This is a genomic window from Mucilaginibacter terrae, from assembly GCF_042679325.1.
GTDB classification, from domain to species: Bacteria; Bacteroidota; Bacteroidia; order Sphingobacteriales; family Sphingobacteriaceae; genus Mucilaginibacter; species Mucilaginibacter terrae.
Genome location: NZ_JBHTMJ010000012.1, coordinates 173,014 through 230,684 on the forward strand (window position 1 = coordinate 173,014; position 57,671 = coordinate 230,684).

The following is a 57,671-nucleotide window of genomic DNA, read 5'->3' on the forward strand; positions in this document are numbered from 1 at the left end:
GCCTGCATTATTCATGGCATCTGAGCTTTCGCCAGCCATTAAATCCAGTCTTTCAAAAATTTCGATAGTAAGATTAGGCTGAAGTTCTTTCAGCATTACTCCCAAAGTGGCGCTCATTATACCGGCGCCAATAAGTACTACATCAGTTTCAAGGTTCTGAGTATATTCGTTGTTAGTCATTTTAGATTTGAGCGGTACAAATGTTTCGCAATTTACGTTGTACCTATTTAAAAAACGGGTGATATTACCATTTTCATCAGAAAATTTACAATTCATTAAAATTAATAATCATTCTAAAAAAGAAAATAATTCAGGCAGAATTGTTTTTTGACACTGGCCCGAATTTAAATATGATATGAATAATACTGTATAAACATATTAGCATTCGCTTCCATCTGAATTTACTTTATATTATCTCTTCGTTAAATTTAAATTCTATACTACGTGCTATTACCAAAAACCACTATTTTTACCAGTGTAATATTTCAACTATTATAAATATTAAGCGTTTTGTTATATCTTTAGCAACTAACCTCTTATGAATTTATGAATACAAAAATCTTTAATTCTTTAGTGCTGGCGGTATGCGGCATATTGTTTTGCCTAATTACGGCAGATATTAATGGTAAGTGGAGTGGGAGTATTGATTATAACGGCAGCACTGTGCCATTAAATTATAATTTTAAAAGCGAAGGTGATAAGTTTATCGGAACTTCCGAAACGCCATTAGGCACCAATGAAATTATGGAAGGAAAAATTGAGAAAGATGTAATTACTTTTAAAGTTGACCTTAATGGAGAGTTAGCCACACATACTGGTAAAATTTATGCCGATTCTATCAACCTTAAAATTAACTATCAGGGCAATGAATTTATGACTACCCTAAAACGTAGTAAAGCGCAGTAACTTCATTAATACAGAAATCTCATTCTAAAGGGTTAATAAATCTAAATTAATCCTTATTACAATCATGGACAGCGTTATAAGAGCTTTTTTATTAGATAAGAGTTTCAAGCCTTCAACCCCCTGAAAAATCGGCTTTAAAGTTGGGGGATGTGCGGTTCCATCTTGGAGTAGTATGTCTTCCTCTTACGGATATTGTCGATTTATAAATTGATCAATAACACACCCTATACAACGCTCAATTCAGCCTTGCCTCTCTGGGAGGGAAATAAAATTGTAAAAGCAATTTCACCAGCAAAGCCCGTATTATTTATCATAAATTTATAATTACTACTTGCTAACTACAAAACCGCTACAAATCAAAATATTGTACGGGCTTTCGACGCATTTTTCTAATTTTGCGCTTTCATCCATCAAAACATCTCATTGTGGAGCAAATAGAACTTACTACCGTAGATACGGCCAAAGATTTAGGCTTACTACCCGAAGAATACGACCGCATTATAGAAATAATGGGACGCGTCCCTAACTTTACCGAGCTTTCCATTTTCTCTGTAATGTGGAGCGAACACTGCTCTTACAAAAACTCTATTAAATGGTTAAAAACTCTGCCACGTGATGGCGCACGTATGCTGGCCAAAGCTGGTGAAGAAAATGCGGGTGTGGTTGACCTTGGCGATGGTATAGGCTGTGCTTTCAAAATTGAATCGCACAACCACCCTTCGGCACTGGAACCTTATCAAGGGGCTGCAACCGGTGTTGGTGGTATTAACCGCGATATTTTTACGATGGGAGCACGCCCCATAGCGCAGTTAAACTCGTTGCGTTTTGGCGATCTTGGTCTTGACCGTACCAAATGGTTAATTAAAGGTGTAGTAAAGGGTATTGGTGATTATGGCAATGCTTTTGGTATCCCAACCGTAGGCGGCGAGCTGTTTTTTGATGAATCTTATAACGTAAACCCCTTGGTTAACGCCATGTCGGCCGGTATTTTAATGGCCGGAGATATGGTTTCGGCTACTTCGTATGGTGTGGGTAACCCGGTTTACATTGTGGGTTCATCAACCGGTAAAGACGGAATACACGGGGCAGCGTTTGCCTCCAAAAATATTACTGAAGATTCGGTGAACGATTTGCCGGCCGTACAGGTAGGCGATCCTTTCCAGGAAAAATTGTTGCTTGAAGCTTCGTTAGAGGTGATAAAGACTGGGGCGGTTGTGGGTATGCAGGATATGGGCGCTGCCGGTATTATCTGCTCCAACTCCGAAATGTCGGCCAAGGGCGAGCATGGTATGGTAATTTGGTTAGATAAAGTACCAACCCGCCAGGATAACATGAAGCCGTTTGAGATCCTGCTGTCAGAATCACAAGAGCGGATGCTGATTGTAGTACATAAAAGCCGTGAGGCTGAGGTGCAAGCTGTTTTCGATAAATGGGATCTGAACTGCGTACAGATAGGCGAGGTAACCGATACCAAACGCCTGGAGTACTTTATGAATGGCGAAAAAGTAGCCGATGTACCTGCCGATGATTTAGTATTAGGTGGTGGTGCACCGGTTTACGAACGCGAATACCACGAGCCTGCTTACTACCAGGAATATCAAAAATTTAATATTAACGACGTTTCCATACCGGAAAACCTGGTTGACGTAGCCGAACATTTAATAGCTCATCCAAATATTGCATCCAAACGTTGGGTAACCGATCAGTATGATAGTATGGTGGGCATTGCCACTATGACCACCAACCGCCCGAGCGATGCTGCCGTAGTTGCTGTAAAAGGCACCGATAAAGCCATTGCCTTAACGGTGGACTGTAATTCGCGCTATGTAAACGCCGATCCGCAAAAAGGTTGTGCTATTGCTGTGGCCGAGGCTGCCCGTAACATTACCTGTTCGGGTGGGGAGCCGGTGGCTATTACCAATTGCTTAAACTTTGGTAACCCTTATGTGCCCGAAGTGTTCTGGCAGTTTGTTGGCGCCATTAAAGGTATGGGCGAAGCCTGCCGCAAGTTTGAAACCCCGGTAACCGGTGGTAACGTAAGTTTTTATAACCAAAGCACCGATGATGGTCCGGTTTTTCCTACGCCAACTATTGGTATGTTAGGTGTGCTGGATAATATCGATAACATCATGACCGCCGACTTTAAACAGCCCGGCGATTTTATCTACCTGATCGGCGAATCGCAAAACGATATTGCTTCGTCTCAATACCTGGCTTCATACCACAAAATATCGGCCTCGCCTGCCCCGTATTTTGATTTGGATAAGGAGTATGATATGCAGCAGGTCATCAAAGAATTGATCAAAAGCAAGGTGATCGCTTCGGCCCATGATGTGGCCGATGGTGGTTTGTACATTGCCTTGTTAGAGTCTTCGATGCATTTGGGGTTGGGCTTCGATATTGCTACCGATGCCGAAATTCGCAAGGATGCTTTCCTCTTCGGCGAAGCACAGGGCAGGGTAGTGGTAAGTGTTTCTCCAGAAGAGCAGGATCGCTTTACCGAACTAATGGCTACCAGCGGAGTGGAATACACTATGCTGGGTACCGTAACCAACGGTTTTTTAAATGTTGACGAGGAACTTTACGGTCATGTTACTGATATAAAACTGGTGTACGACAACGTATTGCACGTAACCTTGGGCGAGTAAATGCTGGGGTTACAACGCATACATCACATAGCCATTATCTGTTCCAACTACGAGCAGAGCAAACGATTTTATGTGGAGGTATTGGGCTTAACCATTTTGCAGGAAGTTTACCGCGCCGAAAGACAATCCTATAAACTCGATCTGGAAATTGCTGGGCAATACCAGATCGAGCTTTTTTCGTTCCCCAACCCACCAGTACGGCCATCGAGACCCGAAAGTGCCGGTCTGCGGCATTTAGCTTTTGCGGTAGATGATATTGAGAAGGCTGTAGCGCACTTGCAAAGTCACGGCGTAATTACAGAATCTATCCGCGTAGATGAATACACCCAAAAACGCTTCACCTTTTTTGCTGACCCCGACGGTTTGCCGCTGGAGTTGTACGAGGGATAAATTACTAATTAAACTACACCTGCACTGTTGTGCTTAGCTTGTCGAAGCAATTAACCACGCGATAAGGTCTTCGACAGGCTTACAACCGGCAACTGAAAACTGACAACCCCTACGCTATGTCTATTTTCCGCTTTAAACAATTCAGCATAGATCAAACCGGATGTGCCATGAAGGTGAATACAGATGGTGTATTGCTTGGCGCTTTAGCCGATGCAAAACATGCGGAAAGCATTTTAGATATAGGTACGGGTACCGGTGTTATAGCCCTTATGCTGGCACAGCGATTTGCAACTGCTCAAATTGATGCCGTTGAACTTGATGAAACAGCAGCGCAAACCGCACTTAATAATTTTCAAAATTCTCCTTTTAATAGCAGGCTACAAATACATACCCAAAGCTTTCAGTATTATTTTAAGTTGCATTCTGATAAAAAATATGACTTCATCGTATCTAATCCGCCATTTTATATCCAATCGCTTCAATCGCCGCAGGCTGGAAAGAATATGGCCAAGCATGCGGATAGTGATTTTTTTGAGCAATTGATTAAATTCTGTGCTCAGCAATTATTACCCTGTGGTAAGGTGTGGCTTATTTTGCCATTGAGCACATCAGCATTAGTAAAGCAGCTGGCTATTGCGCAGCGCCTCTGTGTGCAGCAAACCATCAGCATTCTGTCGTACCCGCAATCAGCACCTCACCGCCAAATATTGGTTTTGGGATTTCATCAAACAGAAACGGAGGAGCAGCGTTTAATTATCTATAGCGAACCAAAGATTTATACCGATACTTATCGTAGTGTTTTAAAGGACTTCCTGACCATATTTTAAGTTATTTTTAATCGGTAATCTTTTTTCCTGATTCTATAATCTATACTCTAAATTTTTTCTTTATGACCCGTATTGGCCTGCTCTCAGATACGCACAGCTACCTGGATGATGCCGTTTTTAAACATTTTGCCGATTGTGATGAAATATGGCATGCCGGAGATTTTGGTACCCTGGAACTGGCCGATCAGTTAGCAGCATTTAAACCATTACGTGGGGTGTACGGAAACATTGATGGTGCAGATATCCGGCAGACTTACCCGGAAAACCTGCGTTTCAGGTGTGAAGATATAGATATATGGATGACCCATATTGGTGGTTATCCTGACAAATATAGTCCGGCTGTAAAGCGTATAATTTACACTAAGCCGCCGGGTTTATTTATTAGCGGTCATTCGCATATCCTGAAAGTTATGTTCGATAAAAAAATTAATTGTTTGCATTTAAACCCCGGCGCAGCTGGTAAACAGGGATGGCACAAGGTAAAAACATTGATGAAATTTTGTGTTTCTGAAAAAAAAATTCATAACTTGGAAGTCGTGGAACTCGTTAATAATATGTAATTAATACACTAAGCCTATGAAAGCAGTAAAAACTTTAGGACAATTCATCATTGAAAAACAAGCCGATTTTCCTTATGCCAAAGGAGAACTGTCGCGTTTGTTGCGTGATATTGGTATAGCATCTAAAATAGTAAACCGTGAAATTAATAAGGCCGGACTGGCCGATATTATAGGCGAAGCCGGTACCACCAATATACAGGGCGAAGGTCAGAAAAAACTGGACGTGTATGCCAATGAGCAATTTATTGCGGCGTTGCAAAGCGGCGGCGAGTGCTGCATAGTAGTATCCGAAGAAAATGACGAGTACATTTATATTGATTCGGAGATCTCAAAAAACGCTAAATATATAGTAGCTATCGACCCCTTAGACGGTTCATCGAACATTGATGTAAACGTGGGTGTGGGAACTATTTTCTCTATATTCCGACGTAAATCGGTAGAAGGTAAGGCTACTTTAGAAGATGTTTTACAAAAAGGTACCGAGCAAATAGGGGCGGGTTATGTGATATACGGGTCGTCGACCATGTTGGTTTACACAACCGGAAAAGGCGTAAATGGCTTTACTTTAGATCCTTCTATCGGCGAGTTTTGCCTGTCGTACCCCGATATGCAGATCCCCAAAGATGGTTACATATACTCTATTAATGAAGGTTATTACATGCACTTTCCAGATGGTATTAAGAAATATATTAAATATTGCCAGGTTGAGGATGAAAAAACGCATCGCCCTTACACTTCGCGTTATACCGGTTCTATGGTGGCCGATCTGCACCGAAGCTTAATTAAAGGGGGTATATTTATGTATCCTATAACCGCGCATGCACCTAATGGTAAATTGCGTTTGGTGTACGAATGTAATCCTATGGCTTACATAGTAGAGCAAGCAGGCGGTAAGGCATCAAACGGGTACGACCGTATATTAGAACTGGAAGTTACCGAATTGCACCAGCGATCGGCCATTATGATCGGATCGACTAATATGGTTGAGAAGGCCGAAGAAATGCTGGCTTGCTTTTCACCCCAGGTTACCAAGCGTAACTGTGAAGGTGTGGTAACTATCCAATAAGATATATTTCCACGTATTTTCAATAATAATAATGTTTGCATTACTCGGCTTGATTATCCATGGTTAAATCTAAAATCTTCTTTGCCTTTTGTAATAAGCCAGAGTTAATTTAATCATGCGGTTGTAGGTGCGCAAACCTTCGGGTTGTTTATTTACTTTTAAAAATTGGTCATAAAACAACCCGGTAACATAGCCCGCCTTGCTTTGATAATATAGCCAATATTTTTGATCGGCTTTCATGTCTTGCTTAACATGTTGCGTTATGCGGGTTTTCAGTTGGTGAAATAATACCGTATCGCGTTGGCGCACCTGGTGTAAAAATTCTTCCATAGCTAAATAGTATGCAGAATATTGCAACAAACGATCAGTTGAATTGATACCTGCCAAAAATCCTATAAAGTTTGCTTCATCTTCCCTTGCAAACCCCATTTGATGTGCCATTTCATGACAGGCCGTAACCGGTTGGTTCACCAGGGGCATGCTATAGTTTACCTGTGCTTCCCCTGTAAATGGATTAAAGTATCCGGCCGTACCCATATAATTTAGTAAAGGCGTAAATAAAGATGGTTTAGCGGTTGGATGATAGCTCTGTAGTGCCTGGTGCTTATTACCAATATGTTTAACTGCTTTTATTGCCGAGGTGTAAATACTACTATTGGTAGCCTGCTGGTATGCGGTTTGTAAATTAGCCCGTTTAGCGTTAGTACTATCTATAAGCAAACTGGTTGTGGCTGTTAGTTGGGCAAGCGTATAAGGAAATTCGGTTAAATTTAAGAGAACAGAGGCCGGAGGTCTGGAATAGTTCATTCCCCAAAGCAAATAAAAGGCACTGATAAACACCTGTAAACCAATAACAAGTTTCAATAAACTTACCCCAAGTTGCCTGCATTTTTTGCAAATAATTTTATAGATAAGCCGCCCTGTAAAATACAGCAAGTACAGCACAATTATTACATACAATATGTCGCCCAGACTAATAGGAAACCATCCCAGTAAACTATGAAAAAGATGGCTTATATATGGATATAAACCTCGGGCATACCATTTTTCAACAAAGTAAGGATGATTGCCGATTGTAAACAGCGTAAGTAATAATAAGGTTAAACTTAGTATGACAAGTAAATATGGTTTCACAGAAAGTGCTTTGTTGGCACCGGATATAATCATAGGGCAAAGTAATACGCAATAAATAATGTTAAAAATATAATAGTGCTTAATTACTAATAATTTTTAATCCTCGTCTTTAATTTCTTCCCAATAAACAGTATCTAAAAAAACCCCGTTTGTTACGGCAACCTGTGCTTTAATTATGTTGAGTTTTTCTTTGATCTGCTCAGGATTTAAATTACCCTCAACCGTGTAATAGTATATCACATTTTCTGTTCTACTATTAATGAACTTGTAGTGTTTTACCGGCGTTTCCATAATTCAAGTATTATAGTGCATCTAATAAATAGTTAACGCTTAAATAGGCTACAAGTTTCTAATTGCAACACTTTGTAAAGTTATTAATGCAAACATCAATATATTGTAAATTAGTTTAATATAAAATGTGTTAATATTATGAGGTAAAGATTATTATAATTGTAATAAATTTAATTTAATGATAGAAAATATTTATTAATATACGTTCTTTGCGTATTACATGCTCAATAAATTTAAAAAAAGATGGATTGTATGGCCAATACTCATATTGATATTGGAACTCGCTGCATATGCCCAAAATAAAGCCGACGATAAAAATTATATTTCAGGTCATTTACAAAGTCCGCTAAATGATGAGACATCGGGAATTGCATCATCAGCAGTTCAAAATGACATATACTATATAAACAATGATAGTGGAGATACCAGTCGGTTCTTTGCTATTACTCCCCAGGGAAAATTAAAAGGAGTATTTTACTTTAACGGTGTGGGAGAAGGTAAACTTGGAGTTAAAGATTGTGAAGATATAGCTGTTGGGCCTGGTCCGCAGGATGGAATAAGTTATGTATATATAGCCGATATAGGTGATAACGATTCATCTAAACCGTTTATAACCATTTACCGGGTTCCCGAACCCACTATGAAAAAAGTTACCGATAGTATATATCATGTTAATAGCACTCCGTTATATATTAAGTATCCTGATGGGCCGAGGGATGCCGAAACGCTAATGATAGACCCCTTGGAAAAATTATTTTATATAATAACCAAGCGTGGTAAAACAGTTGAAGTGTACACGGCACCTTTACAATTCAATTTAAATGATACAACCATATTAACCAAACGCACTCAATTGAAATTTAATGGTTTACAACCCTTTAAATGGATAGTAAGCGGCGATATATCAAAAGATGGCACGCAGGTGGTTTTGAAAAGTTACAGCCGTGTTTATTACTGGAGGCGTAATGGTGCCGAACCAATTTGGCAAACGCTGCAGCGCAAGCCGCAACAACCGGCCTACGAACAGGAAAGACTTGGCGAGGCCATTGGCTTTGCACCCAACGGAAAAAGTTATTACACGGTTAGCGAAGGGAATAAACAGCCTATTTACCATTATGGTGTACCTAAGCCTTAAAGTTGCTGTAATTATCGCACAAGTTTATACCTACATTTGTAAGAAGTATTGTAGTTATGAAAATACAAATCTGGTCGGATGTGATGTGTCCTTTCTGTTATATAGGTAAACGCCGTTTTGAGGAAGCTTTAAACCTATTTGAATTTAAAGATAAAGTGCAGGTAGAGTGGAAGAGTTTTCAGCTTAACCCGGCATTAATAACCGATACCAGCATTGGTATAGATGAATATTTGGCCGATGCAAAGGGCTGGCAATTGGATTATGCCCAACAGTTAAATAAGCAGGTAACCGAAATGGCCGCTCAAGTAGGTTTAACTTATAACCTTGACCGGGCTGTAGTCGCCAACAGTTTCAATGCACACCGTTTTACACATTTGGCTAAACAGCATAATCTTGGTGAAGCTGCAGAAGAGCAGCTGTTTAAGGCTTACTTTACCAACGGTAAAAACATTGATGATATTAATATTCTGACTCAAATAGGATTAGAAGTTGGTTTGGATGCCGCCGAATTAAATGAGACATTAAATAACCCCGACGCTTACGCCAATAATGTGCATGCCGATGTGCAGGAAGCACAAGCATTAGGCATTAGTAGCGTGCCCTTTTTTGTAATGAACAACCAGTATGCGGTGTGTGGCGCGCAACCTATGGAGGTATTTACCAATACACTTTACAGTGCTTATGCAGAATGACAGCAACAACCGTAAGTTTAAAGGCAAGCGTAAGGCAACTATCTTAATACAGATTTGCATAAAGCTTAAATAAATTTTAGTGTTAGTACTTATCTCCATAAATATAGCTCAAGAGGGAGGGGAATTCATTTGAAAACTTTTTAACTTTTGTTATATTCAGTTACTCATCACACATCATCATCTATACCTTTAAAATTCATCAGCACTTAACATTATAACCTTAATTTTGATTAATATAGGTTAAATGATATGGGAAAATTTACCACTTCAGTGTTTAAAAAGGATCAGCCAAAGGATAATCACAAGTTTCAGCCTTTGCCAGAACCCTCTGGCTCTTATCCTTATCACTTGGAATTGACATCTGTAAGGCCGGTATCAGGTGACCAAAAAATAGTGTTTCATATGGTAGGAGATACCGGCAGTGTTCTCAACCCTGGTTTTCAGCAACTGGTAGCGATTGCTATGCAAGGTCAATTTCAGCAGCCCGATACAACAAATGAGCCTATGTTTCTTTACCACCTGGGCGATCTGGTTTATCACCATGGGGAGGCAGACAGGTATGACAGGCAATTTTTTAAACCTTACCAAAATTACCCGGCCCCCATATTTGCCATTGCCGGTAACCACGATAGTGATGTAAACCCCGAAGCTGCTGTACCTTATAAAAGTTTAGAAGCCTTTAAACAAGTTTTTTGCGATACCGTTTCCCGCCCTGTTGCTTTTAGTGCTAATGGTAACAGGTTAAGTATGATTCAGCCTCATATTTACTGGGTGCTGCATACACCCCTGGCTACCATTATTGGCCTGCATAGCAATGTGCCTAAATATGGTATTATAACAGAGGAACAAAAGGAATGGTTTATGGAGGAATTAACTGCCGCCGGGCAACAAAGGCCCGATAAAGCCATTATTGTTTGCCTGCACCATGCTCCATACTCGGCCGATACTAATCATGGTTCGAGCCAGCCTATGATCGAATTTTTAGAACAAGCGTTCAGGCATACTGGAGTTAGGCCGGATATTGTTTTTAGCGGACATGTACACAATTACCAACGTTTTAACAAGCAATACGCTGATGGAGTTGTGCCTTATATTGTGGCGGGCTCGGGAGGTTTTGATGAACTACATACCATAGCCAGCATTGATGATGAGCAATATAGCAACAACAGCCATTTGTTTAATGGTGTAACGTTACAAAGTTACTGCGATACGCAACATGGCTTTTTAAGAATCACCCTTGAAAAAGGCACCCGAGGATTGATCCTGACAGGCGAGTATTATACCATACCACATCAGGAAAACACAATCAACCCTCCTGATGCATTGCTGTATGATCGTTTTGAAATTGCTATTTAATTATTTGTAACTCATCGAAAATATAATAGGCGGTTTTGATATCCATCTATTTTGTATTTACCGATGATGAGGATTTCTAATTTGCTTTTAATTTTAGCTGCTTGCCAGCAATGTCTTCCCAACGGTAATAATGGAAAGTTTTATCATCACTCATTACAACAAATAGACCATGTTTAAAAATACTGTTTAACGGCTTTGCTGTTACATCCGAACCATCACTTTGGCGTGCTGCTACGGGTGCAATTTTAAGAAGTTTATGCTCAAATGCATTGGAAGCCGTACCCTCACGGCTAAAGATCTGAAAACGGTTACCACCCTGATCGGATACTAAAATATAACCTGTAGTATCGGTAAGTTTATAAATGGAAATCCCTTCATGATCAACCTTGAAGCCTGTTGTGCCAAATAAGGCTAACTGCTGGTTACCCTTTGCAGGATCGGCGTAATACTGGCGTACGCCGGTTTGCTCATCAGAATAGTACACATAACCTAACTCATTATCTACCGCTATAGATTCAATTTCCTTTTTACCGCTGTATTGTCCAAACTTGCGTACCAGCGTGGCTTTAACCAGGCCGGTGCCATCATCGGTCAATAAATACTGCCATAAATAACCGCCATTTTTAGGGCCGTTTTTACGACCGGCAATAGCATATATATTACCGTTTTTAGCGGTATATATGGCAATACCCATCAAATCGCGATATTCGAATCCGGTTTCGCCTTCAAAAACAGGAATGCCGCCATGGTCAACCGCTTTCATATCTGGTAACGAAAACATGCGTAACTTATGGGTCATACGTTCGGTGGTAATGGCAATGTCGGTTGGTTTACCATTAAGTGTTAAACCGTAAGCAATATCAATATTGTTTGGTCTTTTCAAACCGCTCACCACTTTGTTTTTAATAATTTTCCCGTTAAGGTCGAACACATACAAGGCACCATCCTCGTTTTTATCGGTACCAATGATAAGGCTTTGAGTGTTATCTTTAGGATTAACCCAAATAGCAGGATCGTCGGTGTCAAACAAAACTGGTTCGGTAACAACAGCAGGCTTTATATCGGGCATATTTGCACCTAACGCGTTTTCTGAAGCTTGTTCGGCAGTAGAGGTTTGTTGGCATGCATTAACCAGTAGCATAACAGCAACTGATGCAGTGATTAAAAAAATTCCTTTATTCATTGATAATCTTAAAGCTCTTCGGATGGCAATAAGCCACCCGAAGAATAACACAATATAATTAGCTTATTACTTTGTACCAAATGCACCCACAAACGCCGATGGAGCAGGAGAGGTATAGGTGATACCATTGGCCGTAATACCGGCGGCATGGTGGCGGGTAAAGTTTGTTTTACCTTTGTTTAAAGCAGGCGAACTGGTTTGCAAGTGAAAATCCCAACCGGTATTGAAAACTGCATTGCTGGTTGATGTGCTTAAGGGATAATTTACAAATTTGGGATCATTTGCGCCTATGGTAGTGCTTATTATATCATTTACCCCACCTACAATCTCGGAGTTAGGCTGAAACTGCGTTACCGTAGTTTGATCGTATCCATAATACCAGTTATTGCTGTATATGGAGCGGCTATCCTCCGGCTTTTTGGTATCTCTTTTTACCCCGAAACGTGTGTTGGCAAATAGGTTATTGTACAATTCGGCACGTACGGTAGCTTCAACCCAAACCGAACCGCCTTTTGCACTTGGCCTGCGCCAGCCGGTATTAACCATGGTATTATTGTAGGCTATAATGTAGGCCTGTGGTGTACGATCACCGCTGTTTGATAGTTTTAATGCATTGGTATTGGTGCTGTAAACCAGGTTATAGGCCACATCGGCCAAACAGCCCGATTTAAAGTTCATGGCTTCGCCACCGCTTACACCGGTGGTGTAAAATACGTTATTGGCAAATATAATTTTACCGCCTTCTATGTAAGTACAATCTTCTTGGAAGTTACGGAACACACTATTTTGAACAATTAGTTTACCATTAGCATTAGAGAACCAGAGTGCGGGCAGGTTTTCGCCGGCAACGGCTTTATACAAGCCTTGTTTCACCGATGTGGAAGCATCGGATGTGGTAGAACCGCCATACTCAATTATAGTATGGTCAAGTACCAGTTCGGCACAGGTAGGAGCAGCCAGTATGCCGCCCCAAAGCTTACCAAACTTTTTGGCGTCGGTTTTATAAAACTCGTTCACGGTAAAGCGAACCGGGTTTTGCTCGGTACCCAATGAGTATAAATTACCTTTTACTATAAATTCGGGCTTGGCTATAGTATCCATTAAAACGGTAACACCTTCTTCAATGGTAAGCGATTTTCCAGCAGGTATAATCACATCACCTTTAATAACCTGAGTGCTTCCCTTTGCCCAAACACCCGAAACTTCACCAATAGCAGATCCATCGGCAGGGGTGGTATCCACATCAATATTAGCCTTTTCACATCCCGTAAAAATAATGGCTAAAACAGCTAAAGCTGCAAGGGGTTTTTTAAAATTTTTCATATACTTTAAATATTATAATTTGTAACGTAAACCTATAAGGTAGCTTTGTTTGTAATAATCGTTGCGAATAAGTGTTTGTCCGTTTGATACCACATTCTCGTAAATTTTATCATTTTCGGGGTTAGTACCTTTAATAAAAAGCTTTAATGGCGTGTTTAATATGTTACCAGCTTTAACAAATACGCTTAAGCCATGCTTGAATCTTTTTTCGGCCGAGGCATCCATTTGTATAAAGGCCTTTTGCCACAGATCGTTATTCAGAAATTGCGATACGGTATTGATACGTTCGCCGGTATAAGCTGCAGCTAATTGGGCATCCCAACCTCTTTTAGTGTCCTTATACAATAATGATACGTTAGCCACATGTTCAGACTGGCCAAAAAGCGGACGGGTTTGATCAACCAGGAATGGTTCCAGATCGCCGGTTGTAGCATTTATCCTTCTTGAGGTTTTTGGGGTTGTAATACGTGAATGGGTATAAGTGTAATTTGCTTTGATACCAACTTTGTTAAAGAACTTAATATAGTCTAACTCGGCACCAAAGTTATTAGCCGTACCAAAGTTACCCGGACTGTAATAAGTATCCTGTCCGCGGGTGGCATCGGGTTGAAAAGTATATTCAATAGGGTCTTTGATTCTTTTATAAAACACACCGGCAAGTAATTGTTCGGAAGCATTTGGAAATAGCTCATAACGCAGGTCGAAATTATCGGCAATGGCACGTTTCAAATCGGGGTTACCGCGTTCCTGGTAATCTTCGTTAACCACTTTGCTGGGTACTATCTCATAAAAGCCCGGGCGGTTAAGTGCCCTGAAATATGACGCGTGTAGCTGATCTTTATCACTTAATTTATATTTTAATGTAAGGCTTGGCAATACATCGGTATAAATCTGGCTGCCTTTAGGCCTTGGCTCTCCTGCCGGAAAAAGCAGGTTATAACCTTGATTGGTGTGCTCAACCCGGGCTCCACCAACTACTTGCAGATCATTAACCGCAAACTTGACCATACCGTAACCAGCGGTTATTTTTTCGGAAGCATCGTATGTTAAAGAGTTATTAACTCCGCCACCAGGATTATTTACCGTAAAAGAAAGATCTGTATAGTTTTGAAAATCGGTACCAAATTTTGGCGCACTTCCGTCTGCCTTCGCTATGGCGCTGAAATTGTAATTATTAAAAAATCCACTTCTTTGTTTATCACGATATAAACCGCCAACCGTAAAATCAACATTGTTGTTGGCTTTATAAGTCAAATCCAGGTAACCTGCTTTATCTTCATCGGTATTGCGCTCCCAACGGCGTGTAACCGGTGAGGTATTCACTAAAGTGGTACGGTACTCTACAGGGCCGGTACGTGTACCGTTCAAGCTGATGGTCGTATTATCGGGCACATCGTTTTTAGCTGAAGAATATACGCCAGACCAGTGAATAATGAACTTATCGTTAAATAATTTATGATCTCCCTGTAAGGTACTATTGTAAATTTGCTGCTCGGTTAAACGGCTGCGGGTAGAAAATACCGGTTGCCCGTTTTGCCCGGCCGATGAGGTGTACGTGCCATCGAAAGCAGTGGTAATGGCATTACGTACCTGTATGTTATCTAATCTTAAATAAACATTGTACAGGCTAATTTTATTTTTGTTGTTAAACACGTAGTCGGCCTTAGCATTTAAACCGTAGCGTTTTTGGTGCTCAGAAAATTCACGGTAGCTTTTGTTGGTTAATGTAGCGTAAGTATCGGTACTGTTAACCGACGAGCCGTATAATGTACTGTTGCTACCACGATAGGTGTTTTGGTAACTACCGGCTAATATAATACCCAGTTTATTGTTAATAAAACGCTGACCTAAGGATAGGCTACCTACCATATTTGGAGGAGGCACCTTATTACTGTAATTAAACACACCTTTAGGGAAATCGTTTTGTGTGGCATTATAGGTACGGCCATTTAAATCGTAAGGCGACTTGTGATTTACTGAACCATAATCGTAGCTCATAAACTTGCGGTCGAAGTATAGCTGGTTATAACCGCCGGCTATGTTTGCTGTGACCTGGAAACGTTCTGGTGCATCTTTCATCACCATGTTTACAGCACCACCAATGGCGTCGCCTTCCATATTCGGGGTAAGTGTTTTGTAGATCTCCAAACGTTCTAAAATATCGGCCGGAAAAATATCAAGCGGTACATATCGGTACTGGTTATCGGGGCTTGGTATTTTAACGCCGTTAACCAGCGTATAGTTGTAGCGCTTATCCATACCCCGTATAATAGCATACTGGGCATCGCCGTTGCTGTTACGTTCAACCGATACGCCCGACACCCGTTGAATTACGTTGGCAACGGTTAAATCTGGTGATATTTCAATAGCGCGGGCCGATACCACGTTCATCACCTGTACGGCTTGCTGTTCAATGCGGCGGGCCTCACGTTCGGTTGACCCTTTTTTTGATGATGTAATGGTTACTTCCTGTAGCTCTTTACCCGCGGGTTCCATATAAATAGTAAGCTTAGGATTGTCCTCCTTTAAAATTTGGATGGCTTGGGTTACTGTTTTGTATGATATGTAGGAAACGCGCAAAGCAAAAGAGCCCTGTGGAACATCTTTGATCTCGAAAGATCCGTCTAAGCCCGTTGAAGTGCCTTTATTTGTTTTTTCAATGAGTACAGTAGCGCCAACAATGGGCTCACCAGTTTTTTGATCATACACATGACCTTTAAGTTTGGTAGCATTTGCCGCTGTAACGAAGATAAGGAGACATAACAGTGTCTGTAAAACTTTATTCATTTTCGGGAATGATTAGATACAAATTGTGAATTAAATTTTGATAGCACAAATGTGAGCTAAGTGTTTGTATCTAATGAAATAATGAGTGTTACAAAAAAGAAACACCGTTACATACACCGTATATCAAAGAGCAACATCAATTTATAAATAACTAATATTCAAAAGTTTATACTTAATTAATATCTCCGTTATCATATTATTACCGTTACATTAAGGTAATATTAAGACATTAAAAGCAGGGTGTTAATTACAAAGCCTGAATAAAGGTGGTCAAATTATCACCTTGCTCCATGTTTAGTTTTTTTCGTAAACGGTAGCGGGCAACCCGTAAGCTATCCATAGAAATTCCCAGCAAGCTGGCAATATCTTTGGAGTTGAGGTTTACTTTTAATAGAGCTATTAAGCGGATATCGGTAGAGGTAAGGTCGGTGCTGTGCTGTTTTAAATTATCAAAAAAGCTTTGATGTACCTGCTCAAACGCGGTGGTAAACTCTTTCCAGTGCTGCTCGTGATTAAAGCTTTGGTTAATCTGGTGAACAATTTGCTGCATCTGCTTTTTTTGATCACGCTTATCTTCCTTCACCATATCTTGCAGGGTGTTTCGCATGCCCTCGAGCAATTGATTGTTTTTTATTAAGTTAAGGGTATGTGTAGATAGTTCTTTTCCTTTTAGCTCCAATTGATGTTTAAGGCTTTCTTCTTCCAGCTCTTTATTTTTAAGCTCCAGTTCCATTAGGTCTCGTTGGGCCTCAAAAATAGATCTGTTTTGCTCAGCTAATATTTTCTGATCTCTGATTTTTAAACGCTGTCTGCTAAAAATAATTAAGCTCATCACAATCAGTAAAATTACAACCGTAACTACAGCCACTGTAATTATCCTGTTGGTTTTACGTATGGTATTTAACCTGTTGATCTCGTCGCTCTTTTTATTGATATCGTACAGCACTTGTAAAAAAGCCGTTTGATTAAGCCCTTCTTTAGAGTACACATCCAGAGAGTATCTGCGGCTTAGTTCTACATAATGGTAAGCGCTATCCATTTGCTTTAAAAGCTGAAATGCCTTACCCAAATCGCGACTGGAGGAGGCTAACTGGTATAAATTATTTGTTTGCAGCGCCAGGTTAAAAGCTTTGCGTGTTTGCTTAATGCTTTCGGCATAGCGGCCTGTTTTACGCAGAACATCTCCTATGTTGTTAATTACTTCAATACCCGCTACCGTATTTCCGTCATCATCGTACAACTGTTTCGATAGGTTAAAACATACGTAAGCAGAATCATATTTAGCCAGATCTTCATATATACTGCCTAAGTTTTCATAAATTTTTGCAGAGCCTTGCCTGTAATTAATTTGATCAAAACGGCTCAACGCCATACGCTGATAATAAAAAGCACTATCATACCGACGAGATTTTTCAAACAAGTGACCTATATCGCCAAATACTTCGGCTTGGCCTTTAAGGTTCCCCGTTTGCCTGTAAATAGCCAGGGCTTTTGTGTACAATACGCGCGCCCTGTTAAGCTGTTTATTATAATAAAACAGAATGCCCATTTTACTCAGGTTAGCGGCAAGCAGATCTTTGTTTTTTTGCTGGTTAAAAAGCTTATCGGCATGCTGGTAAAAATCTAATGCCTGGGCATAATGACCTTGGTTAAAACAAATTTGCCCCATTTGCTGCAAACTGTTACCGGCCACAACCATATCATTATTTTTTAAAGCTGTAGCATGAACTTTTTTAAGAACAATAAGTGCAGAATCGGGGTGATGCTGACTTATAATCAATGCCTGGTTAAGTTGTTGGCTTTGATTTGTTTGCGCTTTTAGCGTAGTGTAATGAATGCTAAAAGCTATTAGTAAAATAAAATGTAAAAGCAGTATATTTTTATTTACCATAATATTAGGCAACAAAAGCTTAATTCTGCATTTAAAATAATTTTAACTTTTTGTGTTACCGCAAATAACGTATTCTAATGTTATATAAATGTTAAAACGGGTGTATAAAAAGTTTTTATTGTTTTACCGGTGTTAAACATAATTATACTAAACTAAAAGTAAAATGGGATTTTATTCGTGCAATACCAGGATAGCTTTAACTGACCGGTTCATGATTTGGTTAACCGTACTACGGTTAAATAGGCGGTAAATAATATTATGATGATGTTTTACCAGGCACAAAATATCTGTTTCGTTTTTTTCAATGAAATCCATTATACCGCTAATGGGGCTACTATCCTGTAAATAATTAAATTGTAATTCAATATCAGGGATAATTGTTTTAATCCGGTCTTCACCAGTTTGGATATGTTTGGAATCAGATTTTTCTTCCACATACAAAACCTGCATTTTTTGGGACCGAAAAGCCTTAATCAATTCATTAAGAGCGGTTACGTCTGTTGCCGATAATTTAGTATCATAATCAGTAGCCAGGGTAATGGCGGGTGTATTCGGGAAACTACTTTCGAGCGGTATAATCAGTGTTGGGATTTTGACTTTGGTGACCATCATACTGGCATTACTACCCACTATGCCGGTTAAACCGGTTGCGCCGGTAATACCCATTACCATCAGTTCGACCGCATGGTTGTTTATATGACTTGTAATTACTGTTTTTAGGAAACCCACTTCGCACAAAGTGCTCACTTTTATCTCTTTAAATATATCTTTTGCGGTATAAGCAGCAGCCCATTCCTTCAACGCCTCTCTTTTATTACGATAGTAATCTTCAATAAAAATGGCATTGTACGTACTGTTGTTAATTCCTTCGGTAGGATGAATGGCATGAATGGCGCATATTTCCAGTTTAAGCAGCGCGGCCAAACCCATGGCATATTCCATTGCATTGGCTGCACTTGGCGAAAAGTCGGTTGCAACAAGAATTTGTTTCACTTTCATAAAACTACTATATAAATAGATGAAATAACATAAAGAGCAATACCGCTAAGGTAATTGCAACCGGTAACGTTAATACCCAGGCCAGTGCAATACTTTTAAGTGTTTTACTATTAAGATTGTTTTTACCGCCAGATGCAACCATAGCGCCAGCTATGCCGCTTGATAATACATGGGTGGTACTAACCGGAAGACCAAATGCCGTACTAAGCCCGATGGTTGATGCCGCTACAATTTCGGAGGTTGCTCCTTGTGCATAGTTAAGGTGTTGATTGCCTATTTTTTCTCCTATGGTCACCACAATTCTTTTCCAGCCAATCATGGTACCCAAACCTAATGAAAGGGAGATAATAAAAATTACCCACACAGGTGCAAAATCGGTCACTAGTTGAAGCACGGCTACTGTTTTTATAAGGGTTTCCCTATTGGTTTTTGATAAGTTTATTTGATGATTACTGGTTACGGCCTTAATATCCTTTACAATGCTTTCTACCTGTTTACGGTAACTGTATGTTTTTGCAACGTCTATCTCGTTCTTTGCGGCAAGTAAAGCTTTGGTTTTGTTAATGTCATTGTTCAGTTTCAACAATACATCTTGCTGTGTAGTATTGGTAGTAATTGCTTTAGTAATTACCTGTTCTGTTTGCCTCAGGTTGTTTAAAACCTGGGCATTAGGTATCTGGTGATTTACAGCAAAACGGGCTGGCAAAAAAGCGATTAGTATCAGCATAAATAATCCTACCCCTTTTTGCCCGTCGTTACTACCATGAAAAAAACTTACCAGTGTACAAGTAGTAATTAGCAATAAACGGATATGGATAGGTGGCCGGTCGTTTTCGCCCGAAGGGATGTGAAACAGCGAATGCGATTTAGTAACATGCTTTAAAAACAGCATAAGTAACGCAGCGGCACCAAAACCAATAATGGGCGATAAAATAAGAGATAAGCCTATTTCCTCTGCCTTTTCCCAGTTAACACCCGGCCCGTTGTAGTACCAGGTGAAGGCCAAACCAGCCCCAATCATAGCACCTATCATGGTATGGGAGCTGGAGCATGGAATGCCGAGGTACCAGGTTCCTAAATTCCATATAATGGAGGCCAGCAATACTGATAATACCAGGCAAGCACCTACACTAACCGGAAGGGTCATTAATTTATCTAAGGGAACCAATTTAAGAATACCCATAGCAACCGTAACACCGCCAAAAAACACACCCAAAAAATTCCAGATCCCCGACCAGGGGATAGCATAAACAGGTTTTAACGCTTTCGTGTAAATTACGGTTGCTACTGCGTTCGCCGTATCGTGAAAGCCGTTAACGAATTCAAAACCTATCACTGCAAGGATACACAAAATAAAAACGAACAGCAGATAACCGCTTAAATTGACCTGACCCAGAAATGGAAGAACAATCGAGATGATTGAGTGATGCATATTTACCAAATAACCACTTCTTATGTTGCTTTTAAGTAATCTTAATATGAACGAATGGTTATATTATTATGAGAGCGGCTAACTTATTTGTATTTTAAATAACTTATAATGATGTGAAATTACCATACAAAATATTTACATTTTAACACTTGCAATAATGCGTACCTGTAACTAAGTAGCACTACTTGTTTTATCAGCATAAAAATATAAAATTTGGTAACAGGTTGTTACCTCAACCTAACAATCGGTCAATAGATTTATATTGAAATGAAGTCTGCAGTATTCTACAAAGTGATACGAAAAGTTTTTAAAATGCTCAGTTAAGATTGATAGGGAGCCTTCAACGGAATTTCATTAAAGGCACTGGAACAAACTTTATGTTTATACAGCATGCAGTATTATCAGCCCCGAGCAAAACGTGGGAAATTTTAGATCAATGTTTCAGACATTGATAAATAATAGGCAACATAAAACGTTTATAATGAAATAACTGAACTGTTTTATAACATAATTAGATTTATTTAAAAGGGACAAGCTGGCTTATAAACCGGCTTGTCCCTTTTTATGTTTTCCTTTATTTGAAAATTGACGATGAAGCATATAATCGGGTGATTTTTACGGCCAATGTTAATTAGATATACTGAATATCTAAATTTTAATATTGGGATAAAGTTGTGTTTATAGCATCTTAATTATAACATAACCCACGCTTAGCATTATTTAAAGGTTGCAGTTTTACTTTTAACTCATGATAATGACCTATAGTGATGTGGTATTAATTCAACAAGAAATTTTCAATTCATCCTTACGCTACCACAATGCCCCTGCCGCTGCATGTAACCAGTTAATAGCCATTACCGGGCAGGAAACAGGTTACAAAAATAAATATAACGGCCCTGAGGTAACCTCACCTGGTGCGTATGTAAAAAGTAAAAAATTCTAAATTTATAATAATTATACCGTATGCAAAAAATACTGTTTATGACAGGTTCTATGAACCAAACATTACAGATGCATAGCATAGCCACTAAATTAGCTGAATTTGATTGTTGGTTTAGCCAGTTGTTTACAGATTCGTTTTTGATGAACAGTGTATTTAATAAAACGAATTTGCTTAATAGCACTGTAATGGCCGATCAGTTTCGTAAAAATTCTGAAAAGTATTTGCGAGGTCACGGATTGCAAATTGATTACGGGGCAAAGCTTAACCACTATGACCTGATTGTGTACTGTTCAGATATGATCATTCCCGAACGTACCCGTAATACCAAAACCATTTGGGTTCAGGAGGGCATGGTAGATAGGTACACTATAAAGAGCCTGTTGGTAAACAAACTTAAATTACCCCGGTATTTTTGTGGTGATACCTCACTTAACGGGTCTTCAAACGTGTGCGATATTTATTGTACCGCATCGGCCGGTTATAAAGAATATTTCGCCTCCAAGGGCACTCAAGCCAATAAAATCGCAGTTACAGGAATTCCAAACTATGATAACCTACAAGTTAACCTGTATAACGACTTTCCTCATCATAACTATGTAATGGTGGCTACCACCGATTTGCGCGAGACCTTTAGGTTTGAGAACCGCCCGGCTTTTATTAAAAAAGCTGTTAAAATAGCAGCAGGACGTCAGTTGTTATTCAAGCTTCATCCCAACGAAAATACCGGGCGCGCCAAAGCCGAAATTGCACGGTATGCCCCTGAAAATGCATTGGTTTTTACATCTGGTAATACCAACCACATGATAGCCAATTGCTGCGAACTGATTACCCAGTACTCTACAGTTGTTTACACCGGGATCATATTAGGCAAAAAAGTACATTCCTGGTTCAATATCGATGAACTAAAACGGCTTGCCCCTGTACAAAACGGAGGCTCGTCAGCTCTGAATATAGCTCAAATTTGTCGTAGTTATATTCACTATAAAGGCAATAAGCAACAGTTTAACCCACAAGCCGTGCTGGCATCCCAAACCGAAGAGGTTATTGCCCATGAGGAGATTTACGTATGACTGATAAAAAGGCAAACAAAATATTAATTGTAGTACAGGCACGTATGGCATCGGGCCGTTTACCCGGCAAGGTAATGATGACCATAATGGGTAAAACTCTGCTTGCGCTTATGATAGAACGCCTAAACTCAATAGGCCATTGGGCTACCGTTGTTATAGCCACATCAAATAATGCCGAAGATAATGTAATTGTAAGCGAAGCGGAAGAACTGGATGTTCCCTGCTACCGCGGTAGTATGAATAATTTACTTGACCGCCATTACCAGGCTGCAAAACGTTTTGAGGCTGATGTGGTACTCAAAATACCGTCCGATTGTCCGTTGATAGACCCAAAAGTAATTGATCAGGCGCTGGATTTTTTCTTTGCTAATCCTGGCGCGTATGATTATGTGAGCAATCTGCATCCGGCTACTTACCCGGATGGTAACGATGTAGAGATCATGACCATGGAGTGTTTGGAAAGAGTATGGAAAGAAGCTACCCTGAACCTGGAACTTGAGCATACCACACCCTACATCTGGGAAAATCCACAATTATTTCGCATAAGTAATATTAGTTGGGAAACCGGATTGGATTATTCCATGTCGCATCGTTTCACTATTGATTACCAGGAAGACTTTGAATTTATTAAACGTGTTTTTGAAGAACTGTATCCTGAAAAAGAGGATTTCAGCTGTCAGGATATTATCGACCTGCTAAACCGTAAACCGGAGATATACCAGATCAATGCTATGTACGCGGGTGTAAACTGGTATCGCCATCATTTAAACGAATTAAAAACCATTCAGCCGGGCCAAACCAAACTAATTACGGTATAAGCTTAGGTTACATAGTTAAAAGTTATCAAAGTGGAAGTTAGCACAGTAAAAGAATTACAAGATATTTCCCTGAAGGTACGTGAACACATTGTGCGCATGTCTACCAAAGGAGGCTGTTTCACAGGCGCATCTTTATCGGCTGTCGATTTGATCGTTTACCTTTACAGTGAGTTTTTAAATGTAAACACGTTAAACTTATATCAACCCGAGCGTGATTACCTGTTTCTTTCTAAAGGCCATGATGTGCCGGCCTTATATGGTACACTTGCCGAACTGGGCATGCTGCAAAAAGAAAGGCTGAACAATCACTTGTCTTTAAACGATTACATTTACTGGCACCCTAACACCCGCATTCCGGGCATAGAGTTTCACTCGGGTTCACTGGGTCATTTACCCTCGGTGGCAGTGGGTGTGGCCATGGATATTAAAATAAGCGGAGGCCATAATAAAGTTGTTTGCATTTTAGGTGATGGCGAACTGAACGAAGGTACCTGCTGGGAGGCTTTACTGATAGCCAACGCTTACAAGCTCGATAATCTTATTTTTGTGGTAGACCGTAACCAATTTCAAGCCAATGTACGTACCGAGGAATTGATACCGCTTGAGCCGCTTACCGATAAATTTGCAGCTTTTGGTGCCGCGGTAAAGCGCATAAACGGGCATAATTTTACTGCCTTACATGAAGCTTTTAGTGCGTATCCCTTTGAGCAGGGAAAAGTAAATGTGGTAATAGCCGATACTGTTCGCGGTAAAGGGCTTCCCAGCATTGAAGAACGGGCGGACAGATGGTTCTGTAATTTCTCATCAAACGAAGTAGAACAGCTTTTGCTTGAACTTCACGGCCATCACAGCACATTATTAACCTCCGAAACCTTAGTGGTACGCTAACCATTACACCATGACTTACGAAGAACTACTTACCCAAACCGCCTTAGCCGACGAGCAGGTGATAGTGATGACAGCCGAAAACCGTGCACTTGTACGCAACCTGCCGGGTATTTTAGGCAAACGCTTTATTGATACCGGTATAACCGAGCAAACCATGATAGGCGCTGCCGCGGGCTTAGCCTTGCGTGGTCGTACACCAATAGTACATGCGCTTGCTGCGTTTTTAACCATGCGAGCTTTTGAATTTGTACGAACCGATTTAGGTATAGCGAGTTTACCTGTTAAATTAAGCGGATTTATTCCCGGCTTTCTGTCTGATGCCAATGGGCCTACACACCAGGCCATTGAAGATGTTTCCATTATGCGTGGAATACCCAATATGACCGTGTTTGCACCTGCCGATGAAGACGATCTGGTAAAAATGCTGCCCTTGATATGGCAATCGTCCGAGCCGGCTTACACCAGGATCAATACCCGTAAAACAGGCCACGAGCATACTCCGTTTGAAATAGGCAAAGCCGAAATAATTGCTGTTGGAAAAGATGTAACCATACTTACCTACGGTTTATTATTTGAACAGGCACTAATAGCCACAGAGATGTTGAAAAATGAAGGTCTTTCGGTGGGTTTAATTAATATGCGTAGCCTTAAACCTGTAGATGAGCAGGCCATATTGAATGCCGCCGCGCAAAGCCAGTTATTGGTAACGCTCGAAGATCATTTTATAACAGGCGGACTTTACACCATAGTGGCCGAAGTGATGTTAAAGCATCAGGCTTCGGCAAAAGTATTACCTATGGCGTTAAACGACAGGTGGTTTAGGCCGGCGCTGCTGCCCGATGTATTACAGCACGAGGGTTTTACCGGCAAGCAAATAGCCGAAACCCTGTTAGGTTACCAAACTACCCATCATCAGCCCGAAATTTTGAAACCTCAATTTGCTGAATAAGCTATTTAAGATATATGTCAAATACAGTAAGTTTTAATAACAATTACCCCGATATTACTCAGTCGGAGAAGTTATATCAGCGTGCCTTAAAAGTACAGAAACCGGTTACTCAAACCCTGGCAAAAGGCCCCGGCCAGTTTACTGAAGGGATAGCGCCAAAGTACCTGGTAAAAGGCAAAGGATCGCGTGTTTGGGATGTTGATGGCAATGAATACATTGATTTCAATGCTGCTATTGGTCCGTTGTCATTAGGATATGCTTACCCCGCGGTTGACGAAGCTATTAAACAGCAACTCCATGATGGGATTACTTTCTCGTTAATGCACCCGCTGGAAGTTGAATTATCTGAACTGATACAGGAGATAATTCCCAATGCTGAGGCGGTAAAAATTGCTAAGACAGGTGCCGATGTATGTTCGGCCGCTATACGTGTAGCCCGTGCGTTTACTGGTCGCGATAAGGTTTTTTGTTGTGGTTACCACGGCTGGCACGATTGGTATATAGGTATAACGAGCCGTAACGCCGGTATTCCAGAAGTCATTCAGGACATGACTTACACATTCGGGTATAATGATATAACTTCGATTAAAGCAGCGTTGGATGAAACCGTTGCTGCCGTTATCCTTGAGCCATTTATTTTTGAAGCACCGGCTCCCGGGTTTTTACACAAACTGGCCGATGTATGCAAAGAGAATGGTACACTACTTATTTTTGATGAAATGTGGACCGGCTTTCGCATTGCTATAGGCGGTGCTCAGGAATATTTCAACGTAAAGGCAGATTTGGCCGTGTACTCAAAAGCATGTGCTAACGGTATGCCTATAGCACTTTTAACGGGCCGAGCCGATGTAATGCAATTGTTTAACTCACAAGTGTTCAGTTACACCACATTTGGCGGCGAAGCATTATCACTGGCCGCATGTATAGCTACCATTAACGAACTTATCGATAAAAACGTTCCCCAATACCTTGATGAAAAAGGCGCGTTACTAAAAGATGGTTATAACCAGCTGGCTATAGAATTGGGTATGGACCAATATACAGGTTGTATAGGTTTCAATTGCCGTACCATGGTAACCTTTACACCGGAAGCCGGTGATGCTTTAGAAGTAAAAACCCTTATGCAGCAGGAAATGATAAAACGAGGTGTGCTTTGGGCCGGTTTTCATAATATGTGTTACAGCCATACCGATGAAGATATTTCATATACCATGCAGGCATATAGGGATGTATTACCTCTCGTGAAAGAAGCTATTTTAAGCGGTAATGTAAAAAGCTATTTAAAAGGTGAGGTTTTAGAAGCCGTTTTCCGAAAGGTAAGTAACTATAATATTAAACCGAAAACAACAGCCATTCTGTAAATGACAAATATGTTTTCGTTACAAGGAAAAACAGCTATTGTAACCGGTGCGTTAGGTCTTATCGGCAAAAAGCACTGCGAGGCACTGTCTGGTGCCGGTGCTAACGTAGTTGTGGCCGATAGGGATGAACAAAGTGTTAAACTATTTGCCCGCCAATTAGGGCCACAGCATTCAGGTATGGCAATCGATGTTACCGATAAGGAGTCTGTTGTGGTGGCTTGCGAAAGCATACTCAAACAGTACCATACCATTGATGTACTGGTTAACAACGCGGCTATTAACGATATGTTTGAAAACCCGGCAATGGCAAAAGAGCTCTCGGCGTTTGAAAATTATCCTTTAGAAGCTTTTCAACAATCGCTTAATGTGAATGTTACCGGTGTGTTTTTATGTTCGCAAGTGTTTGGTTCTGTAATGGCAGGGCAGGGCAGTGGCAGTATTATTAATATAGCCTCAACTTACGGCATGGTTGGCCCCGATCAGCGTATTTATCAGAACGAGTGCGGCGAGCAAACTTTTTACAAATCGGCAGCTTACCCCGTAACCAAAGGGGCGGTTATAAACTTTACCCGTTTTTTAGCAGCTTACTGGGGCAATAAAGGTGTACGTGTAAATACACTATCGCCAGGTGGCGTAGAGAACGGTCAAAACGAAATATTCATACAAAACTACTCCGCTAAAACAGTATTGGGCCGCATGGCGCAGGCAAATGATTATCAAGGTGCACTAATATACCTGGCAAGCGATGCTTCTGCTTACATGACAGGTGCCAACCTGGTGGTTGATGGTGGATGGACAGCAATATAACCCTAACAAAACTATGAACGAGATTTTAAAACAAAAAGCAACCGATATTAAGTTGTTGCTGACCGATTGCGATGGTGTACTAACCGATGCCGGAGTTTATTATGGCAATAATGGCGAAAACCTTAAAAAATTTAACATGCGCGATGGAATGGGTGTTGAACGATTACGCAAGTATGCTGGTATTGAAACAGGCATTATAACTGGCGAACATTCTCCATCGGTAATTAAACGTGCCGAAAAACTAAACATTACCGAATTACACTTAGGCGCTAAAAACAAACCGGTTATATTTAACGAAATTATTGACCGCCTGGGGCTGCAGCCACATGAAGTAGCTTATATAGGCGACGATCATAACGATCTGGAAATAATGAAACTGGCGTCTATAACCGCTTGCCCTGCCGATGCACTTCCCCAGGTACAAGCTCAGGCTGATATGGTTTGCAACCTTAAAGGTGGCGAAGGCTGTTTCAGGGAATTTGCCGAATGGCTGATCGAAGCTAAGAACGAAGCATCGATGTACCCGACAGGTAAAGGTTATATAACGTTAACCAACGGCCGAAAAATAGGTAAAAACCAGCCCGCCTATATAATAGCCGAAATTGGTATTAATCATAATGGCTCTTTAGAAACAGCCAAGCTGCTAATTGATGAAGCCGTGGCCGCTAAGGCAGATGCTGTTAAATTTCAAAAGCGTACACCGGAAATTTGTGTACCTAAGGATCAATGGGAAATTATGCGCGATACGCCATGGGGTCGTATTTCCTACATTGATTATAAACGCAAAACCGAATTTGGTATAGCCGAATATGCAGCAATTGATCAGTATTGTAAAAAATTAGGGATAGATTGGTTCGTATCGCCATGGGATATTAATGCGGTTGATTTCATGGAACATTTTGATACCGTAATTTATAAACTGGCATCGGCTTCGTTAACTGATCTTACTTTAATACAACGCATACTCCAAACTGGTAAACCGCTGATGTTGTCTACCGGAATGTCTACCATTAAAGAGATAGAAGCAACGATGGCTTACATTAGGGCTTACAACGAAAATTATCCGCTTTGTATTGCTCATTCAACATCTGCATATCCATGCCCACCTCACGAACTGAATCTCAGAATGATACAAACTTTAGAAGCTAAATACCCGGGCATACCTGTAGGATATTCTGGTCATGAAACAGGTTTAGCTACAACGGTTGCTGCGGTGGCCATGGGGGCAACTTTTGTGGAAAGACACTTTACGCTTGACCGTGCCATGTGGGGATCGGATCATGCTGCTTCGGTTGAGCCACAAGGCCTTCAACGTTTAGTACGCGACATCCGTGATACCGAAATTTCAGCCGGTGATGGTGTAAAAAGGGTTTATGAATCGGAACTTGCACCAATGAAACGGTTGCGTGTAAATATTAGCGACGAATATAAGGAGAAACCTGTTTCATAAATTATGCCACCGGATAAACTGCTTACCATTACTACTACCATACTCATTTGCTGGATAATATTGATTATTAGCTGGGAACGTATTTTGCCTTATCGCAAGGGTTTAGCTTTATTTAGGGAGGGTTTTTGGGTAGACCTGGTATGGTACACGCTTATTCAGAGCTATTTTTTAAAAATCATCATCTTTGATTATATAATAGCACCTGTACAACATCGTGTTGATTGGACCAACTGGCAGTTTGTTAGAGACTGGCCTCTGCCTGTACAGGTGCTGTTTTTCGTTATAACGCACGACTTATACATTTACCTGTTCCATCGTTTCCAACATCGTAATAAAACTTTTTGGCGCATACATGAGGCCCATCACTCGGGCAAGGAAGTCGATTTTTTAGCCGGGTCGCGCTCCCATATACTCGAGATAATCATCAACCAAACCATAGAGTTTGCACCCATCATATTTTTAGGTGCCGATCCTGCGGTAATTCTTATTAAAGCACTGATCGACGCCGTATTCGGTATGTTTATCCACGCCAATATTAAGGTTAATTTGGGGAAGTTTAAATATATTGTAAATACTCCCGAACTTCATTTATGGCATCATGCTAATTACCAGGAGGTTTTCCATGCCAACTTCTCTACAAAATTCTCATTTTGGGATTACCTGTTCGGCACTGCATACGATCCGGGACATACCCCAAGCAACAGCTCCGAAAGCTGGGGCTTGGGGTATTCGTATCCTAAAGACTATTTTTTACAGCATGCTTACTCTTTTAAACGTTTTGATGAATATGATCTGCTGAAGTACAACTGGTTTAAACGATATTACAATTTACGTCCTCATTTAATAAAGTGGCTCGTTAAACTTTGGAGTAAACCCGTAAATGACCGTAAGCATACTTCAAAACTACAACAAGAGAAGAGTATTTATTAATATGGCCTGGTTATATCTCATTATTGCAGCCCTGTTTGAAACAGCATGGACCTTTTCTGTAAAGTATTTTAAGTTTAGCAGCTTTAGGCTTTTAAACACGACCAATATTTATAAAGCAGAGGGTATTTATATTGTTGCACCCCTTTTAGGATATATTATTTTTGGAATAGCTAACGTGTACTTTTTTTCATTGGCTATTAAACAAGTTCCAACTGCTATGGCTTTTGCCGTATGGACAGCCTCAACTCTTGTTTTTATAAAGCTTGTTGATGTGTTTTTCTTCAGGCAACATATTTCGTGGGCAGAAACATTCTTTCTGATGCTTATTATGATAGGTATCATTGGAATGAGAATTTATTCGGTTAGTCCAGATAAATAACTCAGGATCAAAGTTTAAACTGTGGGCTGTAAAGTACACCTAAATAAATTGGAATATTTGAAACCAAAATACAACAGGGTTAAAAATATTTGGTGTAAGCTGAATGCAATGGGCATTACTAAACTACTGTTGCTACCTAATCAAATTAATAATATGATATACTTAACCGTTATTCAGTTATTGTATGAAATTTAGCTGGGCTATTTTTTGTAGATTTTAATAAAAAAAGAGGCTGAATGATAAATAACCAAGGATTAAGCCGACGAAGGTCGGCCTGGTGCATTAGGTAATATTAATAAGGGTGAGATAGGCATCATGGTAAGAGACGTAACAATTTGTTTGTGTTAGCGAAGCCTTCCCACTTTTTAGCCAATGTACCGTCGCTATTAAAATATAATAAGGTGGGAGTTGCCCTTATCGGGTACAGGCCGTTTAGTTTTTTCCCTTCTTCGCTGTCTACATCAATGGCTACATTAATCAATTGGGCATTGTAAACATCGCCGATTTGCTTTTCGACTAATATTTCGTGTTCCATTTTTTTACAGGTAGGGCACCAACTGGCGTGAGCGAAAACAAATAAAGGTTTGCCCGCTGCTTTAGCGGTTGCCTTTGCCTCATTCAAGGATATCATTTTAAATTGCACACCGCTTTCTGAAGTTAACAAAGGTTTGAATTTAGAACGGCAGGCACCGAACAACAGGCTAATGATAAGCAGCAATGCATATTTATTTTTCATTTCAGGAAATGGTTAGGTTCACATATTGAGTATTATTTTTGATCATGTCCATACCTTGACGATAGGTCATGTGGGCCAGCCCGCGCTTTTTACGGTTAAGTTTGCTAATATGATATAAAATAGCCCAGTGCCGGATAATCTCTTTCCATGCAAAAAAGATGGAATGTTTAGGGTCGTACATGTGGGCAGGTTCGCTGGCGGCACCATTCACCTCGATGATCTTAAATTTTCCGGCGCAGAGTTCTGCCCAGCTATCATATTTAACATCCAACCGGCCATAGTAAAAACCCGGAATCTGCGCGCATACCGCATGTATATTTTTAACTAATTCGGACGTAACCTGCGGGCTGAGGTCAATAAATTTGGCACCGCGGCTATGATTGCCATACGGCGCAGGTAGGCAGGCCTCGCCGTATGGCAACACTTTTTGTAAAGCCAGGCCATACGCTTTTTTCAAGGCTGGTATTTGCAGTAGGTATCTCGGATTGGCAGCAAGCAATTCTTGCAAAGTTGCCTTTCCATCTCCCGTAACCATCATCAATTCTTTACCCACAACACCGGTAATTGTACCCGTACGGCTTCCTGGCCTACTAAAATAAAAAATCCCGGCTTCGTAAGGGTGGCTAATATACTCTTGTAACAGGAAATCAACTTTACTGTTGGTCGCATAATCGGCTAGGTCTTGTTTTGATTGAAGTAATTTGACCTGCAAGCCGCGCTGCCCTATATCGGGCTTAGCAATCAAGGGCAATTTTATCCCAGGGTTTTCTATTGAATATCCTGCTTTAACCAATATAGTTTGCGGGCAATATTGCGCCGGTATATGCGCATAAATATCGTTTTTACTATCCATCGCGAATCCGCCGTTTTTCATTCCGGGGTTAGCCGTATTGAAAAAAAATATTGCACGCGATTTAAGGCTGAGCCAAAACCAGTAAAACATCACCGGGATATAAATCATATAGTATGGCCAATACTCCCAATTAAATAGTTTGACCATGAAAATTCGTAAACTTAGCCATGGTATTTGCGATGTTGTTATTGCCAAATGTTGTACCTGCATCGTAGTCGATTTCAGGTCATCGTAGGTCATTATAATGGCTTGGCCAAATACAATCTTAACATGTGTAATGCTTACCGTCCCGATTGTTCCTGCCAAACGTTCGGTTTGGTGAAAATTGATGATTGACCTGCTATCTGATAAGATAGTACTTTTAAACCGGTCTTTTTTTACAGTTTGAGCAGTTTCATCATAAAGCGTGGCCGAACTCCAAATATGCGATGAATGCTGATCAAGCGGCAAAGTATATTTTGCCGTGCCATCCCAGCGGCATTCGTAGAGCATCCCATTCATACAAATAATTAAAGTAAATGGCTCAATGTTGTTGAGATCAACCGAATTAAAATAGGCAAGAGGCTTACTGGCAGCTAAAACGTTAAGCAACAACACACCCCGGCTAATGCGATAGGGCGGTTGAGCAAAATGCTTAACAAATGCGCCGTTTAACAGCACTGCCATATCTCCATTGGCTTTAGCTGCTATCCAGCTTCCGCTCATATCCGGGTCCTTAGGATAAAGCATGTCTTGGTACACCGAAGGTGATAATGCCGAACCCCTGTTGCAATGTTCATCACGGTTGGAGGTAAGGTAAAAGCCGTCTTGAGTGGGTATATAAGTTACTGTGCACATGCCTGTCTAAATTTTAAGGTAGATGCAGCGATACCGAACCCTGCCGGTATTGCGATACCAGCAACCGTGTTAACACCAATACGGATTAAGGCCAGATGATGCACAGTATGCTCCAGATTATAAATCAGTTCTCGATAATAATTGGTGGTTACACTGACAGAATTTGTTTCCGCATCGTCGTAGTTCACCAACAATGTAAGTGCCCTGTCTGGTCTATCTAAGCCTGTAATAATTTCCTTCAACTCACCAATGGCCACAAATTTACTGCTTTCTATCGCATGGTTTCTTTTGCGTTGGTCATAATCTACCTTACCGCTATCGTAACCTTTATTAAGCTCTATATAAAACTCCAGGATATGGCGGGTATGTTCGCCAATGGTAGCACCAGATAAAACACTTACCGGAAGGATAAATTGATCATTGGTTAATAACTCAAGCACTTCGCCTAATTGCTCTAATAACTTACTGATGGGTTTTGTTAGCGGCATCATTATACTACAGTTTAAAAGGAATAAAACTGATCAGCTGTCTTCTTAACAGTAATAGTAAAGCCGTACAGCTACTAAAAACCAGCATAGCCAGGATAAATAGTTTGCCACCGTCGTTTTGCACCACCAACCCTAATTGCGTAATATGGAAAAATATGGCTCCGGCCATTATACCCAAGCCTAAAAGTGCGCCTAAACTGGTGGTTTTGGGGATCAGCGTCAATATAGATGCAATAAGTTCAAAGCAGCCGATACCAATTCGGCCCCAGGGTTCCATATTCAGTTTGGTGAAAATATAAACCGATTCTGGCGCGGCGGTAAATTTAAAGAACAGGGTTTGCAACATAATTGCCGCAGCCACCAGGCGTAAGATCCAGGTAACTATGTTGAATGTTTTAGTTGTCATGATGTTACGGCGTTTTATTGAACTTTAACTGCAGGCCATTGCTGGTCAGCTTTAATAATCAAATTAGGTTGATCCTTCGTCCAAATTTCTTTTACTTTAGAATTGTAGTTGAAATAAAGCTTATCGTTTACAATGGTCCATGTATCGGTTTGTGTTGGGGCTTTGTGGCCTTCGGCAGTACCATAGGCACAGTAACCGCCATATTGTGGGGCGTATTTTTCAGGCGCTGCTTTAAAGGCGTTCATGTCTTCCGTGCTGGCAAACAACCAAGTGGCATTATTCCATTGATAGGACAGGCTGTCCGCGCCTTTAACGGCTTTGGATTGTTTAAAAAAAGCAACCGGGTCATAACCTTTGATAGCTTTACCGCCGCTGATGAATACTTCTGATTTTTGTGCACTGGCACTTAATGTAAAAATGGACAGGGCTGCAATGATGAGTGTACGTTTCATATTTATTTTTTGTGATTAATTTTGATTAAATTTTGTCCAGTTAGCATCCGCTTTGGTTTTCAGGTTGCTTTCATCCTTATCCCAAGATTTTTTGGTGTTGTTAAAAAACTTGTTGTAAAACAGGTAAAGCTTGCCGTTCACCAGTTTGAAGGTTTCCGGGTCAACAGCTACCTTAGTGCCGTTGGCTCCCATCGCGTAAGCACACCAACCGCCATATTGAGGTTGATACTTTGCGGGATTCGCTTTAAACAGGTCGCGGTTTTGGGTACTGGCAAAATGATAAGTTACGTCCTGATTTAATAGCGCAATTTCTTTTCGTCCTTCTACCGCTTTTTGTTGGGTGAAATAGGCAACTGGATCGTAACCTGCCAGCGCCAGGCCTGATCCGTCCAGGTTAAATTGTTTTTGAGCCTGAACATTGGTCAGCGTGCCAACCATAAATAATAAAAAAAATAAGTATTTGTACATCGTGTTTCGGTGTTGTTTATTGCTTTGTCGCAGCTTACAACCAAACCTTACAATAAATTTATTTGTAAGGAAAGCTGTTGCGGCGCGACCAAACCGTAAAACCTAATAATTGAGATCATGAAACATTTAATTTATTTAAGCGCTGTAATTGCACTTGCAGTGAGTTTTACCGGCTGTAAAAAAGAAACTACCCCTATGGTAGCGCTCAATGAAAAAGTGGACGTTACTATATCTAAACCCGAAACCAGCAGCAGCAGTTTCAGGAACGGTGCTTACGGCTCTGTAACCGGTACCGCCCGCGTATATGAAACGAATGGTAAATACCAATTAGCATTGGAAAACTTTACCAGCAGCAATGGGCCCGATCTTAAAGTGTATATCAGCAAAGAGCAGCAACCTGTTAACTTTGTGAATTTGGGTTCCTTAAAATCTACCGCAGGCAACCAATTGTACGATATACCGGTTAGCATCAATGTTAAAGAATATACGTACGCGCTGATTTATTGCCAGCAATACAGTCATTTATTCGGTTATACCCAATTCACTTATTAAGTATGAAAAAGATATACCTTACTTGCATTGCCCTGCTATGCACGGCTTACAGTTTTGCCCAAGGTTGCAGTGATGCAGGCTTTTGCAGCCTTAGCGTGCTAAAAAATAATATTACCGATTCGGCCAACCATACGTTAAGTTTCGGTTTAAATTATGGTGTTGGCAAAGAGCAAACCAATATTACCAATGCTTACGTGGAATATGGCACCAAGATTAATAGTCGTTTATCATTCCAATCCAAACTCACCGCTACTTATGCTACCGGCTTTTTAGGCAGCGCTTTTGATATCGGTGATATTTATGGCACACTCAATTACTCCTTTAAAACAAAGGCTAATTACAGTATCAATATCATCGGAGGCGTTAAAGTTCCGCTTACCTCGGGTAATCATAAAAATAAGGATGGTAAACCGCTACCGCTGGATTATCAGGCCAGCATAAGTACGTATGATGCTATTGGTGGGATCAATTATATTGTTAACCACAGTTGGGAGTTTGATGCCGGGATACAAGTGCCGGTGATACAAGTTAATAAAAGTACCTACTTCCCGGATGAATATAGCGACCCAAGGGCAAAAGAATTTGCGCCAACCAATAATTTCAAGCGCAAAAGTGATATACTTGGCCGCATTGGCTATTATATTCAGTTTTCGGCATCAAACATCACCCTAAAACCAAGCTTGCTGGGTATCTACCATTTAGGAACTGATACTTATGAGGACCGCTTTGGTCAAATAACTGCGATAACCGGATCAGATGGGTTTACGCTGAACGGCAGTATAGTTGGCACTAAAAAGTTCAATAATGGAAATAGCCTGGAAGTGCTTGTTGCTACGCCGTTTATTGTACGCAAAGTACGACCCGATGGATTGACCCGCGTAGGCGTGATCAATTTGCAATACACCATAGCCTTTTAAAACTTTAAACTAAATAAACTGGTGAATATTAAAACACAAGGTAGGTAAACATATCTGCATGCGTTTAAATCACAGCCCATAGTCTATATTCGGGGCCACCATTGCTTACAATCCCGAATAATAATCATAACCCTCCCTGGCCCAGTAATCGGGCGGGCGGGTGTTACTGAAAGTCATAGAGCCGATACGCTTTAAATTTTTTATGCCATACTTAACCGGTATAATCAGTCGTAAAGGCGCTCCATGATTATGTGGGATAGGCCGGCCATTCATTTCATAGGCTAATATTGTTTGGGGATGAATGGCGCTGGGCATGTCCAGCCCAACCTGGTATTCCCCATCAGGGGTTATTAAGCCCATGTATTGCATTTTAATCTCTTCAGCCAGCCCAAAGTATTCAATAAAGTCAATCATTTTTAGGCCACCCCAGTATTGGATCTGGTCCCAGCCCTCCACACATTTGAAATCATAAACGATCTCTGTTTTTGGCAAAGCTTTGATCTGATCGATAGTAATGTGCACAACCTCGCCGCCTGATTTTTTTACCTCCATCTTCCAGCCGGCAATGTCAATGTTACTTTCCAAGCCAATGTTGCTGTTTTGCCGTACGTTTTTGGCCGCCATTGCTTTTGGATAAGTTTTAACTAAATGATTATTGCTAAAAAAATTTCGGAAAAAGAGTTCCGTTTTATTCAACGCACGACGTAGCGGCACTTGCGCCCCACCTGTTATCCCGGTTGCTTCTTCAGGCGAAGTGTACAGTATTCGCCAGCCTTTATAAGCCGCAGCCGAACTCAATGCAAAAACACTCAAGGATATAAAGTTGCGCCGCTTTATCTTTTGATCAATGGTGAGGGGTTTTTTAACTTTCTTTAGGTTGTTCATCATCCTTTGATATGTTTAAGGTTTTTGGGGTATTAACTACTTCGAAGCCTGAGATAACCGACCAGAAGTTTTTCCAGCCAGCCAATATTACCTGTATGATATGGATCAGGAAAAAGATAACATACCCAATTGTTAATATAAAGTGGATAATACGGGAGGCATGATAGCCCCCGCATAGCCAGGTAATAGTTGCAAATTGTACAGGCTTATAAATAGCAAGCCCGGTTACCAGTGAACCAAGCCCCATCAAAACTATAGCCGTGTAGGCAATGCGCTGTGCCGCGTTGTACTTATTTTGTGGCGGAAGCATTTTACGGATATGCAGGTCATGCAGCAGCACCAACCAGGCCTCTTTAAATGACTTCCTATGCGGTACAAGTTCTCGCCATGAACCGGATATAATTGTGTAGGCTACATAGACCAAACCGTTAAGCGCAAAAAACCACATAAATAAAAAGTGGAACGCCATGCCCTTGGCCAAATGCGCAGGTATATCCAACGCTTTGTTAAACCACTCCGGGAAAAACTTGAAATAGGTATGCCCGAATAGCGAAATGGTGTACACATCGTTACTCCAGTAAATGAGCATGCCGCTCCAAATCATAATGCTAAGCAGCGGAAAGTTGACCCAATGTGTCCAGCGCATCAGCACGGAATGCTTTTCTTTGATCGTTTTCATCGTTACAGCGAAATTGGAAAGCCCGTGCGCGCGGCCGCATTAATTTTGCCTGTTTTACTATCCTGCAAAAAAGCAATCAACTCGAAATTTTTTGCCGAAAAATTAGGTGGTAATTTTATGTCATTTTCGCCCAAACTGGCGCTTACAGAAATAGTTTTAATATTAGTAACGATCTGCACGTGCGACAAACTGCGGCCGCGGTTCTCGCCGGCTTTCACTACCGTGGTTGCCTGCTTTTGTACCAACGCTAAAACTATGATGCTGCCCGATGCGGCATCGGTATGATATTTAATAGTAGCGGAGTTGTTATTGATCTTAACATCGCTCAGGGATAGCTTTACTGTAACGCTTTGTTTTAAACCCATGCCGATTGCATTTCGCAGAGTGCCTTCCTGCGACCCAACAAATTCTGTTTGCCCATTAACAATTACCTGCGGCGTGTAAACCGAACTTAAATTCAGCCAGTTAGCATAGTTGTTTTGCCTGCGTGAGTAATCGGGACTGCTAAACACATCTTTCCAGCCCAGGCGGTTCCAGTAATCCACGTGGTAAGTCAGGATATAAACAGGCTTACCTGTTACCTCTTGCTCTATTTTAGCCACCACAGCATCCGCCGGGGGGCAACTGGAGCAACCTTCAGAGGTAAATAACTCCACTACGGCAAATCCTTCATCAGCAGCGGCAACTGGCTTTATTTTGTAACTGGTTTGAATAAATGCAAGAGAACTTAAACCTGCAATCTCCATGAATGCCAGCAATAAAAATATTTTTATGGTTTTCATATCGGGTATTTTACCTGTTTAGTCGGCTTTAAATCAGTATCCTTACAAATACTTACAGTAAATTAATGATAAATAACTGTAAGGGTTATGGCATTTTAACTACTAAAGGTTGTTTACACTAATGGACGATATTAAAACACCTCCCGCCGTTCAGCAGCTTAACCCCAAAAACTGGGTAAAAGCCTATGCTGATTATTTATACCTATACGCTATTAGCCGCGTAGGCGACGAAGAGCAGGCACGCGACTTGGTGCAGGAAACTTTTTTAGCCGGCCTGCAAAGTATGCACAAGTTTGCCAACAAGAGTTCCGAACGTACCTGGTTAACAGCCATACTTAAAAATAAAATTTATGATGTGTACCGGAAAAAAGCCAGCGGATTTAAAACAGAAGAGATGATAAATATAACAGGTGAAGAGCCGGATTACTTTCAAGAAGACGGGCACTGGAAGAAGGATTATGAACCACGGCAATTTGGCGTAGATGATTTTGACCCTTTGGTGCATAAAGAACTAAACCAGGCCCTGCAAAAATGCCTGAAAAAACTACCTGCTTTATGGCTGTCTGTTTTTACGATGAAACACATGGATGATGAAGCTACTGATTTTGTTTGTGCCGAGCTGCGATTAAGCCAGGCCAATTTTTGGGTAATTATTCACCGGGCGAAACTTAACCTGCGGGCCTGTCTGCAAAAAAACTGGATGTAAGATGAACGACTTTAAAAAAATAATTTATAACTGCCGAAAGGCGACCTACCTGATCGATAAAAGATTAATAGGCAGGATAACCTTTCGCGAGACAGTTGAGCTGCGTATGCACCTTTTTGGCTGCAATGTTTGCCGTATTTACATGTGCCAAAGCCAAAAGATCAACGAGATGATCAGGCAAATGCTAAAGTCAGATCACCAGCCAGAAATAAAGTTAGACGAGAATTTTAAAGATGCCCTACAAGTAAAAATTGAGAACCAATTAAATAAAAATTGACTTTTTGTAAGGTTTGGTAATGATTAGCGACAAAGGGGCAAACACTAAATAAAAAAACATGAAAACTTACAAATCACTGATCTCGGGTTTATTATTAACAGGCGCTTTATTTCTTGCGTTCAATGTTAACGCTGCTCCTTTTCAAGACAAAATGTCTAAGATGAAAAAAGACTCTATGGAGATGAAAAAAAAGGAGATGAAAAAAATGGACAAGATGAAGATGGACAAGAAGAAGATGGACAAGAAAAAAATGAAAAAAGATACCTCGAAAATGGGTAAAATGTAATATGCAGTTGATTGCGAGGTTATTATTGCTTTCCATACGAAGAGGGGCTTTTACCCTTTTTTATATCAGGCAAACTAATGCTATGCTATCGAGATCAAATATGCCTAATCGATTCAGATCTGATCGTTGGTATGGAGCACAATTTCCAGGTAATTACCTGCATTTAATATAATAACTGGCTGCCTGCGGTGCAGGTACAAGTACCCGTCAAATTAAAGGACCATAGGTAATTAGAAATTAAAAGGCCTCAAATTAAAATTTGAGGCCTTTTAATTGTTTTTGTTATATGCGGAGAGTTAGGGTTCAGAACCTAAGCTCCTATGCTTTGATTAACAGTGCTTTGCATTTTGAAAAGTTCCCTACTTTACGAATTACGCAAATAGCAAGTTACTCTAATTGTTAAATTGAATATACTGTATTTAACGATTCTCATAAAGATTTTCTATTCTTGAAATGAAGTTACTTTCTTGTAAGTATAAACCATCCCAGGTGATATTGAGGATGTGGAATTATTATTTAAAAATTAAGTGGCGATAACTTAAGAGCTCTAATATAGATTTATCTTAAAGGTTTTATTATGGTGTTCGCAATTTGAATAAAAGCATTTACCTTACCGCTAAACCGTATTATATTGAGTTTTTTTTAAAAGCTTTATCGATGCGCATAAATATTTATAAGCAGTTCGAATTCGTTAAGTTTCAATGCTTTGTTGTGGTCTTTAATCCAGCTTATATCCTTAAAAGTGGCAGGTGGTATAATAATGGACAAAAACATATTTTGTGGTAATAAGCACTAAGCAGCCTAATCCCAATTCATCTTTTATCTTCTCAGGGATAATTCCATTACATAATTTATTGTATTAAACTTAGTCTTAATGATTATAAAATTATCTTAAAAAGAAAATTTTGATAAAAACCAAACTTACACTTCGGCGTTACTTACATAAAACAACACATGCAAGCCATAAACACTTGTGAGTCTTCTCCAAAATTATTCAAAATTGAGCCGAAAGAAGCAATGCGGATCGCGGTCATTGTACCAGTAAAAAACGAAGCAGAAGGATTGGTGCGTACCCTGGATGCTCTAAGGATGCAAAAGGATGAAACAGGTTTGCCGCTCCATCCTTCAATATACGAAGTGTTACTATTAGCTAATAATTGTACGGACAACACTTTTAAGATTGCTCAGCAATATCAGACCCTATTCCCAAGATTTAACCTGCATATCTCCGAGATTGATCTGCCAAAACCTGATGCTCATATCGGCACGGTAAGAAGAATGATGATGGATGAGGCTTATGAAAGATTTATGTCCATCGGACAAGCAAAAGGAATAATAGTATCTACCGATGGGGATAGTGAGGTTGACAGCCAGTGGATTCATTTTATATTAATAGAAATGGATAAAGGAAATGATGTGGTAGGAGGGCGCATATTAACAAGAAACACACCATCATTATCAAAAATGCATCATTTAAGGGATGTGAGTTACCGGTATCATTTAAGCCGACTCGAATCTATACTGGATCCGTCTCAATTTGATCCTTGGCCACGGCATTTTCAGTGCTACGGTCCAAGTTTGGCTGTAACGTGCGATATTTATCATAAGGCGGGGCGTATTCCGGCTATTCCATACCTGGAGGACGAAGAGTTCAGAAAAGCGCTTTACCGGATTGATGCCAAAGTAAGAAAATCACCCTTGGTTAAAGTGTACACATCCGCCAGACTTATAGGCAAAGTAACTTTTGGGTTTTCCGTACAGTTGAAGCAATGGGGAGATATGACGCTTGAAAATCAGCAGCAACAGGTAGAACCGCTGCCCTCACTAATCCAGAAAACTAAAGTCAAAAATGAATTGCGCCAAGTATGGAAAAGTAAGGAAGAACTATATGCTGAAGATCACCGCTTGCAAAAAATTAGCACGGGGTTGATGCTGGATCTGCAGTGGCTCTATGAAAGGATCAGCGCATCCTCCTATTTTGGCGAGTTATGGGAATCAATAGAAGACGAACTGGAAAACGGACGCTGGAGAGAAGTTCATTCGTTGGAACCTATTTCCCAGGTAATCAGTAATTTTAGGCAATTTTTTTATGGTGCAAATTTGGCTTAATGAAAAATGTATCGGTCGTGATTCTTGTCAGGGAGCGCCATTCCGCCCTTTGCCAAACTATGCTGGGTTTGGCAAAGGGTCAGCACTTACCGGGAGAACTTATCGTAGTGAACATGAATCAGATTCCGGGCGAGCTGCCCGATATGCCTTTCCCTGTAAGGCAGATCAGCATTTGCTCCGTTGCTATGCTTCCACTTGCTGAAGCAAGAAATGAGGGTATGGCTGCCAGCTTTTATAAACGGATAGTTTTCCTTGATGTAGATTGCATTCCGGCACCGAATATGCTCACGATTTACGGAGAACAGTGGGACGATAACCAGTTGCTTTCTGGCCAGGTACGTTATTTGCCGGCCCTTGCTGCCGGAAAGGCTTATGACCAAGAAAACCTTCATGCTCACAGCATTGCCGACCCGTTAAGGTCAGGGCTGGCTGAACTCCCTTATGAACTTTTTTGGTCTTTAAATTTTGGGTCCAGTAAAACTTTGTTTGCCTTAATCGGCGGCTTTGATGTGGGTTTTCAAGGCTATGGTGCAGAAGATACCGACTTTGCCTTCGCTGCGCGTCAAAAAAACGTCCCTGTCAAGAATATTCAGGCAACTGCTTACCACCAGTACCATGAGAGTTACTCACCGCCGTTAAATCATCTTTCGGATATCATTGCTAATGCAAATCGCTTTTACATCAAATGGAAAAAATGGCCAATGGAAGGATGGCTATTGAAATTTGAAGAAGCAGGATTGATTTCCCGGACGGGAACCAACATACAATTATTGCGCAAGCCTACCCATGTAGAGATCCAATTAGCCTTAAAGATCTGATCAGGGCGAACCGAAAAGCTGTATCGCCAACTGATCTATTGCCGCGGCAACTTGTGAAAGGGCCTGCTCATTGATAATTCCCTGCCATTCAGGCTGCGAGCGGCTCAACTTGTCAAGTATATCCTGCCAATCGGTTTTAAAGAGCGCTTCGGGCATAACCAACGGGATAGCGAAGTGTCGTTGAATGAGTAAAGCTTTTTGCAACTGCTCCTCGAACGGGCGTTTCTCAGGAATACAGATAAATGCTTTTTGTAAATCGGCGACCTCCATCACGGTATTGTGACCGGCGTTGCCGATCACAATACGGCATATATTGAGTACGGTTTCAGGCTCAGCACATCTCCCGTGAAAGGAAACGTTCCCCGATGACCAGTTTTGAGTGGCTATATCACCAAGAATATGGAAATGATGCTCCGGGCAAACCCTTGCTATATGCCTGATAAAAGAAAGGCTGATACTGGTGCCCCCTCTTCCGGTTATTACAGCGACGCATTTGTCATCGCCTATAGTCAATGCTGTTTTTTTTAAGCCGGTATATCTGGAAAAACCGCCTGCAAAAAAAGTTTTTTCATCCACCCATTTTATAGAACCTGTACGTAGCCTCTCGGGATAAGGCGCCAACAGCAGAGATGCGCTTTGATAAGCAGCCAGGTGAGCAGTATCATTTCGGCTGCCGTGCTGGCGCATGACAATCGACGGTATGCCGGATAACCTGGCAAACAGAGCGACCTCAACAGAAACATCAACGATCAAAATAATAGGGTAGGTGGCTGCAAAAAAATCACTTAGCAGTTGGTTTCTTAGGCGAATGCCGGTAACATTTAAAGGTGCATAGTGCAGGCAATCGACCGCAGTACCCGCAACGTAAGCATGGTCGTCTTCATCAGGCACGTCCGCAGGTAAATGAATACACCGGATCGACGGGGGAATGACGGTTTGATAATCCCGCATACCGCTTCCCAAAAAGGTAATCGGCCTATCCAAATGCGCAGCTATAGCCAGCGCGCGCATCAGATGCCCTGAGCCATGATGATGAATGTAAAAGCCGATATTATAGCTCATCTGCGGACTTAATAAACACATCAAGCCGATAATCTTTGGTTCGTGTAGATGACACCGGCTTAAAGGATGGATCGTTCAAGAATACTTCGTGCACCTGATCACCTGTCAGCGGATAATCCACAACATAATGGGTCCAGTGAACCATGATCAAAGTACCACCGGACAGAAGACTATCTGCGATTTTTCGCTTTGCAGCCAATAGGTCTTCCAAAGAAAGATAATATCCTACTTCACTCATGACAACTAAGTCGAAGTTTCCTTCGGGATATTCATCAGGTATCGCTGCTAGCCTGAATTCAACCTCAGGATGTTTCATTAAACGTTCACGCGCAACCTCCAGGGCAGTAGCGCTGATATCGATAGATAATAAGTGCAAGCACCTGGTGCGTAGTAATTTCGTCAGCACACCTATAGAACAGCCTATTTCCAGTGCGTTGCTATAGGTAGCCCTAGTCAGGTAAGCTATAGTGGTAGCATACTTTTCTTTTTCATACTCGCTTGCTTCAAAATTCCAGGGATCGCGGTTCTGCTGATACAGCTGTTGAAAATATACAGCAGACAGGGTGCGTTCTTTTTTGAGTTTTTGCCGCTCCATAAAATACTCCTTGCCCGTTAAAAAGTTCCCGGTCATTTCCGCACTCAGCATAAACCCATCCAGATCATCACTAATCAGGTTGCTCACCTGTGATCGGTGGGCAGCAATAGCCCTTGTTTTCTGTTCCAAAAAAGCGGAGATGTCGACGGCTATTAATTCCCCGGCGCCTAATACCGGAATGTCCGCATCCTCTGCGTTTTGGTACAGCCAGATTGGGTATTCCCAAACGGTAATGCCGTTGTTCTTCACTTCTTCCAACGCGGCGGTCAATAACTGCCAGGTGGCTCGGTGATCACAATGCGGGTCCAATTCATAGGGAACCAGGCACAGCTTAGGATTGGTAGTATGAATAATGTCTTTCAACATTTCTTTAAAGCCAATGAAACCCTCGTCATCCTTACCAGGCAGTGCGGCATCCCGGCCATGTAAAAAGTGAATATGTTCTCCAGAAACCTGCAGTAAAGCCAATGCCTCCTTAATCTCTTTTTCGCGCAGGGCGATACGGGCAGCTTCGGGGTATTCCTTGGAATTAGGATGGGACTGACTGCCGTCTGTAGTTACAACGATCGTTACCAGACAACCTCGCTGGCGTAACAAGGTGATCAGTCCGCCGCAACCCAGTGATTCGTCGTCAGGATGTGGTGCTAATACCAGGCAGCTGTCAATGCCCATGAAAAAGTCAGGGTAAACGGGTATTGCGCTGTCCCAGAAAGCGACTTTATTAAATGGATTGGGCATCTTCAGATTGATGTTTTATGAAATGATCGGCAATAGCCAGTCTGGTCGCATCCGGCGCTGGCTGGCGCAAGTAAAAAGTAAGGTCCCTGTTCAGACGTTCAAGTGGTGATGGAGACATTAGCCCCCTTGCGCCTACACATTGGTTACTGGCCTGCATAACCCGCAAACCGATCTCTTCAATTACCGTACGCGTCATATTAGCAAAAGCAATGAGTTCACCCGAACGTTCAGAATCATTAACCCAGTTGTCAAAGTTCTTGCCTGCCTGATGTAGCCATAGTTCCCCGGTTGTAATATCTATCAGCATAGCGGCCAATCTGGCTTTTTGGAACGGATCGCCGGTACGCTCCATCGCAGACAAGTAATCCATAGTATGTCCGAGAATAGCCTCGGCGCCGCCGAACTGTACCGCAGCGAACCGTATGGCACCGCTGTTGAAATAAGGTTGGCCGAGGTAGTCGCCCGGCAGGCCCAACAGTTCTTGTTCCATAATAGGGCAACCGGTAAAATCGGTGGTGAAACTTCCGGAAGCTTTCATGCCCAATGTTTCCCAGCTGTTCCTGTCCACCCTTTCTGGTCCGATCCGGCTCATGTCGAGGATCATCATTTGCCATCCTTTCCGGTTCGGAGTATCAATGTTTCCGGTGATCAGCGCATGCGTTACAATCGATACCCCGGAACAAAATGTTTTTGCGCCATGCAGCATTAGCTGCTCTGCATTACTTTCATAAGTGATACCATTTGCTGCCTGTGTACTCCATACGCCAAAAATGGCCTGCTCGTGGAGCACCGCATCGTACCAAGCCTTTTTTTGTATCGCTGTTCCATAAAGATGTAAAAGATATAGGGCATTGATATGACCTTCATAGATACGACCAACCGAAAGATTTGCTTTGCCCACCCGTTTCAAAAGTCCAAGTAGTGCTGCGGTATCAGGTCTATTGAAATCGAGTGGTTCCCCTGGCAACACGATTTTGAGCGCACCGCATTCAGCCAGCCATTGAAACTCCTTCACCGGTGCTATTTGTGGATCATCGATATTCGATGCGTTTGCTGCTATACGCTCCAGGCAGTCTTTGAAATCTTTCAATTCAATGTCAAATAACGTTTTTATCATGGGGTTAAACATTACCGGTTAAAGCTAAACGCTGCGTGACAATTGATCCTAAAAATTTTTCATACCGGGTGAGCATTTCTTCAATACTCAACTTTGCTTCGGCATAGTTTCGGATCTTTTGACGGTCAAGCGTCATCGCCTTACGGATCGCAACGGCCAGACCGGGCGCATTGCCGGGCTCAACTAAAAAGCCCGCTTCATCTGTAACGATTTCCGGCAAGGCACCAGCCTTTACACCCGCTACCGGCGTTCCGCAGGCCAACGCTTCGGCTACCACCAAACCGAATGGCTCCTGCCATACTGGAGTGATCAGACAAACCTTGGCCTCACCGATAAGCCGGTTAAGCTGCTGATGATCCAGAAGACCCATCATTTGGGTATTGTCGTCCAGCAACGGTTCTATTTTCTCTGAATAATATTTCTTATCTCCAATGCCACCAGCTACTTTCAAGGGTATTCCGGCCAGCTTTGCTGCCCGAATGGCTAGGTCAAGCCCCTTATCAGGATGAATACGGCCAAACCACACCGCATAATTATTCTGTGTGCCCGTTGGATAGTACGTCCATTTGGCAAGATCAATGCCGTTATAAATAAAAGGGCAATCGGGAATAAATTCTTTCCAGTTGTCTGCGTTAGATTGGGATACGGTAACATAATAGATGTTTTTAAATCGCTGTTCTGCGCGAGTCGCCAGTTGAAGCTCATAAAAGGGCGGTGTATGCAGAACGGTAACCATGGGCGTTTTTATAACACCCGCCATAGTGATCGGTACATAATGCAGGCTGTTATTAAAAACTACATCCAGCTCGAGCGCATCAATCTCCGTCATCATGCGGTAATAAGCATGGTGTTCCGCGATATATTCTGAACTCAAATCCGGCTTCTTAGGCCGCATTCCGTTACTTGCGTCATAAGATATATCGTCCAAAATTGGATGCAATGTCCCACCTGCCGTTGAGGAAGAACTGGCAAAGAGGACCACCTCATGTCCCCGCTGAGTCAGACGGTGCGTAATTTCATATGTAAAGGCCTCAAGCCCACCCGCAAATGGCGCCTTAATAGGATGTTTTAGATGTGCAATGACGCCAATTTTCATGTTAAGCAATGGATGAATTTATTATTAGAATTTTTTTAGAATAAACAAGTAGCTAATAGACTTGTTTTATGAACAAATTTTTATAAAAGCAAACTTGTTACCGCGAACAAAGTATTCCGGTAGGAGGGGTTGAGCCATCGCCTCTATTTATTTTGTCAGCGCTTCTTCCCCAGCCAGATCGACTCTGAAACATCGCCGTCAGATGGATTTCACAGTTTGTGAATAATTTGTAAGCTCAATAGGCTTCGCAACTTTAAACATAACGATGCATCACCAATCCAGTGATTTTGGTAATGAATTAATGAAAAATGTATGAAATAGCCTCAGCAACCCGCCGCGAGTCGTAAACCAGGTTGCAGGTTTTAAAAACTTACCAGTGTAATTAGCTGCATGGCTGATACCGGGCGTATTTAAAAAGACCGGGAAAGATCACATACATTGATTTTTCGCCAGACAGACAGACAGTTCCGCCTTAAAACCTTCATGCCAACCTCTGAAGCTAAAATCAGAAGCCGTGTAACCGCCGCCGTATGGGACAGGAAGAAACCGGTTTTGATAACATAGTTAAGCAATTACTTTTGGCCGCTTAAACCGAACTCACGTTAATCAGCTAAATTAGGGGTTTTTCTTTTTTGAAAAGTTAAGTTCGGGAAACGTACGCTAATAAAAAAACTAAAACAAATACATAAATATTTAAAAAAAGCATAAAAATCTATTTTTTTGTATCAGGGATTGTTGTGTTTTAAGGCGGAAGCAAATAACAGCGTTATCCAACCATTGGCTACTGCAATTTCTTCTAAAGGATTAAAACGTTGTAAGAATCATTAAATCCAGAACTTTGGCTAATAGAAAGCGTAGTTTAGCTAAATCCACATCATGATCGATACTGATCTTTGCCCCATAAATTAATTTATCATGAAAGCGATAAGAATCAATTATTTTGGTGGACCAGAGGTCATGAAGTTAGAAGAAATATCACGCCCGGTACCGGCTGCAGACGAAGTTTTGGTAGAAGTATATGCCAGCGGTGTAAACCCTGTAGATTGGGTTATCAGAAGCGGCGAAAACGAAGGCTTGCGATCTTTCCTTAAATTACCAATGACATTAGGTTGGGATGCTGCCGGAGTAGTTGTGGAAACCGGAAGAGAGGTTACATCTTTGAAAGCAGGTGATCAGGTTTATGGGGTTCCTAACTTTCCGGGCGACGGAAGCTATGCGGAGTTTATGCATTTTGCCAGCTATCAAAAGTGCATTATATGCGTTTATCACACCGCCTGTACGGCTTAGCTTTTTAAACAGCAGCTTTTCATTAGTGCCTGGCTTAGTAACTGAAACATCTGACCATTCTACCGACTGCTCGATACAGTGCATAACCTGCTTATAAGTTAATTGTGGATAGTAGTTCCAGATTAGGGCAGCCAGTCCCGCTGCGGTAGGTGAAGCATAACTTGTCCCGGAGTCCGTGTTATAATTATCATGGAAAGCAGTGGAATAAATACGATCACCAGGGGCAAAAAAATCAACTGTTTTTTTACCATAATTACTGTATTGCCAAACAAGGTCAGCACCAGACGTAGTGGCACCAACTGTGAATAGATTATTAGCCCTTGTACCGTTTGCGAACGTAGGAGATGGGTAATTAATAATGGAGTCATTATCTGCTGCGTCATTACCAGCGGCAGCAAATATTAACACTCCTTTGGAGCCTGCATACCGAACGGCGTTATCTACCAATTCTTTTTGCGGAGATGTTTGCTTCCCCAAACTGATATTGATAATTTTCGCACCATTATTTACCGCATATTGAATAGCGTTTGCAACATCTTTATCCCGCTCTTCACCAATTACTTTCGGCGTCACAATTTGGATCGGCATAACTTCTACCCATGCAGCTATTCCTTTTATTCCGGAGTCGATCTGTGCTGCGGCGATGATGCCTGCTACTCCGTTACCGTGTGATATTGCCGGGGTCATTCGGGCATTGCCATAGTAAACGTTGGCGTTGGTATAAGGATCATCCCCCGGAGATTTTTTCCGAAACCAGGTCACATCGTTATGATCTATAATGGTTGTAGCAGTTTCATACTCGCCTTTGTAAAGGTCAACTACTGACTGGTACCCTTTAATAACCGCTTGAAGTGTTACTTTATTTCTTCTGGCAGTATCATTCCGCAAAACACCGGGTAACATCGTGCTTTGTGCCTTGATAACATCTGAATCCGCATCTACCGAAACTTTTGCATTGATGATGTCCCTTAAATAAATTGAATCTGTATGTAAGCTATTTTTCCAATAGGTATTAAGCAGCTTTAATGCAACAATTGCGGGTTCGGTTCTCTCGAAGATGCGTTTCCGCAAAGCCAGGTTTTCCTCCGTTTGCTTTTTCATTTCTTTCCAATACTTAAATTTGGGGTTTAAGGTATCGGTCGAATTTTCATACACATTTTTGAATTTCACGTACTCCCGTATGCAGTCATAAGTTTCCGCTTCACAATCGCCAACAAAATTCCACCCGTGTATATCATCAACATAGCCGTTACCATCATCATCCACGCCATTGCCGGCAATCTCTTTTTGATTGGTCCATATACCGTGGCTAAATGCAGGATGCGAGATATCCATACCTACATCAATAATGGCTACAATTACTTTCTGCTTAGGTTTTTTATTCTTTAATAATGTTAAACGGACTTTTTCTACACTTATGCCATGTACTCCATTACGCTTATAATCCAGCAGCTGCCAGTTTTTTGGTGGTACTTGTGCTAAACCGTTAACGGTAATTAGGCTCAGAAAGCAGGCGAATATTAGTTTGCTCATGATTTCGAATAAAAACTTATGAATTAACCAAGATAATGGTTTAGCGCTTTATAAATAGTTCAAAGTATAACCCATCAGTGAAAAATTGCCCGACCTTGCTGTTTGATTGTTTTTGATATTTGTTCGGCAATCAAAATAGCACGGTAAGCGTTCACAATTCCGCCGGTCTTGCTTAAACTTCTGAACGGCACTTTTTGACCCTTACCTGGTTTAATTACTAATGTATTTACTGGAGTAGCAGATCTTTCAATACAATACTTTACCTCTTTGTAATTTAGCGTAGGATAATAACTCCATATAAACGCTGCTAACCCGCAAACTATAGGTGCCGAAAAGCTGGTGCCGCTTGCTGTTTGCAGCTCGTTGTTAACACTTGTCGTAGTTATATTTACTCCAGGGGCAAATACATCCACGCTGGCGTTTCCATAATTACTGAAATTTGCTACTAAAGGCGAATCGTACCCCGATGCGCCAACATTGATTACGTTGGAAGCTTTTTTACCGTCGTTATATACAGCAGTAGGATAGCTGGTTACAGAATCCGTATTAACAGCATCGTTTCCTGCACCACTTATTAAAAGAACACCTTTCTTTTCGGCGTATTTAAAAGCTTCGTCTACCCATTGTTTTTGGGGCGACTGGTATTTACCAAAACTCATATTGATAACTTGTGCGCCATTATCAACCGCATAAATTATGGCGTTCGCCACATCTTTATCCCATTCATCTCCGCCAACAAATTGCTTGATGGGCATGATCATTACTGCATTTGTGATGCCGTTGGTTCCTATGCTATTGTTACGTAACGCACATATTATTCCGGCACAGCCCATGCCGTGCGAATATTCTTGCCGGAGGGGTTTTAAATCACCGCTACCATAGTTTTTTTTAATATTGGTGTACGGGTCGTCATGAAGGTCTCTCTTTCTGAAATAACCCGCATCATTATTTTCTATGATCATATTAACGGTATAAAGGTCGTTTGAAACACCTTCCAAACGTTTTTGGTTATCCTTTATCCAGGTAAACAGGGCTGTATGGTCTTTTTTTTGCAATCTTGACTTGATACGTGCTGAAACGTAGGCATACGCTTTTATAGTCGTAGAGTCTGCATCAGTGTCAGGATTTAAACTGTTTATATCACCTTCCCCGATGGTATCCCTTCCCAATTTTCTATTTCCGAATTCCTGAATCAGCTGAAAATTTTTGATCCTTGTCTCTAAATAACTTTTTCGGCGCGTCAGTTGATCAACAAAATCGTTTTTTTCACTGCGCATTTTCTTCCAGTAAGTATATTCGGCATCTTTTAACAAGGTTATGGTGTCTGCCCTGCCTTGAAACCTGCTTTTTAAACGAACATACTCACGTACCGCTTCACTCGTTTCATTATTCAATTTGTTGCCGGTAAAACTCCAGCCATGTAAATCGTCAACAAAGCCGTTATGGTCGTCATCAATGCCATTGCCGGGTAATTCTTTTTTATTGGTCCATTCCATGCCGATAAGGTCAGGGTTGCTGCTATCAAAACTTCCATCATCAATAATGGCCACAATAATTTTTTTTAACTTTTTTTTATTTTTCAACAGCTCGTTATAAGCCCTTTCCAGGCTAATGCCATGATAACCATCCTGCTTATAATCCATTAAATGCCAGTTGACTGGAGGGACAACAGGTTTGGGTGTTTGGGCAAATACTGGTAAATTAATAACTAAGAAAAATAGACTGATAAAGCGCCACATCTGATTTTAAGTTTAAAATAACTTTAATTTTTCTTTTTGGATGTTATGTTTTTGTAACTACTTAAGTCAGAAATGTTCACTGTTTAGCTGGACAATTCGCGGCTTTAAGCAATATCTACCTGAAAGTATATAGAATGTATAATTGTCATAGACTCATAACTTCGAAAGTATAGTATGGGATGAGAAGTGAGTTTTCTTAAAAACCCAAATATTGGTCTATAAATCTTTAAATTCTGCTAATTGAAAATACTGTCAAATAATTAATGCGGCTAAAAACTTCAATTCTGGTATAAAATGATTTGAATTACATTCTGGGGACTTGATTATAAACAAGGCTATTTTTTAAAATAGGCGTTTTTATCATTGCCCATGGTCAACTGGCCCGCAATAAAGCCCACGGCAGGATCAAATGTTGCGCCTACCGAACCAACAATGCATTCATTCCTTTTTAAACCAGCGTATTGCATAATTTGATGTACCGGTTCAATACCCGTACAATGCGCACCCATAAAATACTGGATGCCTGCTTGTTTTAAAGCTTTAGCCGTCCTTTCAATTTGTTGATCGGTAGCGGCCAGTAAATGAAAGCCGCCAATTGCAGCGTAAATCTTTTGACCTGGAAAATGTTTTTCAACAGCAGCTACCAAATTAACCGTTCCGCTATGGCCGCACCCTGTAATTAAAATTAGTCCCTTTGCAGTGGCAATCACCATCGACATATCTTCCGGTATGGTATCTTGACTGATTTTTCCACTGGCATCGATTCTTTTTAAAGCGGACGGATAATTTTTTTCGGGATAAAGGCGCGGTACATTATTACCGGTAAGGAAAACGCCGGGAGATATTTCTTTCCATGTTTTTATAATTTCAATCCGTCCGCCAGAACCAATATACTTTGCTGAATCTGACTTCAGGCTAAATTTTCGGCCCGACGCAAATATTCTTTCCTCAAAAAAATGTGGAGCTATATAGGTTGTAGCTAAGGCATTTTTTTTGCGCACAGCAAATTCTTGGCGTAATGAAAGCCAGCCTGCGGTATGATCGGCGTGCCCGTGGCTTAGTACCACTACTGGTACGCTGGATAAATCAATATCTAATTCTTGGGCATTATCACGTACAACATGTAGCCTGCCGCCTGTGTCAAACAATATTTTAGTGCTGTCACATTCTATTAGTGCGCCAAATCCCCAATCTCCTACTCCTTCCTGGGCAAGCATCGTACTCAAAATGGTAATTTTTAATTGGCTTACCTGGTGTGCAGGGGCAGTTTGAGCCTGCATCAAAATTGGGGAACTGCAAAAAGCAAATACAAGGATTATTTTTTTCATCGATATGTAATTAACACAAGATAAGTATTTTAACTAAGCATTTTAATTAGCACACGAAAATATAATACTATCAAAATATTGTTGCACAAACTCACAAAGTTGGTGCGTGATGGTCTCTTTGTGCTGCCTACATATTTATTTTGTTATACGATTTTTAAATGGTATGAAGTTTTCAATTGTTCTATCAATTAGTTCGAATCATGTCCAGTCTGAAGAAGTAAAGGTCCACATACCGGTACGGCCTTTTAATTTAAAATGTTTAGCAGCACGTGTACTCCACAAACATATTAGCCGAAGTTTCCAACCTCTGAAAACTGAAGGAAGATTTAATCGGTCAGGAAAAACAGAGCAGAAGTATGTCTGGCTGAAGGCCGCGCCGAACGAGTGGAACAGCAATGGCTCGTATTACGCTATTTCACCTTTCGCAAAAGTACTTTAGTTTACTTATCAGCACTTTAGCCGATCATTCTGATTTATCTCGTATATTTAGGGTACTATGCGATACCAAAGTATATGTTTTTTTTTATTGGTATGTTGCTGTATTCAGACAGCGCAGGCTCAAACTGTCCATCTATACGCCGATAGCCTAAAGGGCGAACGCCCGGAATATTCATTGATCAAACCAAAATGGCTTTTTCACTCAGGTGATGACCGGCATTGGGCATTACCTACGTTAAGTGATAGTGGCTGGAGAAAGGTTTCCACTCGTTTTGGTGAAGGCCAGGAGCTGAGCGGCTGGCAGGGCATCAGCTGGTTCAGGCTGTGGGTACAGGTGGATACCGCGTTGACCCAAAATGCGCTGGGGCTGCGTATTAATCATGACGGCGCGTCAGAGATTTATGTGGACGGAAAATACCGCGGCGGTTTTGGAAAAGTGGGTCGCTCAAAAGCTGAAACCCAAATTATGCGGGCACCTTTCGAGGTCGTCTCTATTGAGCTCGGTGATACTAAACCGCATCTCATTGCGATTCGTTATGCAAACTTTGGTCACATTTTTCCAAACTTTATTGGTTTTCAAACGTGGATCGGTGATTATAAGCGGCTACACGATTTCAAACAACGTGAGCAGTCGTTATTCGAGTATATGTGGCTGTGCACTGCTGCCCAATTAGCGCTTGCACTTTTGCATTTGTTTTTGTTCCTGTTTTACCCCAAACAAAAACTTAATCTTTATTACGTGATTTTCTCGGTGCTGTTTGCCGGTTCTGGTATGGCTGTAAGTGGCGACGAAATTACGAACAACCCAATGATACAATGGTGGTGGGAGCATATCTTTTGGATCTGCGGGGTGCTGGGTACTATATCCGCCTGGCATTTGCTCTACGCCGTGGGGCATACACCCACACCACGCTGGAAGGTGATCTTTGCCGCCTTTTTCCTGTTGGTCTATTTCATTAAAAAGGTCATCTTCATGGATAGCGCACCGTATAATGATGGATTCAACTGGTTATTCCTGCTTATTTTGATGGATGGCTTATGGGCTTTGACCGGTGCGATCCGGCGCGGGCAACCGCATATCTGGCTGGTGGGCGTGGGGATGATCCTGATAATATTGCTTTACTTTTTTGTTGGGGCGGATGTGTTCTTTTTATGGTCGAGCAGGGCCGAACGCTGTCTCGCTATGAATATAGGATTACTTTCATTCCCTGTCCTGTTTTCCATTTATCTGGCGCTGGATTTTGCCCGTACCAATCAGGATCTTACTTTAAGGTTGGCTGAAGTGGAAAACCTGTCAATAAAAGCACTTGCGCAAGAGGCAGAAAAACTGGAGCTGATCACACATCAGGCAGAAAAACTTGAAAAAACGGTTATTGACAGAACAGCACAGGTACAGCGCCAGGCGGATCAATTGCAGGAACTGGACCAGATAAAATCCCGTTTTTTCATTAATCTAACGCACGAGTTTCGTACACCATTAACCTTGATACTTGGACCGGCCAAACAGATATTGGCGAAATCTAAAAACCCGGAGATCTTAGCACATACCGGGACTATAGAACGTAATGCGGATAAGTTGTTGCAACTCATTAACCAATTGCTTGATCTGAGTAAACTGGAGGCCGGTAAAATGGAGTTAAAAAATACCTCTGCCGAACTGGTATCAATGATCCGGCGCAATATCTTACTTTTTCAGTCTTTGGCCGAACAGAAAGATATCAAGTTGACATTTACTTCCGGCTTGGAGACGCTCTGGCTTTCCATAGATCAAACCAAGCTTGAAAGTATATTATATAACCTTTTATCCAATGCAATTAAATTCACAGAACCAGGCGGCTACATCGCCGTTGAATTGAACATTAAGGGCGATCATTTCGATTTGCTCATTACTGATACAGGTATCGGTATTCCCGAACATCAGATACCTTATATTTTTGACCGCTTTTACCAGGTAGATGCTTCGGACACCAGAACGCAGGAAGGTAGCGGAATTGGTTTGGCCATCACCAAGGAGCTGACCGAACTGATGGGCGGGGAGTTATTCATCAACAGTATCGCCGGCCAGGGTACAGAAATACAGGTGCATTTACCTATTAAAGAGGCCTCGGCTACAAATAAAGTTTTACCATCAAGCCAAACGGCAGTAACCATTAGCCGTTCGGAAACAATGGCTAATACTGTAAAAGACAGTGACCTGCCGTTGGTATTGGTGATTGAAGATAATGATGAATTACGCCATTTTATCGGTTCTGTCATCGCCGCTAACTACAACGTAATTGATGCACCCAATGGTGAAGAAGGTTTGGCACTGGGATTGGCGCGCATACCCGACCTGGTGATCACCGACCTGATGATGCCGGTTATGAACGGATACGAGGTTTGCGCCGGGCTAAAGGCCAATGAAAAGACCAGCCACATACCTGTGGTGATACTCACTGCCAAGGCGGACACGGATAGCAGAATTGCAGGGTTAGAAACCAAAGCTGATGCTTACCTAAGCAAACCTTTTGACCAGCGCGAATTACTGGCAAGCATTGCCAACCTCATTTCCCTGCGCCGCAAACTACAGGAAAAATACAATAAGGGTAATATCTGGCTGACGGAACAAAATGCCATGCCCTCCATGGAGCAGATATTTCTCGATAAGATCAGACAGGCGGTTGAGCAAAATCTCGATGATGAATTATATAGTGTCGATCAGTTAGGTGACGACATTGGTTTAAGCCGTACCCAGCTGCACCGTAAGTTAAAAGGCTTAACAGGACAAGGGCCGGGTGAACTGATACGCGTCGTGCGTCTGCAAAAGGCTTATCAACTGCTCAAAAATAAAACCGGCACCATAGCGGAAGTAGCCTATATGGTAGGCTTCGGTAACCCCAATAGTTTTTCTACCAGTTTTTCCAAATATTTCGGTTTTGCACCCAGTGAAGCCATAAATAACTAATCCCGCTACAAATTAAAAGACATTTGCAACATTTGCGAAGCTGCTAAAAATGCGCAAGCCCGTGCTTTGTGGTATCATTTATTTGATCAAATAAAATACTACCATGAAGAAATCAACCTTTTTAAGTCTCCTGGCTATTGTGTTATTATCTGCATTTGCATTAGTTAATGATACTCGTGCGCAGACATCTGTTTCATCGCAGGATGGCTTAGACGCTGTAAAAGCAGCAAAAGACAATCATAAAATTGTTTATGAAGACGGTAATGTTAGAGTGCTGCAAGTGGTGTGCTTACCGGGAAAAGAAGAGCCTGTTCACACTCATAAATTTAAAAGTGTGATGTGGATAACGCAGCCGGGATCTTTGACCTACTACATCTATAATTACAATACAAAACATCAATTGGTAAAGAAAGACAGTGTAAGCATAAAAACAGCTGATGAAAAAATGAACTTTGGTGAGCTTATGGAACCAGAAGGGCCACACGCTATTAAGAATATCGGGGCTACCATTTTTATGGCCTACCGTGTAGAGTATAAAAAGAAATTTTAAAACTAATTATCTAATACGTCAAGCATTAAATTATGAAAAATTTAAACCTAATTAGCCTGCTGATTATTGTGTTATTGTCCGCATTTGCTATAGTTGATGATATCGATCCAATAGTAGGCAAATGGGAAAATGTTCGAAACTTTCAAGGTGCGCCGATGACGCTCATGGCTGACTTTAAGGCCAACGGAACCCTGAACGGCTTCATTAATAAAAAATTATTTGGCAGCGGCACTTACAAAGTAAAGCATGACACCATGTACTTTTATGACCCCACCTGTAATATTAATTACGGCGGTACTTATAAAATTCAATACTTCGGGAAGGATTCGCTCAAATTCCATGTGATACAGGATACCTGTACCGGCCGCCGGGAAGGCACTAATAATTTTCTTTACGTAAGGGTAAAAACAACCTCAAAATAATTAACGCTATGAAAAAACTAAAATTAATCGGCCTGTTGGGCATAATTCTATTATCTGCTTTCTCCATTGCCGTTGAAACTGAAAGCATACAGGGCCGTTGGGAACTTAATTCCGTTTTTAAGGGCGAGCCTTTCTCGTTCCTGATTATTTTCAGGAACAACGGTAAATATGATGGCTTCCTAAACAAAAAGACCTTTGTAAGTGGTACCTACCGTATGAAACACGACACTTTATACATTTCAGACCCAATTTGTAACAGCGCCTACGAAGGCACCTATAAGGTAGAATTTTACAAGCAGGATTCTATCAAATTTCATGTGATACAGGATACTTGTATTGGCCGCAGAGACGGTGCA

Annotated in this window: 55 protein-coding genes and 1 pseudogene (2 of these 56 only partly in view); 31 read left to right on the forward strand and 25 right to left on the reverse strand. The window is 41.2% G+C overall.

The features are described 5' to 3' along the window. Nucleotides 1-180: the 5' portion of a malate:quinone oxidoreductase gene (locus ACFQ3S_RS12605; protein WP_377165358.1), read on the reverse strand. It extends 1,320 nt beyond the left edge of the window; 180 of the gene's 1,500 nt are visible here — the first part of the coding sequence; it begins with the start codon at nucleotides 178-180; its stop codon lies off the left edge, out of view. Between the two features lie 366 nt (nucleotides 181-546). Between ACFQ3S_RS12605 and ACFQ3S_RS12610 the strand changes: the two genes are divergently transcribed. The 6 genes from ACFQ3S_RS12610 (at nucleotide 547) to fbp (ending at nucleotide 6,397) form a co-directional block, all read left to right on the forward strand. Further along, the gene (locus ACFQ3S_RS12610) at nucleotides 547-906 is read left to right on the forward strand and encodes a hypothetical protein (RefSeq protein ID WP_377164924.1); all 360 of its coding nucleotides are present in this window, start codon (nucleotides 547-549) and stop codon (nucleotides 904-906) included. Between the two features lie 425 nt (nucleotides 907-1,331). Next, entirely contained in the window at nucleotides 1,332-3,554 is a 2,223-nt protein-coding gene (purL, locus tag ACFQ3S_RS12615) for a phosphoribosylformylglycinamidine synthase subunit PurL (RefSeq protein ID WP_377164926.1), read from the forward strand. Then, nucleotides 3,555-3,944 (forward strand): SMU1112c/YaeR family gloxylase I-like metalloprotein, encoded by a 390-nt coding sequence (gloA2, locus tag ACFQ3S_RS12620; RefSeq protein WP_377164928.1) that lies wholly within the window; start codon nucleotides 3,555-3,557, stop codon nucleotides 3,942-3,944. A gap of 116 nt (nucleotides 3,945-4,060) precedes the next feature. Next, on the forward strand, nucleotides 4,061-4,771 hold the full coding sequence (locus ACFQ3S_RS12625; RefSeq protein WP_377164930.1) for a tRNA1(Val) (adenine(37)-N6)-methyltransferase: 711 nt from the start codon (nucleotides 4,061-4,063) through the stop codon (nucleotides 4,769-4,771). 62 nt (nucleotides 4,772-4,833) lie between these two features. After that, nucleotides 4,834-5,331 (forward strand): metallophosphoesterase family protein, encoded by a 498-nt coding sequence (locus tag ACFQ3S_RS12630; RefSeq protein ID WP_377164932.1) that lies wholly within the window; start codon nucleotides 4,834-4,836, stop codon nucleotides 5,329-5,331. A 16-nt stretch (nucleotides 5,332-5,347) separates the two neighbouring features. Continuing rightward, the gene (gene fbp, locus ACFQ3S_RS12635) at nucleotides 5,348-6,397 is read left to right on the forward strand and encodes a class 1 fructose-bisphosphatase (protein ID WP_377164934.1); all 1,050 of its coding nucleotides are present in this window, start codon (nucleotides 5,348-5,350) and stop codon (nucleotides 6,395-6,397) included. Nucleotides 6,398-6,466: 69 nt separating this feature from the next. On the opposite strand, the gene ACFQ3S_RS12640 is transcribed toward fbp, so the two are convergent. Further along, the gene (locus ACFQ3S_RS12640; RefSeq protein WP_377164936.1) at nucleotides 6,467-7,564 is read right to left on the reverse strand and encodes a DUF3810 domain-containing protein; all 1,098 of its coding nucleotides are present in this window, start codon (nucleotides 7,562-7,564) and stop codon (nucleotides 6,467-6,469) included. A gap of 63 nt (nucleotides 7,565-7,627) precedes the next feature. Next, entirely contained in the window at nucleotides 7,628-7,822 is a 195-nt protein-coding gene (locus ACFQ3S_RS12645; RefSeq protein ID WP_377164938.1) for a hypothetical protein, read from the reverse strand. A 274-nt stretch (nucleotides 7,823-8,096) separates the two neighbouring features. Here ACFQ3S_RS12645 and ACFQ3S_RS12650 point away from each other — a divergent pair, with 274 nt between their 5' ends. The 3 genes from ACFQ3S_RS12650 (at nucleotide 8,097) to ACFQ3S_RS12660 (ending at nucleotide 11,005) form a co-directional block, all read left to right on the forward strand. After that, on the forward strand, nucleotides 8,097-8,957 hold the full coding sequence (locus tag ACFQ3S_RS12650) for a hypothetical protein (RefSeq protein ID WP_377164940.1): 861 nt from the start codon (nucleotides 8,097-8,099) through the stop codon (nucleotides 8,955-8,957). 56 nt (nucleotides 8,958-9,013) lie between these two features. After that, nucleotides 9,014-9,649, forward strand: a complete 636-nt coding sequence (locus tag ACFQ3S_RS12655) for a DsbA family oxidoreductase (RefSeq protein WP_377164942.1) — start codon at nucleotides 9,014-9,016, stop codon at nucleotides 9,647-9,649. Between the two features lie 249 nt (nucleotides 9,650-9,898). Beyond that, nucleotides 9,899-11,005, forward strand: a complete 1,107-nt coding sequence (locus tag ACFQ3S_RS12660) for a metallophosphoesterase family protein (RefSeq protein ID WP_377164944.1) — start codon at nucleotides 9,899-9,901, stop codon at nucleotides 11,003-11,005. Between the two features lie 76 nt (nucleotides 11,006-11,081). Here ACFQ3S_RS12660 and ACFQ3S_RS12665 read toward each other — a convergent pair whose 3' ends face one another. The 6 genes from ACFQ3S_RS12665 to ACFQ3S_RS12690 form a co-directional block, all read right to left on the reverse strand. Further along, on the reverse strand, nucleotides 11,082-12,188 hold the full coding sequence (locus ACFQ3S_RS12665) for a phytase (RefSeq protein ID WP_377164946.1): 1,107 nt from the start codon (nucleotides 12,186-12,188) through the stop codon (nucleotides 11,082-11,084). A 66-nt stretch (nucleotides 12,189-12,254) separates the two neighbouring features. Next, the gene (locus ACFQ3S_RS12670) at nucleotides 12,255-13,511 is read right to left on the reverse strand and encodes a right-handed parallel beta-helix repeat-containing protein (RefSeq protein ID WP_377164948.1); all 1,257 of its coding nucleotides are present in this window, start codon (nucleotides 13,509-13,511) and stop codon (nucleotides 12,255-12,257) included. A gap of 12 nt (nucleotides 13,512-13,523) precedes the next feature. Beyond that, nucleotides 13,524-16,298: a TonB-dependent receptor gene (locus ACFQ3S_RS12675; protein WP_377164950.1), complete on the reverse strand. Its 2,775-nt coding sequence runs from the start codon at nucleotides 16,296-16,298 to the stop codon at nucleotides 13,524-13,526. A gap of 247 nt (nucleotides 16,299-16,545) precedes the next feature. After that, nucleotides 16,546-18,189, reverse strand: coding sequence for a tetratricopeptide repeat protein (locus tag ACFQ3S_RS12680; RefSeq protein WP_377164952.1), 1,644 nt, complete (start codon nucleotides 18,187-18,189; stop codon nucleotides 16,546-16,548). A 171-nt stretch (nucleotides 18,190-18,360) separates the two neighbouring features. Next, a complete protein-coding gene (locus ACFQ3S_RS12685) occupies nucleotides 18,361-19,188 on the reverse strand; it encodes a universal stress protein (RefSeq protein ID WP_377164954.1) in 828 nt (275 codons plus the stop codon). Between the two features lie 7 nt (nucleotides 19,189-19,195). Continuing rightward, nucleotides 19,196-20,524, reverse strand: coding sequence for an inorganic phosphate transporter (locus tag ACFQ3S_RS12690; RefSeq protein WP_377164956.1), 1,329 nt, complete (start codon nucleotides 20,522-20,524; stop codon nucleotides 19,196-19,198). Between the two features lie 850 nt (nucleotides 20,525-21,374). Here ACFQ3S_RS12690 and ACFQ3S_RS12695 point away from each other — a divergent pair. The 10 genes from ACFQ3S_RS12695 to ACFQ3S_RS12740 are packed head-to-tail and all read left to right on the forward strand — an operon-like array spanning nucleotide 21,375 to nucleotide 30,215. Then, nucleotides 21,375-21,563 (forward strand): hypothetical protein, encoded by a 189-nt coding sequence (locus ACFQ3S_RS12695; RefSeq protein WP_377164958.1) that lies wholly within the window; start codon nucleotides 21,375-21,377, stop codon nucleotides 21,561-21,563. A gap of 20 nt (nucleotides 21,564-21,583) precedes the next feature. Continuing rightward, nucleotides 21,584-22,633, forward strand: coding sequence for a hypothetical protein (locus ACFQ3S_RS12700; RefSeq protein WP_377164960.1), 1,050 nt, complete (start codon nucleotides 21,584-21,586; stop codon nucleotides 22,631-22,633). Further along, nucleotides 22,630-23,451 (forward strand): cytidylyltransferase domain-containing protein, encoded by an 822-nt coding sequence (locus tag ACFQ3S_RS12705; protein WP_377164962.1) that lies wholly within the window; start codon nucleotides 22,630-22,632, stop codon nucleotides 23,449-23,451. Before ACFQ3S_RS12700 ends, ACFQ3S_RS12705 begins: the two co-directional genes overlap by 4 nt. Nucleotides 23,452-23,481: 30 nt before the next feature. After that, on the forward strand, nucleotides 23,482-24,339 hold the full coding sequence (locus ACFQ3S_RS12710; RefSeq protein ID WP_377164964.1) for a transketolase: 858 nt from the start codon (nucleotides 23,482-23,484) through the stop codon (nucleotides 24,337-24,339). Between the two features lie 10 nt (nucleotides 24,340-24,349). After that, a complete protein-coding gene (locus ACFQ3S_RS12715) occupies nucleotides 24,350-25,288 on the forward strand; it encodes a transketolase family protein (RefSeq protein WP_377164966.1) in 939 nt (312 codons plus the stop codon). Nucleotides 25,289-25,302: 14 nt separating this feature from the next. Beyond that, a complete protein-coding gene (locus ACFQ3S_RS12720) occupies nucleotides 25,303-26,649 on the forward strand; it encodes an aminotransferase class III-fold pyridoxal phosphate-dependent enzyme (protein WP_377164968.1) in 1,347 nt (448 codons plus the stop codon). Further along, nucleotides 26,650-27,456 (forward strand): SDR family oxidoreductase, encoded by an 807-nt coding sequence (locus tag ACFQ3S_RS12725; protein WP_377164970.1) that lies wholly within the window; start codon nucleotides 26,650-26,652, stop codon nucleotides 27,454-27,456. Nucleotides 27,457-27,469: 13 nt separating this feature from the next. Then, entirely contained in the window at nucleotides 27,470-28,906 is a 1,437-nt protein-coding gene (locus ACFQ3S_RS12730; protein ID WP_377164972.1) for an N-acetylneuraminate synthase family protein, read from the forward strand. Nucleotides 28,907-28,909: 3 nt separating this feature from the next. After that, nucleotides 28,910-29,836: a sterol desaturase family protein gene (locus ACFQ3S_RS12735; RefSeq protein WP_377164974.1), complete on the forward strand. Its 927-nt coding sequence runs from the start codon at nucleotides 28,910-28,912 to the stop codon at nucleotides 29,834-29,836. Between the two features lies 1 nt (nucleotide 29,837). Then, complete coding sequence (locus ACFQ3S_RS12740; protein ID WP_377164976.1) at nucleotides 29,838-30,215, forward strand: DMT family transporter; 378 nt, start codon at nucleotides 29,838-29,840, stop codon at nucleotides 30,213-30,215. Between the two features lie 313 nt (nucleotides 30,216-30,528). Here ACFQ3S_RS12740 and ACFQ3S_RS12745 read toward each other — a convergent pair whose 3' ends face one another. From ACFQ3S_RS12745 to ACFQ3S_RS12770, 6 genes are read right to left on the reverse strand one after another with little or no spacing between them, the layout of a single operon-like run. Then, the gene (locus ACFQ3S_RS12745; RefSeq protein WP_377164978.1) at nucleotides 30,529-30,951 is read right to left on the reverse strand and encodes a thioredoxin family protein; all 423 of its coding nucleotides are present in this window, start codon (nucleotides 30,949-30,951) and stop codon (nucleotides 30,529-30,531) included. 1 nt (nucleotide 30,952) lies between these two features. Continuing rightward, nucleotides 30,953-32,641, reverse strand: a complete 1,689-nt coding sequence (locus ACFQ3S_RS12750; protein ID WP_377164980.1) for an NRDE family protein — start codon at nucleotides 32,639-32,641, stop codon at nucleotides 30,953-30,955. Further along, complete coding sequence (locus ACFQ3S_RS12755; RefSeq protein ID WP_377164982.1) at nucleotides 32,629-33,132, reverse strand: hypothetical protein; 504 nt, start codon at nucleotides 33,130-33,132, stop codon at nucleotides 32,629-32,631. The genes ACFQ3S_RS12750 and ACFQ3S_RS12755 overlap by 13 nt, the downstream gene beginning before the upstream one ends. 4 nt (nucleotides 33,133-33,136) lie before the next feature. Then, nucleotides 33,137-33,535 carry a DoxX family protein gene (locus ACFQ3S_RS12760; RefSeq protein ID WP_377164984.1) on the reverse strand — a complete coding sequence of 133 codons (399 nt, stop codon included), beginning with the start codon at nucleotides 33,533-33,535 and terminating at the stop codon, nucleotides 33,137-33,139. A gap of 14 nt (nucleotides 33,536-33,549) precedes the next feature. Continuing rightward, complete coding sequence (locus ACFQ3S_RS12765; protein WP_377164986.1) at nucleotides 33,550-33,987, reverse strand: YHS domain-containing (seleno)protein; 438 nt, start codon at nucleotides 33,985-33,987, stop codon at nucleotides 33,550-33,552. A gap of 15 nt (nucleotides 33,988-34,002) precedes the next feature. After that, entirely contained in the window at nucleotides 34,003-34,455 is a 453-nt protein-coding gene (locus tag ACFQ3S_RS12770) for a YHS domain-containing (seleno)protein (protein WP_377164988.1), read from the reverse strand. 117 nt (nucleotides 34,456-34,572) lie between these two features. Here ACFQ3S_RS12770 and ACFQ3S_RS12775 point away from each other — a divergent pair, with 117 nt between their 5' ends. Further along, on the forward strand, nucleotides 34,573-35,007 hold the full coding sequence (locus ACFQ3S_RS12775; RefSeq protein ID WP_377164990.1) for a DM13 domain-containing protein: 435 nt from the start codon (nucleotides 34,573-34,575) through the stop codon (nucleotides 35,005-35,007). A gap of 2 nt (nucleotides 35,008-35,009) precedes the next feature. Further along, a complete protein-coding gene (locus tag ACFQ3S_RS12780; protein WP_377164992.1) occupies nucleotides 35,010-35,924 on the forward strand; it encodes a hypothetical protein in 915 nt (304 codons plus the stop codon). A 105-nt stretch (nucleotides 35,925-36,029) separates the two neighbouring features. Here the strand turns inward: ACFQ3S_RS12780 and ACFQ3S_RS12785 are convergent, their stop codons facing one another. Genes ACFQ3S_RS12785 through ACFQ3S_RS12795 form a run of 3 tightly spaced genes read right to left on the reverse strand, consistent with a single transcriptional unit; the run spans nucleotide 36,030 to nucleotide 38,270 of the window. Then, the gene (locus ACFQ3S_RS12785; protein ID WP_377164994.1) at nucleotides 36,030-36,812 is read right to left on the reverse strand and encodes a molybdopterin-dependent oxidoreductase; all 783 of its coding nucleotides are present in this window, start codon (nucleotides 36,810-36,812) and stop codon (nucleotides 36,030-36,032) included. After that, on the reverse strand, nucleotides 36,787-37,488 hold the full coding sequence (locus ACFQ3S_RS12790) for a cytochrome b/b6 domain-containing protein (protein WP_377164996.1): 702 nt from the start codon (nucleotides 37,486-37,488) through the stop codon (nucleotides 36,787-36,789). Before ACFQ3S_RS12790 ends, ACFQ3S_RS12785 begins: the two co-directional genes overlap by 26 nt. Nucleotides 37,489-37,490: 2 nt before the next feature. Continuing rightward, nucleotides 37,491-38,270, reverse strand: a complete 780-nt coding sequence (locus ACFQ3S_RS12795) for a DUF1223 domain-containing protein (protein ID WP_377164998.1) — start codon at nucleotides 38,268-38,270, stop codon at nucleotides 37,491-37,493. A 121-nt stretch (nucleotides 38,271-38,391) separates the two neighbouring features. Between ACFQ3S_RS12795 and ACFQ3S_RS12800 the strand changes: the two genes are divergently transcribed. The 5 genes from ACFQ3S_RS12800 to ACFQ3S_RS12820 all read left to right on the forward strand — a co-directional run bounded on the left by ACFQ3S_RS12800 (nucleotide 38,392) and on the right by ACFQ3S_RS12820 (nucleotide 42,466). Then, entirely contained in the window at nucleotides 38,392-38,976 is a 585-nt protein-coding gene (locus tag ACFQ3S_RS12800) for a sigma-70 family RNA polymerase sigma factor (RefSeq protein ID WP_377165000.1), read from the forward strand. 1 nt (nucleotide 38,977) lies between these two features. Further along, nucleotides 38,978-39,253, forward strand: a complete 276-nt coding sequence (locus ACFQ3S_RS12805) for a zf-HC2 domain-containing protein (protein WP_377165003.1) — start codon at nucleotides 38,978-38,980, stop codon at nucleotides 39,251-39,253. 58 nt (nucleotides 39,254-39,311) lie between these two features. Then, nucleotides 39,312-39,539, forward strand: coding sequence for a hypothetical protein (locus tag ACFQ3S_RS12810; protein WP_377165005.1), 228 nt, complete (start codon nucleotides 39,312-39,314; stop codon nucleotides 39,537-39,539). Between the two features lie 954 nt (nucleotides 39,540-40,493). After that, nucleotides 40,494-41,648, forward strand: coding sequence for a glycosyltransferase (locus ACFQ3S_RS12815; RefSeq protein ID WP_377165007.1), 1,155 nt, complete (start codon nucleotides 40,494-40,496; stop codon nucleotides 41,646-41,648). Continuing rightward, a complete protein-coding gene (locus ACFQ3S_RS12820) occupies nucleotides 41,648-42,466 on the forward strand; it encodes a glycosyltransferase family 2 protein (RefSeq protein WP_377165009.1) in 819 nt (272 codons plus the stop codon). The genes ACFQ3S_RS12815 and ACFQ3S_RS12820 overlap by 1 nt, the downstream gene beginning before the upstream one ends. Here the strand turns inward: ACFQ3S_RS12820 and ACFQ3S_RS12825 are convergent, their stop codons facing one another. Genes ACFQ3S_RS12825 through ACFQ3S_RS12840 form a run of 4 tightly spaced genes read right to left on the reverse strand, consistent with a single transcriptional unit; the run spans nucleotide 42,467 to nucleotide 47,074 of the window. Continuing rightward, nucleotides 42,467-43,528 (reverse strand): glycosyltransferase, encoded by a 1,062-nt coding sequence (locus tag ACFQ3S_RS12825; protein WP_377165011.1) that lies wholly within the window; start codon nucleotides 43,526-43,528, stop codon nucleotides 42,467-42,469. Continuing rightward, the gene (locus ACFQ3S_RS12830) at nucleotides 43,518-44,861 is read right to left on the reverse strand and encodes a PIG-L family deacetylase (RefSeq protein WP_377165013.1); all 1,344 of its coding nucleotides are present in this window, start codon (nucleotides 44,859-44,861) and stop codon (nucleotides 43,518-43,520) included. Before ACFQ3S_RS12830 ends, ACFQ3S_RS12825 begins: the two co-directional genes overlap by 11 nt. Continuing rightward, nucleotides 44,845-45,978: an acyl-CoA dehydrogenase family protein gene (locus tag ACFQ3S_RS12835; RefSeq protein WP_377165015.1), complete on the reverse strand. Its 1,134-nt coding sequence runs from the start codon at nucleotides 45,976-45,978 to the stop codon at nucleotides 44,845-44,847. Before ACFQ3S_RS12835 ends, ACFQ3S_RS12830 begins: the two co-directional genes overlap by 17 nt. 4 nt (nucleotides 45,979-45,982) lie before the next feature. Beyond that, nucleotides 45,983-47,074 (reverse strand): glycosyltransferase family 4 protein, encoded by a 1,092-nt coding sequence (locus ACFQ3S_RS12840; protein WP_377165017.1) that lies wholly within the window; start codon nucleotides 47,072-47,074, stop codon nucleotides 45,983-45,985. Between the two features lie 957 nt (nucleotides 47,075-48,031). On the opposite strand from ACFQ3S_RS12840, the gene ACFQ3S_RS12845 reads away from it, so the two are divergent. Further along, nucleotides 48,032-48,361, forward strand: coding sequence for an alcohol dehydrogenase catalytic domain-containing protein (locus ACFQ3S_RS12845; protein ID WP_377165360.1), 330 nt, complete (start codon nucleotides 48,032-48,034; stop codon nucleotides 48,359-48,361). Between the two features lie 72 nt (nucleotides 48,362-48,433). Here the strand turns inward: ACFQ3S_RS12845 and ACFQ3S_RS12850 are convergent. The 3 genes and pseudogenes from ACFQ3S_RS12850 to ACFQ3S_RS12860 form a co-directional block, all read right to left on the reverse strand. Beyond that, nucleotides 48,434-49,894, reverse strand: a pseudogene (locus ACFQ3S_RS12850) (S8 family serine peptidase); the annotation flags it as partial. Between the two features lie 74 nt (nucleotides 49,895-49,968). Continuing rightward, nucleotides 49,969-51,537, reverse strand: coding sequence for a S8 family serine peptidase (locus tag ACFQ3S_RS12855; protein ID WP_377165019.1), 1,569 nt, complete (start codon nucleotides 51,535-51,537; stop codon nucleotides 49,969-49,971). A 431-nt stretch (nucleotides 51,538-51,968) separates the two neighbouring features. Further along, nucleotides 51,969-52,961: an MBL fold metallo-hydrolase gene (locus ACFQ3S_RS12860; protein ID WP_377165021.1), complete on the reverse strand. Its 993-nt coding sequence runs from the start codon at nucleotides 52,959-52,961 to the stop codon at nucleotides 51,969-51,971. Between the two features lie 613 nt (nucleotides 52,962-53,574). On the opposite strand from ACFQ3S_RS12860, the gene ACFQ3S_RS12865 reads away from it, so the two are divergent. From ACFQ3S_RS12865 to ACFQ3S_RS12880, 4 genes are all read left to right on the forward strand, one after another. After that, nucleotides 53,575-56,343 carry an ATP-binding protein gene (locus ACFQ3S_RS12865; protein WP_377165023.1) on the forward strand — a complete coding sequence of 923 codons (2,769 nt, stop codon included), beginning with the start codon at nucleotides 53,575-53,577 and terminating at the stop codon, nucleotides 56,341-56,343. A gap of 103 nt (nucleotides 56,344-56,446) precedes the next feature. Then, nucleotides 56,447-56,893, forward strand: coding sequence for a hypothetical protein (locus ACFQ3S_RS12870; RefSeq protein WP_377165025.1), 447 nt, complete (start codon nucleotides 56,447-56,449; stop codon nucleotides 56,891-56,893). 32 nt (nucleotides 56,894-56,925) lie between these two features. Then, a complete protein-coding gene (locus ACFQ3S_RS12875; protein ID WP_377165027.1) occupies nucleotides 56,926-57,315 on the forward strand; it encodes a hypothetical protein in 390 nt (129 codons plus the stop codon). 8 nt (nucleotides 57,316-57,323) lie between these two features. Further along, nucleotides 57,324-57,671, forward strand: the 5' portion of a protein-coding gene (locus tag ACFQ3S_RS12880) for a hypothetical protein (protein WP_377165029.1). The gene runs 42 nt beyond the window's last position; the window shows 348 of its 390 coding nt (coding positions 1-348); its start codon is at nucleotides 57,324-57,326; its stop codon lies off the right edge, out of view.

Excerpts from the sequence above, each read along its gene's own strand:
- ACFQ3S_RS12610 (WP_377164924.1), top strand. The coding sequence starts at position 547 with ATGAATACAAAAATCTTTAATTCTTTAGTGCTGGCGGTATGCGGCATA.
- gloA2 (WP_377164928.1), top strand. The coding sequence starts at position 3,555 with ATGCTGGGGTTACAACGCATACATCACATAGCCATTATCTGTTCCAAC.
- ACFQ3S_RS12625 (WP_377164930.1), top strand. The coding sequence starts at position 4,061 with ATGTCTATTTTCCGCTTTAAACAATTCAGCATAGATCAAACCGGATGT.
- ACFQ3S_RS12630 (WP_377164932.1), top strand. The coding sequence starts at position 4,834 with ATGACCCGTATTGGCCTGCTCTCAGATACGCACAGCTACCTGGATGAT.
- fbp (WP_377164934.1), top strand. The coding sequence starts at position 5,348 with ATGAAAGCAGTAAAAACTTTAGGACAATTCATCATTGAAAAACAAGCC.
- ACFQ3S_RS12640 (WP_377164936.1), bottom strand. The coding sequence starts at position 7,564 with ATGATTATATCCGGTGCCAACAAAGCACTTTCTGTGAAACCATATTTA.
- ACFQ3S_RS12645 (WP_377164938.1), bottom strand. The coding sequence starts at position 7,822 with ATGGAAACGCCGGTAAAACACTACAAGTTCATTAATAGTAGAACAGAA.
- ACFQ3S_RS12655 (WP_377164942.1), top strand. The coding sequence starts at position 9,014 with ATGAAAATACAAATCTGGTCGGATGTGATGTGTCCTTTCTGTTATATA.
- ACFQ3S_RS12660 (WP_377164944.1), top strand. The coding sequence starts at position 9,899 with ATGGGAAAATTTACCACTTCAGTGTTTAAAAAGGATCAGCCAAAGGAT.
- ACFQ3S_RS12665 (WP_377164946.1), bottom strand. The coding sequence starts at position 12,188 with ATGAATAAAGGAATTTTTTTAATCACTGCATCAGTTGCTGTTATGCTA.
- ACFQ3S_RS12670 (WP_377164948.1), bottom strand. The coding sequence starts at position 13,511 with ATGAAAAATTTTAAAAAACCCCTTGCAGCTTTAGCTGTTTTAGCCATT.
- ACFQ3S_RS12675 (WP_377164950.1), bottom strand. The coding sequence starts at position 16,298 with ATGAATAAAGTTTTACAGACACTGTTATGTCTCCTTATCTTCGTTACA.
- ACFQ3S_RS12680 (WP_377164952.1), bottom strand. The coding sequence starts at position 18,189 with ATGGTAAATAAAAATATACTGCTTTTACATTTTATTTTACTAATAGCT.
- ACFQ3S_RS12685 (WP_377164954.1), bottom strand. The coding sequence starts at position 19,188 with ATGAAAGTGAAACAAATTCTTGTTGCAACCGACTTTTCGCCAAGTGCA.
- ACFQ3S_RS12695 (WP_377164958.1), top strand. The coding sequence starts at position 21,375 with ATGACCTATAGTGATGTGGTATTAATTCAACAAGAAATTTTCAATTCA.
- ACFQ3S_RS12700 (WP_377164960.1), top strand. The coding sequence starts at position 21,584 with ATGCAAAAAATACTGTTTATGACAGGTTCTATGAACCAAACATTACAG.
- ACFQ3S_RS12705 (WP_377164962.1), top strand. The coding sequence starts at position 22,630 with ATGACTGATAAAAAGGCAAACAAAATATTAATTGTAGTACAGGCACGT.
- ACFQ3S_RS12715 (WP_377164966.1), top strand. The coding sequence starts at position 24,350 with ATGACTTACGAAGAACTACTTACCCAAACCGCCTTAGCCGACGAGCAG.
- ACFQ3S_RS12720 (WP_377164968.1), top strand. The coding sequence starts at position 25,303 with ATGTCAAATACAGTAAGTTTTAATAACAATTACCCCGATATTACTCAG.
- ACFQ3S_RS12725 (WP_377164970.1), top strand. The coding sequence starts at position 26,650 with ATGACAAATATGTTTTCGTTACAAGGAAAAACAGCTATTGTAACCGGT.
- ACFQ3S_RS12730 (WP_377164972.1), top strand. The coding sequence starts at position 27,470 with ATGAACGAGATTTTAAAACAAAAAGCAACCGATATTAAGTTGTTGCTG.
- ACFQ3S_RS12735 (WP_377164974.1), top strand. The coding sequence starts at position 28,910 with ATGCCACCGGATAAACTGCTTACCATTACTACTACCATACTCATTTGC.
- ACFQ3S_RS12740 (WP_377164976.1), top strand. The coding sequence starts at position 29,838 with ATGGCCTGGTTATATCTCATTATTGCAGCCCTGTTTGAAACAGCATGG.
- ACFQ3S_RS12745 (WP_377164978.1), bottom strand. The coding sequence starts at position 30,951 with ATGAAAAATAAATATGCATTGCTGCTTATCATTAGCCTGTTGTTCGGT.
- ACFQ3S_RS12750 (WP_377164980.1), bottom strand. The coding sequence starts at position 32,641 with ATGTGCACAGTAACTTATATACCCACTCAAGACGGCTTTTACCTTACC.
- ACFQ3S_RS12755 (WP_377164982.1), bottom strand. The coding sequence starts at position 33,132 with ATGATGCCGCTAACAAAACCCATCAGTAAGTTATTAGAGCAATTAGGC.
- ACFQ3S_RS12760 (WP_377164984.1), bottom strand. The coding sequence starts at position 33,535 with ATGACAACTAAAACATTCAACATAGTTACCTGGATCTTACGCCTGGTG.
- ACFQ3S_RS12765 (WP_377164986.1), bottom strand. The coding sequence starts at position 33,987 with ATGAAACGTACACTCATCATTGCAGCCCTGTCCATTTTTACATTAAGT.
- ACFQ3S_RS12770 (WP_377164988.1), bottom strand. The coding sequence starts at position 34,455 with ATGTACAAATACTTATTTTTTTTATTATTTATGGTTGGCACGCTGACC.
- ACFQ3S_RS12775 (WP_377164990.1), top strand. The coding sequence starts at position 34,573 with ATGAAACATTTAATTTATTTAAGCGCTGTAATTGCACTTGCAGTGAGT.
- ACFQ3S_RS12780 (WP_377164992.1), top strand. The coding sequence starts at position 35,010 with ATGAAAAAGATATACCTTACTTGCATTGCCCTGCTATGCACGGCTTAC.
- ACFQ3S_RS12785 (WP_377164994.1), bottom strand. The coding sequence starts at position 36,812 with ATGATGAACAACCTAAAGAAAGTTAAAAAACCCCTCACCATTGATCAA.
- ACFQ3S_RS12790 (WP_377164996.1), bottom strand. The coding sequence starts at position 37,488 with ATGAAAACGATCAAAGAAAAGCATTCCGTGCTGATGCGCTGGACACAT.
- ACFQ3S_RS12795 (WP_377164998.1), bottom strand. The coding sequence starts at position 38,270 with ATGAAAACCATAAAAATATTTTTATTGCTGGCATTCATGGAGATTGCA.
- ACFQ3S_RS12800 (WP_377165000.1), top strand. The coding sequence starts at position 38,392 with ATGGACGATATTAAAACACCTCCCGCCGTTCAGCAGCTTAACCCCAAA.
- ACFQ3S_RS12805 (WP_377165003.1), top strand. The coding sequence starts at position 38,978 with ATGAACGACTTTAAAAAAATAATTTATAACTGCCGAAAGGCGACCTAC.
- ACFQ3S_RS12810 (WP_377165005.1), top strand. The coding sequence starts at position 39,312 with ATGAAAACTTACAAATCACTGATCTCGGGTTTATTATTAACAGGCGCT.
- ACFQ3S_RS12815 (WP_377165007.1), top strand. The coding sequence starts at position 40,494 with ATGCAAGCCATAAACACTTGTGAGTCTTCTCCAAAATTATTCAAAATT.
- ACFQ3S_RS12820 (WP_377165009.1), top strand. The coding sequence starts at position 41,648 with ATGAAAAATGTATCGGTCGTGATTCTTGTCAGGGAGCGCCATTCCGCC.
- ACFQ3S_RS12825 (WP_377165011.1), bottom strand. The coding sequence starts at position 43,528 with ATGAGCTATAATATCGGCTTTTACATTCATCATCATGGCTCAGGGCAT.
- ACFQ3S_RS12830 (WP_377165013.1), bottom strand. The coding sequence starts at position 44,861 with ATGCCCAATCCATTTAATAAAGTCGCTTTCTGGGACAGCGCAATACCC.
- ACFQ3S_RS12835 (WP_377165015.1), bottom strand. The coding sequence starts at position 45,978 with ATGATAAAAACGTTATTTGACATTGAATTGAAAGATTTCAAAGACTGC.
- ACFQ3S_RS12840 (WP_377165017.1), bottom strand. The coding sequence starts at position 47,074 with ATGAAAATTGGCGTCATTGCACATCTAAAACATCCTATTAAGGCGCCA.
- ACFQ3S_RS12845 (WP_377165360.1), top strand. The coding sequence starts at position 48,032 with ATGAAGTTAGAAGAAATATCACGCCCGGTACCGGCTGCAGACGAAGTT.
- ACFQ3S_RS12855 (WP_377165019.1), bottom strand. The coding sequence starts at position 51,537 with ATGGATTATAAGCAGGATGGTTATCATGGCATTAGCCTGGAAAGGGCT.
- ACFQ3S_RS12860 (WP_377165021.1), bottom strand. The coding sequence starts at position 52,961 with ATGAAAAAAATAATCCTTGTATTTGCTTTTTGCAGTTCCCCAATTTTG.
- ACFQ3S_RS12870 (WP_377165025.1), top strand. The coding sequence starts at position 56,447 with ATGAAGAAATCAACCTTTTTAAGTCTCCTGGCTATTGTGTTATTATCT.
- ACFQ3S_RS12875 (WP_377165027.1), top strand. The coding sequence starts at position 56,926 with ATGAAAAATTTAAACCTAATTAGCCTGCTGATTATTGTGTTATTGTCC.